The 54531-nt window shown below is 63.3% G+C and carries 51 protein-coding genes and 3 pseudogenes; 37 read left to right on the top strand and 17 right to left on the bottom strand.

Features of this window, described 5'->3' with window-relative positions; all coding sequences use genetic code 11:
* From PQR54_RS38015 to PQR54_RS38000, 4 genes are all read left to right on the top strand, one after another.
* Positions 1-274, top strand: a 274-nt coding sequence (locus PQR54_RS38015) for an oxidoreductase (protein WP_459251847.1), incomplete at its 5' end; no start/stop codon positions are given.
* Between the two features lie 76 nt (positions 275-350).
* Positions 351-1640 carry a c-type cytochrome gene (locus PQR54_RS38010; RefSeq protein WP_408255132.1) on the top strand — a complete coding sequence of 430 codons (1290 nt, stop codon included), beginning with the start codon at positions 351-353 and terminating at the stop codon, positions 1638-1640.
* Positions 1637-2137 (top strand): (2Fe-2S)-binding protein, encoded by a 501-nt coding sequence (locus PQR54_RS38005; RefSeq protein ID WP_408255130.1) that lies wholly within the window; start codon positions 1637-1639, stop codon positions 2135-2137. The genes PQR54_RS38010 and PQR54_RS38005 overlap by 4 nt, the downstream gene beginning before the upstream one ends.
* Positions 2134-4398 (top strand): xanthine dehydrogenase family protein molybdopterin-binding subunit, encoded by a 2265-nt coding sequence (locus PQR54_RS38000; protein ID WP_408255128.1) that lies wholly within the window; start codon positions 2134-2136, stop codon positions 4396-4398. The genes PQR54_RS38005 and PQR54_RS38000 overlap by 4 nt, the downstream gene beginning before the upstream one ends.
* 43 nt (positions 4399-4441) lie before the next feature.
* Here PQR54_RS38000 and PQR54_RS37995 read toward each other — a convergent pair.
* Positions 4442-4702: pseudogene (locus PQR54_RS37995) on the bottom strand (amidase); the annotation flags it as partial.
* Between the two features lie 528 nt (positions 4703-5230).
* On the opposite strand from PQR54_RS37995, the gene PQR54_RS37990 reads away from it, so the two are divergent.
* The 5 genes from PQR54_RS37990 to gltS are packed head-to-tail and all read left to right on the top strand — an operon-like array spanning position 5231 to position 10724.
* Positions 5231-6763 carry an efflux transporter outer membrane subunit gene (locus PQR54_RS37990; RefSeq protein ID WP_408255126.1) on the top strand — a complete coding sequence of 511 codons (1533 nt, stop codon included), beginning with the start codon at positions 5231-5233 and terminating at the stop codon, positions 6761-6763.
* Positions 6764-6769: 6 nt separating this feature from the next.
* On the top strand, positions 6770-7903 hold the full coding sequence (locus PQR54_RS37985) for an HlyD family secretion protein (RefSeq protein WP_408255124.1): 1134 nt from the start codon (positions 6770-6772) through the stop codon (positions 7901-7903).
* Positions 7893-8942, top strand: a complete 1050-nt coding sequence (locus PQR54_RS37980; RefSeq protein WP_408255122.1) for a DUF2955 domain-containing protein — start codon at positions 7893-7895, stop codon at positions 8940-8942. Before PQR54_RS37985 ends, PQR54_RS37980 begins: the two co-directional genes overlap by 11 nt.
* Before the next feature lie 23 nt (positions 8943-8965).
* Complete coding sequence (locus PQR54_RS37975; protein WP_408255120.1) at positions 8966-9463, top strand: transporter suffix domain-containing protein; 498 nt, start codon at positions 8966-8968, stop codon at positions 9461-9463.
* Positions 9464-9521: 58 nt separating this feature from the next.
* Positions 9522-10724: a sodium/glutamate symporter gene (gltS, locus tag PQR54_RS37970; protein WP_408255140.1), complete on the top strand. Its 1203-nt coding sequence runs from the start codon at positions 9522-9524 to the stop codon at positions 10722-10724.
* Positions 10725-10874: 150 nt separating this feature from the next.
* Here the strand turns inward: gltS and PQR54_RS37965 are convergent, their stop codons facing one another.
* The 5 genes and pseudogenes from PQR54_RS37965 to PQR54_RS37945 form a co-directional block, all read right to left on the bottom strand.
* Complete coding sequence (locus tag PQR54_RS37965) at positions 10875-11408, bottom strand: hypothetical protein (protein WP_408255118.1); 534 nt, start codon at positions 11406-11408, stop codon at positions 10875-10877.
* A gap of 805 nt (positions 11409-12213) precedes the next feature.
* Positions 12214-12789, bottom strand: coding sequence for a cytochrome b (locus PQR54_RS37960; protein WP_408255116.1), 576 nt, complete (start codon positions 12787-12789; stop codon positions 12214-12216).
* Positions 12790-13066: 277 nt separating this feature from the next.
* Entirely contained in the window at positions 13067-13333 is a 267-nt protein-coding gene (locus tag PQR54_RS37955; RefSeq protein ID WP_408255114.1) for a UDP-glucose 4-epimerase, read from the bottom strand.
* A gap of 57 nt (positions 13334-13390) precedes the next feature.
* Positions 13391-13512, bottom strand: a pseudogene (locus tag PQR54_RS37950) (BON domain-containing protein); the annotation flags it as partial.
* A 69-nt stretch (positions 13513-13581) separates the two neighbouring features.
* Positions 13582-13731: a hypothetical protein gene (locus PQR54_RS37945; RefSeq protein ID WP_408255112.1), complete on the bottom strand. Its 150-nt coding sequence runs from the start codon at positions 13729-13731 to the stop codon at positions 13582-13584.
* A 647-nt stretch (positions 13732-14378) separates the two neighbouring features.
* Between PQR54_RS37945 and acs the strand changes: the two genes are divergently transcribed.
* The 10 genes from acs (at position 14379) to fnr (ending at position 26211) form a co-directional block, all read left to right on the top strand.
* Positions 14379-16355, top strand: coding sequence for an acetate--CoA ligase (gene acs, locus PQR54_RS37940; RefSeq protein WP_408255110.1), 1977 nt, complete (start codon positions 14379-14381; stop codon positions 16353-16355).
* A 120-nt stretch (positions 16356-16475) separates the two neighbouring features.
* The gene (locus PQR54_RS37935; protein ID WP_408255138.1) at positions 16476-17081 is read left to right on the top strand and encodes an acetate uptake transporter; all 606 of its coding nucleotides are present in this window, start codon (positions 16476-16478) and stop codon (positions 17079-17081) included.
* A gap of 88 nt (positions 17082-17169) precedes the next feature.
* Positions 17170-18387: a chromate efflux transporter gene (gene chrA / locus PQR54_RS37930; RefSeq protein WP_408255136.1), complete on the top strand. Its 1218-nt coding sequence runs from the start codon at positions 17170-17172 to the stop codon at positions 18385-18387.
* Positions 18388-18531: 144 nt separating this feature from the next.
* The gene (locus PQR54_RS37925; RefSeq protein ID WP_408255108.1) at positions 18532-20163 is read left to right on the top strand and encodes an oleate hydratase; all 1632 of its coding nucleotides are present in this window, start codon (positions 18532-18534) and stop codon (positions 20161-20163) included.
* 76 nt (positions 20164-20239) lie between these two features.
* Complete coding sequence (locus tag PQR54_RS37920) at positions 20240-21538, top strand: NRAMP family divalent metal transporter (protein WP_408255106.1); 1299 nt, start codon at positions 20240-20242, stop codon at positions 21536-21538.
* 187 nt (positions 21539-21725) lie between these two features.
* A complete protein-coding gene (locus tag PQR54_RS37915; protein WP_408255103.1) occupies positions 21726-22562 on the top strand; it encodes a universal stress protein in 837 nt (278 codons plus the stop codon).
* Between the two features lie 225 nt (positions 22563-22787).
* Positions 22788-24134: a PAS domain-containing sensor histidine kinase gene (locus tag PQR54_RS37910; protein WP_408255101.1), complete on the top strand. Its 1347-nt coding sequence runs from the start codon at positions 22788-22790 to the stop codon at positions 24132-24134.
* Positions 24131-24781, top strand: coding sequence for a response regulator (locus PQR54_RS37905; protein ID WP_408255099.1), 651 nt, complete (start codon positions 24131-24133; stop codon positions 24779-24781). Before PQR54_RS37910 ends, PQR54_RS37905 begins: the two co-directional genes overlap by 4 nt.
* Positions 24782-24998: 217 nt before the next feature.
* Entirely contained in the window at positions 24999-25430 is a 432-nt protein-coding gene (locus tag PQR54_RS37900) for a response regulator (protein ID WP_408255097.1), read from the top strand.
* On the top strand, positions 25423-26211 hold the full coding sequence (gene fnr / locus PQR54_RS37895; RefSeq protein ID WP_408255096.1) for a fumarate/nitrate reduction transcriptional regulator Fnr: 789 nt from the start codon (positions 25423-25425) through the stop codon (positions 26209-26211). The genes PQR54_RS37900 and fnr overlap by 8 nt, the downstream gene beginning before the upstream one ends.
* A gap of 157 nt (positions 26212-26368) precedes the next feature.
* On the opposite strand, the gene PQR54_RS37890 is transcribed toward fnr, so the two are convergent.
* On the bottom strand, positions 26369-26653 hold the full coding sequence (locus PQR54_RS37890) for a DUF1488 family protein (RefSeq protein ID WP_408255094.1): 285 nt from the start codon (positions 26651-26653) through the stop codon (positions 26369-26371).
* 228 nt (positions 26654-26881) lie between these two features.
* Here PQR54_RS37890 and PQR54_RS37885 point away from each other — a divergent pair, with 228 nt between their 5' ends.
* The 3 genes from PQR54_RS37885 (at position 26882) to PQR54_RS37875 (ending at position 28131) form a co-directional block, all read left to right on the top strand.
* A complete protein-coding gene (locus tag PQR54_RS37885; RefSeq protein ID WP_408255092.1) occupies positions 26882-27217 on the top strand; it encodes a c-type cytochrome in 336 nt (111 codons plus the stop codon).
* A 71-nt stretch (positions 27218-27288) separates the two neighbouring features.
* The gene (locus PQR54_RS37880; protein WP_408255090.1) at positions 27289-27663 is read left to right on the top strand and encodes a DUF3564 domain-containing protein; all 375 of its coding nucleotides are present in this window, start codon (positions 27289-27291) and stop codon (positions 27661-27663) included.
* Between the two features lie 36 nt (positions 27664-27699).
* The gene (locus PQR54_RS37875; RefSeq protein WP_408255088.1) at positions 27700-28131 is read left to right on the top strand and encodes a hypothetical protein; all 432 of its coding nucleotides are present in this window, start codon (positions 27700-27702) and stop codon (positions 28129-28131) included.
* 135 nt (positions 28132-28266) lie between these two features.
* On the opposite strand, the gene PQR54_RS37870 is transcribed toward PQR54_RS37875, so the two are convergent.
* From PQR54_RS37870 to PQR54_RS37845, 6 genes are all read right to left on the bottom strand, one after another.
* On the bottom strand, positions 28267-28596 hold the full coding sequence (locus PQR54_RS37870) for a chaperone modulator CbpM (protein WP_408255086.1): 330 nt from the start codon (positions 28594-28596) through the stop codon (positions 28267-28269).
* Entirely contained in the window at positions 28593-29534 is a 942-nt protein-coding gene (locus PQR54_RS37865; RefSeq protein WP_408255084.1) for a DnaJ C-terminal domain-containing protein, read from the bottom strand. The genes PQR54_RS37870 and PQR54_RS37865 overlap by 4 nt, the downstream gene beginning before the upstream one ends.
* Positions 29535-29736: 202 nt before the next feature.
* A complete protein-coding gene (locus PQR54_RS37860; protein ID WP_408255083.1) occupies positions 29737-30795 on the bottom strand; it encodes a beta-keto acid cleavage family enzyme in 1059 nt (352 codons plus the stop codon).
* A 211-nt stretch (positions 30796-31006) separates the two neighbouring features.
* Entirely contained in the window at positions 31007-32131 is a 1125-nt protein-coding gene (locus tag PQR54_RS37855) for a porin (RefSeq protein WP_408255080.1), read from the bottom strand.
* A gap of 58 nt (positions 32132-32189) precedes the next feature.
* Positions 32190-33851 (bottom strand): fatty acid--CoA ligase, encoded by a 1662-nt coding sequence (locus PQR54_RS37850; RefSeq protein ID WP_408255078.1) that lies wholly within the window; start codon positions 33849-33851, stop codon positions 32190-32192.
* 181 nt (positions 33852-34032) lie between these two features.
* Complete coding sequence (locus PQR54_RS37845) at positions 34033-36732, bottom strand: winged helix-turn-helix domain-containing protein (RefSeq protein ID WP_408255076.1); 2700 nt, start codon at positions 36730-36732, stop codon at positions 34033-34035.
* Positions 36733-36965: 233 nt separating this feature from the next.
* Here PQR54_RS37845 and PQR54_RS37840 point away from each other — a divergent pair, with 233 nt between their 5' ends.
* The 14 genes and pseudogenes from PQR54_RS37840 (at position 36966) to mdcH (ending at position 49111) form a co-directional block, all read left to right on the top strand.
* Complete coding sequence (locus tag PQR54_RS37840; protein ID WP_408255074.1) at positions 36966-37907, top strand: universal stress protein; 942 nt, start codon at positions 36966-36968, stop codon at positions 37905-37907.
* Positions 37908-37949: 42 nt separating this feature from the next.
* Positions 37950-38930, top strand: a complete 981-nt coding sequence (locus PQR54_RS37835; protein ID WP_408255072.1) for a quinone oxidoreductase family protein — start codon at positions 37950-37952, stop codon at positions 38928-38930.
* A gap of 10 nt (positions 38931-38940) precedes the next feature.
* Positions 38941-39789, top strand: coding sequence for a TauD/TfdA dioxygenase family protein (locus PQR54_RS37830; RefSeq protein WP_408255070.1), 849 nt, complete (start codon positions 38941-38943; stop codon positions 39787-39789).
* 56 nt (positions 39790-39845) lie between these two features.
* Positions 39846-40352: pseudogene (locus PQR54_RS37825) on the top strand (3-keto-5-aminohexanoate cleavage protein); the annotation flags it as partial.
* Positions 40353-40677: 325 nt separating this feature from the next.
* Positions 40678-42003, top strand: coding sequence for an MFS transporter (locus PQR54_RS37820; RefSeq protein WP_408255066.1), 1326 nt, complete (start codon positions 40678-40680; stop codon positions 42001-42003).
* Between the two features lie 25 nt (positions 42004-42028).
* The gene (locus PQR54_RS37815; RefSeq protein WP_408255064.1) at positions 42029-42622 is read left to right on the top strand and encodes an RBBP9/YdeN family alpha/beta hydrolase; all 594 of its coding nucleotides are present in this window, start codon (positions 42029-42031) and stop codon (positions 42620-42622) included.
* A 289-nt stretch (positions 42623-42911) separates the two neighbouring features.
* The gene (mdcA, locus tag PQR54_RS37810; protein ID WP_408255062.1) at positions 42912-44573 is read left to right on the top strand and encodes a malonate decarboxylase subunit alpha; all 1662 of its coding nucleotides are present in this window, start codon (positions 42912-42914) and stop codon (positions 44571-44573) included.
* On the top strand, positions 44573-44860 hold the full coding sequence (locus PQR54_RS37805; protein WP_408255060.1) for a triphosphoribosyl-dephospho-CoA synthase: 288 nt from the start codon (positions 44573-44575) through the stop codon (positions 44858-44860). The genes mdcA and PQR54_RS37805 overlap by 1 nt, the downstream gene beginning before the upstream one ends.
* Before the next feature lie 34 nt (positions 44861-44894).
* Positions 44895-45203: a malonate decarboxylase subunit delta gene (locus PQR54_RS37800; protein WP_408255058.1), complete on the top strand. Its 309-nt coding sequence runs from the start codon at positions 44895-44897 to the stop codon at positions 45201-45203.
* A gap of 5 nt (positions 45204-45208) precedes the next feature.
* Positions 45209-46060 (top strand): biotin-independent malonate decarboxylase subunit beta, encoded by an 852-nt coding sequence (locus tag PQR54_RS37795; protein ID WP_408255056.1) that lies wholly within the window; start codon positions 45209-45211, stop codon positions 46058-46060.
* Positions 46057-46872: a biotin-independent malonate decarboxylase subunit gamma gene (gene mdcE / locus PQR54_RS37790; RefSeq protein ID WP_408255054.1), complete on the top strand. Its 816-nt coding sequence runs from the start codon at positions 46057-46059 to the stop codon at positions 46870-46872. The genes PQR54_RS37795 and mdcE overlap by 4 nt, the downstream gene beginning before the upstream one ends.
* Before the next feature lie 89 nt (positions 46873-46961).
* Entirely contained in the window at positions 46962-47357 is a 396-nt protein-coding gene (madL, locus tag PQR54_RS37785) for a malonate transporter subunit MadL (RefSeq protein ID WP_408255052.1), read from the top strand.
* A 14-nt stretch (positions 47358-47371) separates the two neighbouring features.
* The gene (madM, locus tag PQR54_RS37780; RefSeq protein ID WP_134462759.1) at positions 47372-48139 is read left to right on the top strand and encodes a malonate transporter subunit MadM; all 768 of its coding nucleotides are present in this window, start codon (positions 47372-47374) and stop codon (positions 48137-48139) included.
* 39 nt (positions 48140-48178) lie between these two features.
* The gene (mdcH, locus tag PQR54_RS37775; protein ID WP_408255049.1) at positions 48179-49111 is read left to right on the top strand and encodes a malonate decarboxylase subunit epsilon; all 933 of its coding nucleotides are present in this window, start codon (positions 48179-48181) and stop codon (positions 49109-49111) included.
* A gap of 11 nt (positions 49112-49122) precedes the next feature.
* On the opposite strand, the gene PQR54_RS37770 is transcribed toward mdcH, so the two are convergent.
* Positions 49123-50037: a LysR family transcriptional regulator gene (locus tag PQR54_RS37770; protein ID WP_408255047.1), complete on the bottom strand. Its 915-nt coding sequence runs from the start codon at positions 50035-50037 to the stop codon at positions 49123-49125.
* Between the two features lie 256 nt (positions 50038-50293).
* Here PQR54_RS37770 and PQR54_RS37765 point away from each other — a divergent pair, with 256 nt between their 5' ends.
* Positions 50294-51349 (top strand): AraC family transcriptional regulator, encoded by a 1056-nt coding sequence (locus tag PQR54_RS37765; RefSeq protein WP_408255045.1) that lies wholly within the window; start codon positions 50294-50296, stop codon positions 51347-51349.
* Here PQR54_RS37765 and PQR54_RS37760 read toward each other — a convergent pair.
* From PQR54_RS37760 to PQR54_RS37750, 3 genes are all read right to left on the bottom strand, one after another.
* Positions 51346-52197 carry a 3-hydroxybutyryl-CoA dehydrogenase gene (locus PQR54_RS37760; RefSeq protein WP_408255134.1) on the bottom strand — a complete coding sequence of 284 codons (852 nt, stop codon included), beginning with the start codon at positions 52195-52197 and terminating at the stop codon, positions 51346-51348. The two genes, PQR54_RS37765 and PQR54_RS37760, sit on opposite strands and share 4 nt — an antisense overlap.
* A gap of 154 nt (positions 52198-52351) precedes the next feature.
* The gene (locus PQR54_RS37755) at positions 52352-54049 is read right to left on the bottom strand and encodes an electron transfer flavoprotein-ubiquinone oxidoreductase (protein WP_408255043.1); all 1698 of its coding nucleotides are present in this window, start codon (positions 54047-54049) and stop codon (positions 52352-52354) included.
* 13 nt (positions 54050-54062) lie between these two features.
* On the bottom strand, positions 54063-54531 hold a 469-nt coding region (locus tag PQR54_RS37750; RefSeq protein WP_408255040.1), incomplete at its 5' end, for an acyl-CoA dehydrogenase C-terminal domain-containing protein.

Raw genomic sequence — 54531 nt, 5'->3', positions numbered from 1 at the left:
GGAACCGCGTCGTGATGGCGCCACCTTGATGCTCAACGGCGGCATTTCCATCGACCAGGCCGACGCGCTGATCCGCGACGGCCACGCCGATCTGGTGGCGTTTGCCCGCGCATATATCGCCAATCCCGATCTGGTCGAACGCATTGCGACTCACGCGCCGCTCGCGGCACCGAAGCCGGTCGGCTGGTATGGCGGCGACCACGCCGGCTATATCGACTATCCGTTCGACAGCAGCGCCGGCCGGAACGCCCAGGCAGGCACCGCGCACGCATGACGCGTTCCGTGAGCTGCGCACTCTCGCGTAGCCCGCGCGGCTTCTTCGATTCAAGACTTCCATGACAGGTGCGTGAATGACTCGCAAGTTTAAATGGTTGACGGTGGGCGGCGTGGTCATCGTGGCCGCGCTGATCGTCGCCACGCTTTTGATGTGGCGGCCGGCCATCGCACCTATCAGTCCTCCGGCGGCTTCGTCGTTCGACGCGCAAACGAAGCTCGCCGGCGCGCGCGTAGTCGCGCTCGGCGATTGCATCGTCTGCCATACCGCGAAGGGCGGCCAGCCGTTCGCCGGCGGTCTGCCGCTCGCCACGCCGTTCGGCACCATCTACGCCACCAACATCACGCCCGACGTCGAAACGGGCATCGGCAGCTGGTCGCCTGAAGCCTTCACGCGCGCAGTGCGTTACGGCGTCGCTCGCGACGGGCACCTTCTGTATCCAGCGTTTCCGTATATTCACTTCACGCGCATGTCCGATGGCGATATCTCAGCGGCCTACGCGTATCTGATGACACGTGAACCGGTCAGCGCGACCGCGCCCGCCAACGAACTGATTTTCCCGCTGAACTTCAGGCCCTTGCTGGCTTTCTGGAACGTGTTGTTCCTGCACCCCGGCGCACAGCAGGCTGACGCCTCGAAGGACGCCCAGTGGAACCGCGGCAAGCTGCTGGTGGATGGCCTCGGCCACTGCGCGTCGTGCCATTCGCCGCTCAATGCGATCGGCGGCGAAAAGTCGGGGCAGGCCTTCGGCGGCGGCATTGTCGACGGCTGGGAAGCGCCAGCGCTCACCGCCCTGGGCGCAGCGCCGAAACCGTGGACCCGGGAGCAGCTCGTCACGTATCTGCGCACCGGCCGCGCCAGCGAACACGGTGCCGCCGCCGGCCCCATGTTGCCCGTCACGCGCGATCTCGCCACGGTGCCTGAAGAGGACGTACAGGCGATTGCCGCATACATCCTGTCGATCCAGAAGCCGCAGCCGGCCGCCGTGCAAGCCGCCTCCGATACGCCCGCTCGAGCCGCCAACTCGCCGGACGCGCAACGCGGCGCGACCTTGTTCGCTGCATCGTGTGCGCAATGCCACGGCCCTGCCGCGCCGATGCAATCGATCGGCGAACGCCCCACGCTTGCCTTCAGCACCGCCGTCAATGCCGCGACGCCGCGTAACGCGGTCCAGATGATATTGAGCGGCAACGGCTGGCATGGCGAGGACAGCATGAACTACATGCCCGCCTTCAACCAGGTTTACAACGACCAGCAGATCGCCGATCTCGCGTCCTACATTCGCGCGACCTATTCGCAGCGCGGGCCGTGGCAGGACGTCGAGACGATGGTGGCCAAAGTCAGACAGGAGAACAACGCGCGATGATCAACCTTACCGTCAATGGCGTGCAGCACGCGCTCGATATCGATCCGGCCACGCCGCTGCTTTACGCGCTGCGCAACGACTTGCAACTGCACGGTGCGAAGTTCGGCTGCGGGCTCGGACAATGCGGCGCATGCACCGTGATCGTGGATGGCGAAGCCGTGTTCTCGTGCCTGCTGCCCGTCTCGGCGGTCGGCAGGCGTCCGGTGCGCACGATCGAGAGTCTCGGCACGGCCGAGCATCCCGGTCCGCTGCAGAAGTCCTTCATCGACCATCAGGCTGTGCAGTGCGGCTACTGCATCGCCGGCATGATCATGCGCGCTCAGGCGTTGCTCGATCGCAAGCCGCGGCCGACCGAACGCGAACTGCTCGACCATATGGAGCCGAACCTCTGCCGTTGCGGCACACACACGCGCATCCTGGCGGCGATCCGCGAAGTGGCGCACCTGCCGGCCGCCGGTTCATCGCAAGGCGCGCTCAGCCACGGAGGTGCGCAATGAGCGTCAAAGACGAAGAAATCAATGAGGGACGCCGCCGTTTCATGATGTCCGGCGCGCTCGTGGTGAGCTTCAGCCTGTTCCCCGGGGTCTCGGCCATGGCACAGGAGGTGATCGCCGACGAAGGCGCAGCGGTGCATATCGGCAAAGCAACCCAGGCGCTCGCCGGCAGTCTGAAGACCAATCCCTATCTGGACGCGTGGATCAAGATCGATGCGGCGGGCAAGGTGACCGTCTACACCGGTAAGGTCGAACTGGGCACGGGCGTGCGTACCGCGCTGCTGCAGGTCGCCGCCGAAGAGCTGGACATGGCGCCGTCGCTGATCACGTTTCTGACTGCCGACACGGGTGCGTCGCCAGACGAAGGACTCACGGCGGGCAGCCATACGATGGCGGACAGCGGCAGCGCTTTGCTGAACGCGTCAGCCCAGGTGCGGGGCCTGCTGATCGACGCCGCAGCCAAACATTTCGGGGTCGACAGCAAGACATTGAGCGCGCACAACGCGATCATCAAGGCGCCGGACGGCCGCAGCATGACTTACGGCGAAGCGGTGGGCCTCGTCGACCTGCATCGCGTAGCAACGCCCACCTCGCCATTAAAAAGTCCCGCGGCGTTCGACACGATCGGCACATCATTGCCGCGCGTGGATATTCCCGGCAAAGTGAGCGGCGGCCCGAGCTACGTTCAGGACATGTTGCTGCCGGGCATGCTGCATGCCCGCGTGGTGATGCCGCCCGTCTACGACGCGAAACTGCTCGACACAAATACGCCCGAAATTCTGAAGATGCCGGGCGTCGTCAAGGTGATCAGGAACGGCAGCATGCTGGCCGTGGTCGCCAAAGGCGAATGGCAAGCCGTGCAGGCGCAGCGCGCGTTGGCGGCGGGAAGCCACTGGAGCGCCGGGCGTGTCTTGCCCGATCCCGCCTCCGTGCATCGCGACCTGAAACAGATCTCCACCGAACACATCGAGATCGCCAACACGCACAATGCGGCCGGCACACCGGTGAAAACGCTCAGCGCGAAATACAGCAAGCGCTACATGATGCACGGCTCGATCGGCCCATCCTGCTCGGTGGCCGTGTTCAAGGACGGTGCCATGACCGTCTGGACGCACTCGCAAGGTGTCTATCCCCTGCGCGACGGGCTCGCGGAAATGTTGTCGCTGCCCAAGGACAAGGTGCGCTGCGTTCATGTCGAAGGGTCGGGTTGCTACGGCCACAACGGCGCGGACGACGTGGCCGCGCACGCCGCGTTGATCGCGCGTGAAACCGGCGGCCTGCCGGTGCGGGTGCAGTGGATGCGTGAGCAGGAACATACCTGGGACCATTTCACGCCCGCCATGGTGACCGAAGTGAGTGCTTCGCTCGACGCGGGCGGCATGATCGTCGACTGGAACTATGCGCTGTGGAGCAGTTCGCACAACGAGCGGATTGTGAACGCCGGGCGCCTGATTCCGGCGCAGCTGCTGGAGAAGCCGTTCGTGCCGGCGCCCTCCGTGCCGATGGTGCAACCCGAAGGCGGCGGCGACCGCAACGCGATTCCGCTATATGCGCTGCCGAACATGCACATCATGAACAATTTTTCGCCGACCATGCCGTTGCACTCGTCGGCCATGCGCTCGCTCGGCGCGCACATGAACGTCTTCGCAATCGAGACGTTCATGGATGAATTGAGCGCCGCCGCCGGGGTCGATCCGATCGCCTTCCGGCTCAAGCATATGCAGGAACCGCGCGCCCGTGACGTCATTAAACTGGCGGCCGAAAAATTCGGCTGGCCGCGGCCGCCGCGCAAGGCCAATCATGGCGTCGGCTTCGCGTTCGGCAAGTACAAGAATCTGATGGCTTACGTGGCGATCGCTGTCGAGATTTCCGTCGTGCCTGAAACCGGCCAGGTCACCCTCGAGCGCGCGGAAGTGGCGGTGGACGCCGGACAGATCGTCAGCCCTGACGGTATTCGCAATCAGATCGAAGGCGGCATCGTGCAATCGGCAAGCTGGACGCTCTACGAAGAATTGAAGTTCGATAGGGAACGGATCAGAAGCTTCGATTGGAGTAGTTATCCGATTCTGCGTTACTCCGCCGTGCCGCGCAGTATTAACGTCCATCTGATCGATCGCCCTGGCGCGCCGTTTCTCGGCGCGGCGGAAGCGTCCATGGGGCCGACCGCGGGCGCGCTCGGCAACGCGTTGTTCGATGCGACCGGCAAGCGACTGCGCGACATGCCGCTGGCCGGCGACAGATTGCGCGAACTGATCGACGTGTAGCGTATGCCGACGCAAACAGCGGCGCGCCTGAATGGCCGCGCCGCTCGGCCGAGGCTTGCACGGTAGCCGCGACGTCGGCGTCCACGGGCGCGAAAGCGTCGATAAGCAAGCCCACGCGAAGCGGCTGCCCCGGTGTGGATCCCACGCCGGCATCCAGCTTGAGCGGGGCCGTTGAAAAACCGTCCGCGCCATCAGGACCTGCCAGCAGCGAATAGGCGAGCGCGATGTCGCGAACGCTCCGTTCAATCGGGCCGATGTGCCAGAAACGACGGGGCACGCGCGGCCAGATGCCCGTCATCGGAATCCGCCCGTGCGTCTTGCGTTGATTAATGCCTTACCGACATTCGCAGCGAGACAGGCCAACCTGGACGCTCTTCAAAATGGGCGAACGGCTCCGAGGATCACGCCGCAACCATAGCTTGATCGAACCGCCATCGAAGAACCATAGGACCAAGGTCCAATTGTCCCGAGCAGGACACAACCTGCACTATTGATGTGACCTGGAAAAAACCTGAATCCGGCACGGGTTCCACCTCTGCATGTCGTGCCTGGACGAAGTACAGCATGCCAGGTATTTTCGGCCTGTCCTTGCCATCCGCTCCTGCTCGTCGCGATGCCCTTTTCAGTGACGGATGGCCAGCAGGATGAGGCCGACCGCGTTGGTAGTGCATGCGTGAGGCAAATTGCTTGAGCAGGCGGGCAGAAAAAGATGCGGCCGGCGTGGTCCCAGTCGATTGACACGCTCGCCGTAGGCTTCAACGAACAGTAGACCCGAGCGATCTGCCAGCAATGCAGTCTACGGTCGACTTCGTTTGATCGCGCAGGATGTCACATGTTGCCCCTGACACGTTTAAACCGGTTACTGCTGATCGGCGCACTCTGCCTCAGTGGCTGCGTGCGTGTGGGGCCGAACTTCGAGCCACGGCATGACGCCTGGGTCGAACACTGGAGCACCCCAGCTCTCGAGCAGGCCAGCGAGGCCCGGCCACAACCCGACGCCCGTCAGTGGTGGCAAGTGTTCGCTGACCCAACCCTCGACCATCTGATTGCCGAAGCCGATGCTAACAACGCAGGCGTGCAGATTGCCGGCTTGCGAGTGATGGAGGCCCGCGCCCAACTGGGCATCGCCCAGAGCGGGCGCTACCCGCAAGCGCAGGTGGCCAGCGGCGAGGTTCTGTACCGCGATCGTAGGGAATCTGGCGGACAGAATCCGCAGCGCAAGAGTTTCTGGCAATACAGCGCGGGCTTCGACGTTGGTTGGGAACTGGATTTCTGGGGGCGTTTCAGCCGCGCCATCGAATCGGCCGATGCCGCCTGGTTTGCCGCCAAAGCCAACTATGAAGATGTGCTCGTGCTCCTGCACGCCCAGATGGCGGAGACCTACTTCACGCTGCGTACTGCCGAGGCACGCCTGCGCATCGCCCGCGACAACGCCCGGCTGCAAAAGCGCAGCTATGAGATCACCGAGCGGTTGTTCAGAAGCGGCGAGACTGACGAACTCGATTTCCAGCAAGCCAGGACACAGTATCTGGGCACCCTGAGCAGCATCCCTGACTTTGAAAGCCAGATAATGCGTACCCGTAATGCGCTGGCTGCCCTGATCGGCCGTCCCCCCAGCCCTTTGCCGAAACTAGCGGAAAACGAAGGGGTCATCCCGCTGATCAATCGCGCGGTGCTGCAGGACGTGCCCGCCAACCTGCTGCTGCGGCGCCCGGACATACGCGCTGCCGAACAGCAGATTGCTGTTCAATCGGCACTCGTCGGCGTCGCTGAAGCGGATCTCTATCCGTCGGTGACCCTGTTGGGCAGCATCGTCTGGTCGGCCGGCTCGCTGGAGGGCATCCCCAACGGCCTGACGCTCATAGGAGGCCCCAGCCTGCGCTGGAACGTGTTCGACCATGGCGCCATCAAGAACAACGTGCGCGTACAGGATGCCCGCCTGCAACAACTCATTGTCGCCTACCAGGACGACGTGCGTCAGGCGGCTCGCGAGGCCGATGATGCAGCCAGCAGCCTGATCAAGGCACAGGAGCGCGACGTCATCCTCCACGATGCGGCACTGGCCGCGAGGCGTTCGCTGACGCTGGCGAACGCCCTCTACCGCGAAGGCTATTCGGACTTTCAGCGCGTACTGGATGCCCAGCGCGCGCTATCCACCCAGCAGGACGCTTATCTGGTCAACCGCAGCAACGCCGTGAGCGATCTGATAGCCCTTTATAAGGCCCTTGGCGGAGGCTGGTACAGCGAACACGCGCTGGTCGACCCGGCCAACCGTCAACAGATGCAGAAGCGCACCGATTGGGGGGATCTGCTGGATGAGCCGAGCCGCCAGTCCGCCAACACCGTCCTCCCCGTGCAGAGGTAAGTTCCGATGAGTGACACTCAACAACCGCCTGCAGCCCCGCCGCCGAGCGCGCCAGCGCCAGCACCAGCCGCCGATCCGTCAAGGAAGGGGATCAAACTGGTTCTCCTGCTGATCGGCCTGAGCCTGGTCTGGTACCTGTTGGCCGACCGGCTCACCCCGTACACGCAGCAAGCGCGGGTGCAAGCTTTCGTCGTCCCGGTAGCCTCGGAAGTGTCGGGACGTGTGACCCAGGTGTATGTGCGAAACAATCAGGATGTCAAGGCTGGAGCAGTCCTCTTCGACGTGGATCCGGAGCACTACAGGATTGCCGTTGACCGCGCCCGCGCCGACCTTGAGTCAATGCGCCGGCAGATCGGCGCCAGTACAGCGGGCATTGATTCGGCGAAGGCGTCATTGCGTGCCGCCCAGGCCAACGAACTCAAGGCACGCCAGGATAGCGAACGTCTCGAACGCCTGTACCGCGAAGATCAGGGCACCATTTCGCAGCGGCGCCTCGAGCTGGCTCGCGCCAGCCTCGAGCAGGCCACCAGCCAGGTCGCCGCGGCCCGGGCCGAGGTACAGCGCGCGCGCGAACAGGAAGGCGGCAGCGAAGAAGACAACGCCAGACTGCTGAGTGCCGCTACTGCTCTGGAAAAAGCCGAACTGGACCTCACCAATACCCAGGTGCGGGCACGTTCGGCCGGCCTGATCACCGATCTGCGCACCGATGCTGGCCAGTTTGCCGCCGCCGGTAATCCGGTGATGACACTGATCGCTATCCACGACATGTGGATCAGCGCGGAAATGACTGAGAACAACCTCGGCCACGTCGAGCCTGGCACTCCGGTTGCCATCGCATTGGACGCACTGCCGGGCCAGGTATTCGAAGGCCGCGTGCGCAGCGTCGGTTACGGCGTCAGCGTCGGCCCGAGCGCCCCACCGGGTGGCCTGCCCACCGTGCAGAACAGCCGCGACTGGTTGCGCCCCGCCCAACGGTTCCCGGTAATCGTCGAATTCACTCAGGGCGAGTTGTCCAGTTTGCACGGCGTCCGCGTTGGCGGGCAGTCCGAAGTGATGGCCTTCCCCTCTCCGGGCAATCCGCTCAATCCGCTCGGGCGTCTGTTCCTTCATCTGATGAGCTGGCTTTCGTATGTCTACTGATAGCTCAGCGCACGCCCAGCGCGCCCTGCGCAGTCAACGTGCGCTGCGCCTTGCGAGCGGCACCGCCCTGTGCCTCGCGACCAGCTTCGGTCTGGACGTGCCAATCCCGATGATCGCCCCGGTGCTCTGCGCATTTCTCCTTGCCATGCGCAACCAGCCTCTACCGCTCAAGGCTGGGGTGGGCCTGGCGTTGGTGGCCATGTTGACGACCAGCAGCGGATTGCTGCTCACCCCTCTGCTGCGCTACTACCCGTTCAGTGGCGTGCTGCTAGTCGGCCTGTGTCTCTTCCTGACATTCCGCCGTGGACTGCGCGGCGGCAACAATCTGATCACGCTCTTCCTCGCGGTTGGCTTGACCATGATTTCGGCGGCCGGTACCGCCAGTTTCGCGCTGGCCGTCGTGGTGATCGGTGCGCTAGTGAAAGCACTGCTCCTCGCAGTGCTGATGCACAGCGTCAGTCACTGGATTTTCCCCGAACCAGACGGTGCGCCGACATTACCTGCCGCACCGGCGCTGCGGGAAAACGAAGCCAGTTGGCTGGCGCTGCGCGCGACCGTGGTGGTCATACCCGCCTTCCTGCTGACGCTCACCGATCCGACCAGCTACATACCGATCATCATGAAGGCGGTCAGTCTCGGCCGCCAGAGTTGTACGACTACGGCTCGCGGTGCCGCTCGCGAGCTGCTCGGCTCGACTCTGCTCGGTGGGGTACTCGCCATCCTGTTCTGGTTTGCGCTCAGTCTGTTTGTGCATCTCTGGATGTTCTTCCTGTGGATGCTGCTGTTCGGCCTGTTGCTAGCACGCAAGCTGTATGCCCTTAGGGCTACGCGATACTCACCCGGCTTCTGGCTGAACACGTTCGTTACCCTGATCATTTTGCTAGGCCAGTCGGTGCAGGACAGTGTCTTAGGCAAAGATGTCTACACGGCTTTCGCGGTGCGCATGGGGCTGTTTATAGCGGTCTCCCTCTATGCCTGCCTGGTGCTGCAACTTCTCGATCAACCACGCCGCGCGCCGCGGCAATTTGCAGTGATTTAATCGTCCAAACAGGAGATCGTGTCATGACTACGTCAGACATCAAAGCCGAAGTCCCCGCCACGGGCGGATGGCGTTTCAAGCTTGGAATCGGCATCTTCGTCCTGGCCTTCGCGTTGTGGCTAATCCTTCCGCTGGCGGGTTCCATGGGAGCATCGGGCGCGCGCATCGCGGCACTGACCGGCGCGATTTTCGTCGCCAACAAGGTCCTGCTGGTCACCTGTATTGCTGTGATGGGCAAGCCCGGCTTTCAACAGCTCAAGGCGATGGTGTTCGGCCATGCAAAGCGTCTGGCACCCAGCAAAACTGTCGGCCCCATTCGCCACGCCATCGGGCTGGTGATGTTCTGCCTGCCACTCATCTCGGCGATGCTTGAGCCCTATGTCGACACGATCTGGCCCGGTCTAAGGCCGAACATCTGGCAGCTTCAGGCGCTCGGTGATCTCCTGCTGATAGCGAGCTTCTTCGTGCTCGGCGGGGATTTCTGGAGCAAGGTCCGTGCTCTGTTTGTGCGCACGGCCTAGGTGGTGGACGCTCGCGACTCGGGCGATGGCGATTGAACCGGACGGTGGGAGACCAAACATGAACATCGGCATTTATGGAACCCTCGTCGCGGCTTCGCTGGTTCTGTTGCTCGGCAACCGCCTCGTCGAATGGATTCCGGTGCTGCATAACTACACGATTCCTGAGCCAGTTGCCGGCGGCCTGGTCGTCGCGTTCGTGCTGCTGGTGGTGCGCGTCGCGGGGCAAGTCGAGGTGCGCTTCGACACGGCGTTGCAAGCGCCCATGATGCTCGCCTTCTTCGCGACCATCGGGCTGAATGCCAATCTCGCGAGCCTCAAACAAGGCGGCCCGCTGCTGCTGCGTTTTCTTGGCGTCGTGATCGGCTTGCTGGTACTGCAGAATGCCGTCGGAATCGGACTCGCCTGTGCGCTCGGCGTCGATCCGCTGCTTGGCTTGCTGGGCGGTTCGATCACGCTGTCGGGCGGACACGGCACGGGGGCCGCGTGGAGCAAGGTCTTTGCCGAGCATCACGGCCTGCAATCGGCTACCGAAGCCGCCATCGCGTCTGCGACGTTCGGTCTCATAATGGGCGGCATCCTGGGCGGCCCGGTGGCCCGCCTGCTGATGCGCCGCGTCAAGAAACCAGACTCGCAACAGACTGCTACGCCGGCTGATTCTCCACTCGCCTTTGAAGAGCCGAAAGCGGAACAACCCACCACGTCCGCCGCGTTCATCGCCACGCTGGCGCTAATCGCGATCAGCCTGGCCGTAGGTGAGGCGCTCTCGAACCTGTTGGCCGGCACGGCCTTTGAATTGCCTACTTTTGTCTGCGTGCTGTTTGTCGGCGTACTGCTCAGCAATGGGCTCGCATTAGCGGGCAAACCCGTGGCCGAACACGCTGTCGCATTGCTCGGCAATGTCAGCCTCGCGCTGTTCCTCGCCATGGCGCTGATGACCCTGAAACTGTGGGATCTGGCCTCGCTGGCGTTGCCAGTCATTTCGATTCTCGCCGCGCAGACGGCGTTGATGGCGCTGTATGCGATCTTCGTGACGTTCCGCGTAATGGGCCATAACTACGACGCTGTCGTATTGGCAGCGGGCCATTGCGGGTTCGGGCTTGGTGCGACGCCCACAGCAATCGCCAATATGCAGGCGGTGACAAACCGTTTCGGCCACTCCCATCTGGCGTTTCTCATTGTGCCGATGGTGGGGGCATTCTTTATCGACATCGCCAATGCCATCGTCATCAAAAGTTATCTCGCGTTGCCAATCTTTCATTAACCGGGGTCTGCGTGACTCGAACGACGGCAACGGACCGATGACGCGACTGGCATGGTCCGCGCACGGAGTTCCGGGCAGAGCCGCCGTTCGAACGTCTGCGTCAAAGCGTGGGCCAATGTCCGTAGATGGCCGCACCGAGCCCGACGATAATCACTTGCAACCCGCTAAGTGTCTCGCAATCTCTTGAGTCGCTGGGACATTCGGCGCGGTTTGCAATGGCAGATCGCGCGGGCACCACGGGTAAGGGAGCTTCGCGGCCCATGCAAGGATCGAATTACCCGATTCGCACGGCAGCGTTTTCATCTCTTCGATCGTGATTTTAAGATTCGAGATCAGACCGGATTCATCGCGACAATGCCATTCGTACTCGCCGAAACCCACGCGCGCCGCACCGGACAGTTTCTCCGTCATGCATACGAGCCAGTCGCAACGAAACGTAGTCTCGCTGCCTGGCGGCGTTCCAATGCAAAATGTGTAAACGTTCTCGTAGCGTTGCGCGAATTGACTTACCAACGTGTTGGATATTCCGGTAAGCCCTTTCACCGTAGTCGGAAATGATATCTCTGCCGTTCTGACATCCATCACGAGATTGGCGTCGGAAGCGAATGCATGAGACATCAGATGCGGACGGTTCCCATCCTTAGCAAGAATGTACGTCTCGATCGATTGGCGTAGCAGCGTCATTTCGCGTTTCCTGAAGCTAACGTTAATGTCGCGACGAGTCTACGCGATGCTTTCGCGCGGCGAGTGATAACCCTGCACTGCCAAGGGAAAGGTAAGTATTCGCCGGTGGACTAAATCGGAGGCGGAAATCGCTTGCCTTTCTTCCCGACGCAGACGGCGTATCCGTTGCGAATGAACACCGATTGTCGGCGTTCTAGACCATACGGTCGAGTGTCGCGTGTTGGTGCGCGCCTGAAACTCGTGCCGGCACGTGAGCAGTTCGTGCGCGAGCTGCGGGAATACTCCATTGAAAATCGCGCTCATTTGCAGCCTTGGGAGAGTGCGGGCACGAGCGGTGTCGAAACAACCGGACGGCCGGCAGTAAGGTGCGTTCTGACAAGCGCTAGTCTGTCGCGAAGATATGAGGCCCCGCCGCCAATCGTCTATGCGCCTGCTCCGGTAGCCGTCTATGGTTACGGCGATGACTGGCGTGAGCGCGACTGGCATGAACGGCAGGAGTGGCGCGAACGACAATGGCGCCGTCATGAGCACGAACGCGCGCGGCGGGAGCGCCGTGGATGGGACGAGGACTAACCGGCGCTCGTGTGCTGCACGTGGCATCGTGTAAGCGATGCCGGTGGCGGCACGCTCGCGGTCACGAAATCAACACGCCTGGTAACTACCCCACCCGAAACCGCACAAGGTCCGGCGGCATTCGGGCCAGGGCGACACAGGAAGGCTGGTCACCAACGAGGTGATCACCATATCGAGTGGGCCCTCAGCGTGTGCGTTTACGCGCGCTCGCGCGGTTCGCGGAAACTTGTTCTCACTGGTTTTGCGCCGGATGGCGCGGCGGCCCTGCTTGGGGCAGCATCCGTTGCAACACGTGGTCTTTCAGAACGAAGCGATGAAATAACGCCGCGACCACATGCAGAACAATTAGTGCGAAGAGCACCCACGCGAGGATGCCGTGCACGTCGCCCATCTCGTGGCCGAAAGCCGAGCCCGGCTCGCTCAGCGCCGGATATGGCACGAGGCCCAGCAAGCGGACCGTCCAGCCGCGCGAAGATGCGTTGATCCAGCCAAGCAGTGGCACGACCAGCAAGGCTGCATAGAGCAGAAAATGCGTGATGCGCGAGACTGTGTTGAGCAACGGCGGCAACTCGTCCGGCCTTGGCCAATGGGTCAATCGCCAGAGAACCCTGACCAGCATAACAGCGATGAGTGCCGAGCCGACGCCGAGATGCCAGGCTATCAGGCCGACGGGCTGCGTGCCTTTGTGGATATCGGGCATCGTCCAGCCAATCACAAACTGCATCGCGATCAGGACGGCCGTTAGCCAGTGCAGCGTCCGCGCCACTGCATCGTAGGCAGGAAGCCGCATTTCATAGACCTTATCCATCCGTGCTCCTCGATTCGCCCAGAAATTAATTGGATTGACGACGCGCGCGGCCAGAAACTCTCAAATCGACAGCCGGAAAGTACACCGCCCAAACGAACCGATACTAACGACCTCACCTTAAGGAAACCTGATGCCGGCACAGCCGTCCCGCGGGTTCGACGCCGGCTTCACAGTCGGCCGAGGCGCCGGAAAAGGACGCCGTGAGCGTAGATTTTCGTGCGGTCGAACGCGAAAAGGCGGACGCATGCAGCGATGGACCAGAGGCGCGTGACAGACCTCACTCCGGCTCAGAGGGACAGTCGCGCGGCTGAACCGACAGGGTATGCGACATCTTGAGCCGAACCCAGTCCATACCTTCGCGCAAACCCGCCAGCACGGCTTCGCGCTCCGTCGGAAAAATACTGCTGTGCGTGAACCGGTGTTTGAAAATTCCCTCTGGCGTGCGATGACTGAGCTGGATCGTGCAGTCGAAGCCGCCCGCCGTGCAATGCGTCGTTGCGGCGACCGACCAATCGCCGTCGCTCACGTTACCCGAGATCGTCATGGGCCGCTCCTTGGTTGATACGTCGTCGAATGAACCGCGCGCGGCAGGCGAACATGTCTATCCGACCGTCAGTTTGTCGACGACCGCGTGCACACCCGGCGCCGACCACGCCGCGCCGCGCCGCGCACAGCCGAGCGCTCCGCCATCGAATCGACCTTGCCCGTGAGCGTGACCGTTGCCCCGCGCTGCTCCACGCAGAACCTGCTGGCCGGAATCGGTGCATTCCAGCGCGATTCGATGCTGGGCGGTCACTGATCTTCGCTCATTGCATCTCGCCGCCGCTGCATCTCGAACTCGCAGGCCCGCTGGCGGGTTTCGTGGCTCAAACTCAGCATTTGTAGCGCGATCGAAAGACTCGCGCGGTAGAGGTCGAACGGTGTGACGAATCGGTCTGCCATGATGACTCTCCTGGCTTGATGAAGCGGTCCGCATGCGTGCAGCGCGAGGCTGCGGCGAACGTGGGCGCGGCAGCACTGCGTTCAATGTAGACGCGGCCGTCAGGAGCCGGTTGACCTGAATCAACCGCAAGTGGGCTTGCCACGACACCGCCTTCAGCAGTGCAAAAGCTGTCAGCCGCCGCTTTTCCATTTCTGCCCGCCCATTCTCACGGTCAACGGCACGACGTGCCGTTGCAGACCACTCGCCTGCTCTTCAAACGTATGGCCAGGACGCCGCGAGCGATTTGATGTGGATCATCGTCCGTCGCGAGAACAGCGCGCTGTCAGTCACGACGACGGGCGGACAACGAAAGAAGAAATCAGCATCGTTCTTGCGGTGCCGTTGCGATTGAGTTTCATCAAGGCTGCCGCGCTTCGTATCGCTCGCCAGACTCGTGCCTTGACCGCGTGCGGCGCTCCGCTTCCTACTTGATATGCATCAATGGCGCCGCCCGCGACTCAGTCATAGTCGAGCTACACCCACGCTGATTTGCCGCCGACCCGCAAACGACGGAAGGCAGGCGCCGGTACTCCATGGCCAGCAAGAGCCCACTCTCATCGGTGAAGCGTTACGCGCTCCGCCGCCTTCAGATTCATGTGAGGAGACTATGTCTACCATCGATACCCTTCCGCCCACCGCCACCGCGCTGCAAATTCCGCTTGCCCGGCATGCCAGCATCGACGGCATGGAGGCTTATCGCGCCCTCGTTGCCGAGGCTGCGCAGGATCACGAAGCGTTCTGGGCGCGTCTTGCCCGCGAACATCTGGACTGGCGCCGCCCATTTACAAAGGTGTTGAACGACACGAACGCACCGTTTTATCAATGGTTCGAAGACGGCGAGCTGAATGCGTCCTACAACTGCCTCGATCGCAACCTGATCAACGGGCTCGCGGAGAAAACCGCGATCGTGTTCGAGTCGGACGACGGCAACGTCACGCATGTCACGTATCAGGCGCTCTATCACCGCGTCTGCCGGCTCGCCAATGCGTTGCGTGCTCGCGGCGTAAAGAAAGGCGACCGTGTGGTGATCTACATGCCGATGTCGGTTGAAGGCGTGGTCGCGATGCTCGCGTGTGCCCGCCTCGGCGCGCCGCACTCGGTGGTGTTCGGCGGTTTCTCCGCCAGGTCGTTGCACGAACGTCTGATCGATGTCGGCGCGTGCGTCGTCATTACTGCTGACGAGCAGGTTCGCGGCGGTAAGACGTTGCCGCTCAAAACGATCGTCGACGAAGCGCTCGCGATGGGCGGCACGGAGAACGTCAAAACGGTGGCAATCTACCGGCGCACAGGCGGCCGGATTCCGTGGATCGCTGGCCGCGATGCATGGCTGCACGAACTCGAAGCGGGCCAGCCGGACACCTGCGAGCCCGAATGGGTCGGTGCGGAGCAGCCGTTGTTCGTGCTCTATACGTCAGGCTCGACGGGCACGCCGAAAGGCGTTCAACATAGCACCGGCGGTTATCTGCTGTGGGCGGCACTGACGATGAAGTGGACCTTCGATATCAAGCCCGCAGACGTGTTCTGGTGCACGGCGGACATCGGCTGGATCACGGGTCATACCTACATCTGCTACGGACCGACCGCGGTCGGCGCAACTCAGGTGATCTTCGAAGGCGTGCCCACCTATCCGAACGCGGGACGCTTCTGGAACATGATCCAGCGCCACAAGGTCAGCATCTTCTACACGGCGCCGACGGCTATCCGCTCGCTCATCAAGTCCGCCGATGCCGACCATTCGGTGCATCCGGACAGCTTCGACCTGAGCAGCCTGCGTCTGCTCGGCACGGTCGGCGAGCCGATCAATCCGAGCGCGTGGACGTGGTATGCCCGGCATGTCGGCGGTGGCCGTTGTCCTGTCCTCGACACTTTCTGGCAAACGGAAACCGGCGGCCACATGATTTCTCCGCTGCCGGGTGTCACTCCGCTCGTGCCGGGTTCATGCACCCTGCCTATGCCCGGCATCGACGCGGCGATCGTCGACGAAACCGGGCATGAAGTTCCGAACGGACACGGCGGCGTGCTCGTCGTCCGCAAGCCGTGGCCTTCGATGATCAGGACCATCTGGGGTAATCCGGAGCGCTTCCGGCACGGCTATTTTCCCGAAGAGCTTGGCGGAAATCTGTATCTTGCGGGCGACGGCGCAATCCGCGACCGCGACACGGGCTACTTCACCATCACCGGCCGTATCGACGACGTGCTGAACGTTTCCGGACATCGGCTTGGAACAATGGAAATCGAATCGGCGTTGTCGGCGCATCCGCTGGTCGCCGAGGCCGCGGTGGTCGGGCGTCCCGACGAGACCGCCGGCGAAGCGATCGTCGCGTTCGTGGTGCTCAAGGCGGCGCGTCCGTGCGGAGCCGATGCGAAGCGTGTGGCCGACGAATTGCGCGCATGGGTGGGCAAGGAGATCGGCCCGATCGCCAAGCCGAAGGACATCCGCTTCGGCGATGCGATGCCAAAGACGCGCTCGGGTAAGGTCGTGCGCCGTCTGTTGCGCTCCGTGGCCAAAGGAGAAGCCATCGTGCAAGACACGTCGACGGTTGAAAACCCGGCGGTGATTTCCCAGTTCGCCGACGCCGCCTGACCGGCGAGCCATAACCGCTCGCCGCATTGCTCCCGACGCGGTCCGAACTCGCGCGTGCATGGCATGCACGCGCGCGCAACCCCAATTTCAGCGTTCCTGCATGGAACGGAGGATGTCATGATGAACATCAAAGCTCCCAATCCCGCTTCGCTTGGCCTCGCCGGCTTTGCCCTGACGACGTGGCTGCTCAGCATGATCAACGCCGGCTGGTTCAGCGGCAATGCGATGGGGATGGTGCTCGCCGTCGCCTTCGCATACGGCGGCACCGCGCAGGCGCTCGCCGGACTAATGGAAATTCCTCGCGGCAACACGTTCGGTGCGACCGCTTTCCTCAGCTACGGCGCGTTCTGGTGGTCGCTCGCGCTGTTCGTGCTGTTTCTGCACGGCACGGTGCCGGCGGCCTTTATCGGTTGGTATCTGTTTCTGTGGGGCGTGTTTACGCTGTACATGTGGGTGGCGACGTGGCGAGCCGCGCGCGTGCTGCAGCTGGTATTTCTCTCGCTGTGGATCACGTTCTTCGTGCTTGCCGCGAGCGAATGGACCGGACTGGAATGGCTGCATCATGCCGGCGGGTACCTTGGCATGCTGACCGCGCTGCTGGCGTTTTATCTGTCGGCTGCGGAAATCATCAACGAGACCCATGGGCACGTGGTACTGCCGACCGGCGCCGCGACTGAATCGCTCGCGGTGACCTTGACGGTTCAGGAAGAGTTGCGCAACGCGTAATCGGCCGTGTTGCAGATGAGGCCCCCGGAAGGGTCGGCTCGTGCTATTTTTCGAAGCCCAACCCGACATCACCAGTACGCCCCTTCCGATGCGCAGCGCCGATTTGGAGACGTCACCCGCCGTACCGGCCCATAGTTCGCCATGGGCCCTTTTCTGCATTTTTTTGCGGCTCGGCCTGACTTCGTTCGGCGGCCCGGCGGCTCATCTTGGCTACTTTCGCGACGAATTCGTCACGCGCCGCCGCTGGCTCGATGAACACACGTTCAGCGACGTGGTGGCGCTGTGCCAGTTTCTGCCGGGGCCCGGCAGCAGCCAGGTCGGCATCGCAATCGGGCGCCTGCGCGGCGGTATCGCCGGTGCGGTAGCAGCCTGGCTGGGCTTCACGCTGCCGTCGGTGCTCTTGCTCGTGGCCTTTGCGTCGGGCTTCGCGCAACTGTCAGATACGGCTTCACTTCATCTGCTGCGGGGGTTGAAGATCGCCGCGGTCGCGGTGGTCGTCCAGGCGGTCTGGTCGATGGGACGCATGCTTTGCCCGGACCGTGCACGCGCGACGATCGCCGCGGCCTCGGCCATGACCGTGATCCTGCTCGGTGGGACTTACGGGCAGCTTGCGTCGATCATCGCCGCGGGGATTGCCGGCGCCGCCTTTCTGAAGTCATCGACCGAGGTGCCGCGTGCGCCGCTCGGCATGCCCGGGTCCAAAACCGGCGCGCTCGTTTGTCTCGCGGCCTTCGCACTGCTGCTATTCGCGCTGCCCGCGGCCGCGGCCTATCTCCACAGCTATCCGCTCGATCTGTTCACGGCGTTCTACCGGGTCGGTTCGCTGGTGTTCGGCGGTGGACACGTGGTGTTGCCGCTGTTGGAAGCAGTCGTCGTGCCGCGTGGCTGGGTTCCCGCGAACACGTTCATGGCCGGCTACGGCGCGGCCCAGGCGGTCCCGGGTCCGCTTTTCACGTTTGCCGCGTTTCTCGGCGCCGCGAGCAGCGGGCATCCGGCGGGCATCGCGGGCGCACTGATCGCCACCGTGGCGATCTTCCTGCCTTCGTTCCTGCTGGTCGGCGCGGCGCTGCCCCTGTGGGGCGAGTTGCGCGCGTTCGCACCGATGCGCCGCGCCATGGCCGGCATCAACGCCGCCGTGGTCGGCATTCTGCTCGCCGCGCTGTACGACCCCGTGTGGACCAGCGCAGTGCATGCCGGACGCGATTTTGCGCTAGTCGTCGTGGCGCTCGTGCTGCTTGGCTGGTGGCGAGTGCCGTCGTGGGCGGTCGTACTGATCACGGCAGCGCTCGCCTGGTGGGTCGTGTAAAGCCAGTCTTCTCTCTTACTTCGCGCGCATTACTTGCGCCGCGCTGGCGGCTCCAGTCGCGCTCCGTTGATCCAACTCAACGGGTGTCCCTGCCGCGCGAGTATGGTCTAGGGAACACCTCCACGGCCATCAGGGGACCCCACCATGAATAATTCCGAATATCCCGCCAGGCATCCGGTCGCGGATCGGGCCCGGGAAGAAAACATCGCCCCAGGGCATTTCTATCTCGTGGGAGGCGGTATTGCGTCGTTGGCCGCCGCCGCCTTCCTGATTCGCGACGCCGATGTGCCCGGCTGTCTGATCACGATCTTCGAAGCACTCGACAAACCGGGCGGCAGCCTCGACGGCGCCGGCTCGCCGCAGGAAGGCTACGTCGTGCGCGGCGGCCGCATGCTCGAGAGCAAGTATCTGTGCACCTACGATCTGTTCGATTCAATTCCCACGCTCGACGGCCGCAGCAGCGTCACCAAGGAAATCTTCGACTGGAACGAGACGATTCGCACTTCGTCGAAAGCGCGCCTCGTGCGCAACGGCCGGCGCGAAAACGCGCCGCCTTACGGACTTGCGGAGACACACCTGCTCACGCTTGGCCGTCTTTCTCTCGAACCCGAAGCGCTACTGGGCGACAGCCGGATCGCCGACCACTTCGAGCCCGACTTCTTCGAAACCAATTTCTGGATCATGTGGTGCACGACGTTCGCCTTCCAGCCATGGCATAGCGCCGTCGAATTCCGCCGCTACCTGCTGCGTTTCACGCATATGACGCCGGGCTTCAACCAGTTGCACGGCATCATGCGCACGGTATACAACCAGTACGATTCGATGGTGCGGCCGCTGCGCAAATGGCTAGACGAACGCGGCGTGCGATTTCGCGCCAACACTCGGGTCATCGATCTGCGATATGACGAAAGCGGTGCACTGAACCGGGTCGCGGGTATCGTCTGCGAGCAGGACAACCGTCGCATTGAAGTTCCGGTGCGTGAGGCCGATAAGGTGATCGTTACGCTCGGTTCGATGACGGCGGGATCGAGCCTCGGTGGCACGAACCGCGTTGCCGTGCTCGATCATCACGACAGCAGCGGCGCGTGGGCGCTCTGGAAAACGATCGCGGCAGGACGCGCCGAATTTGGCCACCCATCCGTTTTCGCCGATCACGTCGACGAATCCAAATGGCTCTCCTTTACCGCAACGTTGCACGATCCAACACTGTTCCGCCTGATCCGCGATCTGACCGGCAACGTGCCAGGCGAAGGCGGCCTGATCACGTTTCCTCAATCGAATTGGCTCGCCTCGATCGTCCTGCCGCACCAGCCGCATTTCATAGGGCAGCCGAAGGACGTCGAGGTGTTCTGGGGCTATGGACTCTTCGTCGACAGACCTGGCAATTTCGTCGGCAAGCCGATGGTCGAATGCACGGGGCGCGAAATCATGATCGAGCTGCTCGGCCATCTGCGCATTCAGGCGGAGGCGCCGCGTATTCTCGACGACGCGATCTGCATTCCGTGCCTCATGCCGTTCATCACCAGCCAGTTCCTGCGGCGCAAACGCGGCGACAGGCCCAACGTGGTACCCGAGGGCTGGGCGAATCTCGCGTTCGTCGGGCAGTTTTGCGAGTTGCCGAACGACGTCGTGTTCACCGTCGAATATTCGGTGCGCTCCGCGCAGACAGCGGTGTACACGCTGCTTGGGTTGAATCGCTCGGCTCCGGCGGTGTACAAAGGCCAGTACGACCCTCGCGTGGTGTACGGCGCTGCTTCGGCTCTGCACAGCCACTAAGCGCGCTGCTGTTTTTTCGCGCCTCGTGCCGACGCGCCGACAGGTCGTACGGCACACGTACGCTGAGAGGAACGCCGTGGATCTCGACGGAACACCGCCAAAACCCCGCGGCTCGCTTCTAGCGCGCCTCAAGGAACATCCGCTTGCGCGGCTCGGACCCGGCCTCATCACGGGCGTCGCCGACGACGATCCGAGTGGCATCGCCACCTATTCTCAGGCCGGCGCGCAGTTCGGCCTGAACATGCTGTGGACCATGCCGCTCGCGTTTCCATTGATGGCGGCCGTCCAGTCCATGTGCGCCAACCTCGGCCGCGTGACCGGCAAGGGTCTGGCCGCGAACATCAAGGGCGCGTTTCCGCCCGCCGTGCTGTATGCCGTGGTGTCGCTATTGCTGGTGGCCAATACGCTGAACATTGCCGCCGACGTAGCGGCCATGGGTGAAGTCGCACAACTGGTCATCGGCATCGACCGTCACGTCATGACAGTGTGCTTCGTGTTCGCCACGCTGCTGCTGCAGATCTTCGTGCCTTACCATCGTTACGTGTTTTTTCTGAAGTGGCTGACCGTATCGCTACTCGCCTATGCTGCCGTGCTGTTCGTCGTCCACGTGCCGTGGGGCGACGTGGCGCTGCGCACGTTCTGGCCGCACTTCGCCCTGAATGCGAATGCGGCGGCGATGGTAGTCGCCGTGTTCGGCACGACGATCAGCCCCTATCTGTTCTTCTGGCAGGCCTCGGAAGAAGTCGAGGACCTGCACGCGCGTACGGACAGCGCGCCGCTCGTCAGCGACGCCAGCCATGCGCGCGCGGAACTGCAGCGCATCCGCTGGGACACGTGGAGCGGCATGCTCTACTCGGATCTCACCGCCTACTTCATCATGCTGGCGACCGCCGTGACGCTGCACGTGGCCGGTGTGACCGACATCACCACGGCCGCTCAGGCGGCGAGCGCACTGCGGCCGCTCGCCGGCGACTTCGCCTATCTGCTGTTCGCGCTAGGCATACTCGGCGTGGGACTCATCGGGGTGCCGGTGCTGGCCGGCTCCGGCGCCTATGCGTTGGCGGAAGCCATGGGCTGGCCGGAGGGACTCGAGCGCAAGCCGCGCGATGCGCGCGGCTTCTACGGCATCATCGCCGTGAGCGTGCTGGCTGCGCTGGCCATCCAGTATTCGTCGATCAGTCCGATGAAGGCGCTGTTCTGGAGCGCAGTCATCAATGGCGTGGTCGCCGTGCCGCTGATGGTGGTGATCCTGCTGCTCGTCTCGAAGCGCGCGGTGATGGGGGACTTCACCGCGGGTCGGCCGCTCCTCGTGCTCGGCTCGATCGCAACGGTGGTAATGGGCTCCGCCGCCGTAATGATGCTGCTGCCGGGCTAGACACGGCACGCGGATCAGCAGGCCCGCTGCAGCGCTTCGTCATGCGCGAGATGACGCTTCAGCACGCTGACGAAAAGCCGCGCGGCGCCACAGCCGCCGTTGATTTGCATCAAAGGGGCCGCCGCCATCGTTCCTAGACTCAAGCTCACTTATCCGCGCTTCACCGTCCTTTCCAGGAGCGACTGCCATGAGCTACAAAACCATCGTTGTCCACCTCGACACCAGCCCGAACGCCCATCCGCGGCTCGAAATCGGGCTGCGTCTTGCCAAACAGTTCGGCGCACATCTGACCGGCGCCTTCGCCGTCTTCAGCCCGGACCCGCGCTCGCTCTATGTCATGGCCGGGACTGCGGAGTATTACCGGCAGCATGAAGAGACGCGCGCGGAGCGGCGCGCGGCGCTCGAACGGCTGTTTCACGCCGAACTGCGGCGCGCCGACGTGCCGGGCGAATGGGTCGCCATCGACGAGCCCGCCAGTCTCGCCGTGCCGCGTGCGGGCCGCTGCGCCGACCTCATCGTGGCGGGCCAGGACAATCCGGAGGATCCGGAATCGTATGTCGGCGACTTCTTTCCGGAAAACCTCATTCTGTCGTGCGGCCGCCCGGTGTTGCTCGTGCCTTATGCAAGCAATGAAAGGTCGACAGGCGGGCGGGTCCTGGTCGCGTGGGACGGCAGCCGCGAAGCGACGCGCGCCGTGCACGACGCGCTGCCGTTTATGCGCACGGCGAGCAGCACGACGATTCTCACTGTGAACGGGGTGCACGAATTCGAGCGCGCCCGTATCCCCGGCGCGGACATGGCCACCGTGCTCGCACGGCATGGCGTGCAGGTGGAAATCGTCGACATCGAAACCGGACCGGGCGGCTCGGTCGGCGAGGTGCTGCTGTCACAGGTGGCCGACAGCGGCGCCGATCTGCTGGTGATGGGTGCCTACGGCCACGCCCGCTGGCGCGAGCTGGTGATGGGCGGCGCCACGCGCACGATTCTCCGCTCGATGACCGTGCCCGTGCTGATGTCGCACTGAGTGGCGCCGGAACCGGCCCGGTGCGTGGGCGTCCACACTCACGCAACGAGCACGCCGCCTGGCGGCACTGGCATGTAGCGGGCGTTTCACGGAAAATGAACGCAAATCAGTTGTTCGCCAGGTGCAGATGCCGCCGAACAAACGTGTCCGCTCCACGCGCCGCCGTACGGGCGACGGCGGGCAACGCGACCAATCCTTGTTCGCAGCCTTTTCAAAGAGGCGCACATGCCCGTCAGTGGTAGCACGCCCCCCTCCCGCACTGCCGCTTTGCGCCGGCTGTCCGGCTCGTTTGCGGCGCCGCCGGCTCTCGCCGCGGCGACGGTGTTCGCCGTGACACTGGCCGTCATGCTGGCCGCACGGCGCTGGTTCGATCCCGCGCTGTTCATCTGCGTCGCCGCCGCTTTTCTCCTCGCCACGAGCGCGTTTGTGGTCGTACGCACGCATCGAAATGGCGCTCATGCAAACAGCGAAACAAACGCAGGCATTAGTCAGTCCGCCTTGAACGAGGCTCGCATGATGGCGATCATCCGTTCGTCGATGGAAGCGATTATCACGATCGACGAACAGCAGCGCGTGGTCATCTTCAATCCCATGGCTGAACAGATTTTCGGCTGCTCCGCCATGGACGCGATAGGCGCCCCGCTCGCCCGCTTCATTCCGGAGCGGTTTCGGGCGGCGCATGCGCAGCATGTCGCCCAGTTCGGCGTGACCGGCGTGTCGGACCGGCAGATGGGCAAGCAACGCGTGCTAACCGGCTTGCGCGCCAACGGCGAGGAATTCCCGCTCGAGGCCTCGATCTCGCAGATTCGCGATGGCGATACGCGGCTTTACACGGTGATGCTGCGCGACATCACGGAACGCGTCAAAGCGGAGCGCGCGCAACGCCAGGCGCGCGAGGAACTGCGCGAACTGTCGGCCAATCTGCAGAAGATCCGCGAAGACGAGAAAACGCGCATCGCCCGTGAACTGCACGACGATCTTGGCCAGCAACTTACCGCGCTGAAAATGGATATCTCGTCGGTCGAGCAGGCGCTGGATGCATCGGCTAGCGCGGCGGTGCGCGACCAGTTGCAAGGCATGCGCCGGTTGATCGATACGACCGTGGCCTCGGTACGCCGCATCGCGGCGGATCTGCGGCCGGTCATGCTCGACGACCTCGGGCTCATTCCAGCGATCGAATGGCTCGCCAACGACTTCACCAACCGCTACGGCATCGACGTGGAGCGTCAAATCGAGACCGGCGACGCTCGCTTCAGCCCGGCAGGCGCCACCGCGCTGTTCCGGATCGTGCAGGAGGCGCTGACAAACGTTGCGCGCCATGCGGATGCCACGCTGGTTACACTCAACCTGCAGGCGAAAGACCAGGCCTTCGAGCTCAGCATCGCCGACAATGGCCAGGGCGCGCACCGCACGGCAGAGCCGGCGGCCAAGTCCTTCGGCTTGCTTGGCGTTCGCGAACGCGCGCACATGCTCGGCGGGGCTGTCGATATTCATACCGCGCACGGCAAGGGCTTTGTGTTGACTGTCACCATTCCGGCGGAGACCGTGCAAATGCAGGAGATACAAACATGACTCGCGTCCTGATTGCCGACGACCACGCGCTGGTGCGCGACGGTCTGCGCCATATCCTGCAGGGCACGAGCGGCTTCGAAGTGACCGGCGAGGCAAACGATAGCGTCAGCACCGTCGCGCTGATCCGCGAGCGGGCAGCCGACGTGCTGGTGCTCGATCTGTCCATGCCCGGCCGCAACGGCGTCGAGTTGATCAAGCAGATCAAGGAGGAAAAGCCGACGCTGCGCATCCTGGTGCTGACCATGCACGCCGAGCAGCAATACGCGGTGCGTGCGTTCAAAGCCGGCGCGTCCGGCTACCTGACCAAGGAAAGCGCGAGCGCCGAACTGGTGGCGGCCGTGACCAAGGTCGCCGCCGGCGGTGTGTACGTGAGCCTTGCGATGGCCGAGCGGTTCGCGCAAAGCCTGAATGAACCGACCGATCAGCTGCCGCATCAACGGCTGTCGGATCGGGAATTCGACGTCCTGAAGCGTATTGCAGCCGGTCAAACGATCACCGAGATCGCGGCCGAACTGTGTGTGAGCAGCAAGACCGTCAGCACTTACAAGACGCGCATCCTAGAAAAAATGCAGATGCCGCACGAAGCGGCGCTGGTGCGCTATGCAATGCGCCACAAACTGGTCAGCGACGAAGAGGACGACATCTGAGCGCCTTCGCAGCCTTCCGCTTGCGGGTGCCGCCGCACTGTGACCCGGAAACCGCGCGCCTCTCATCTGTAACTCGACACACACGCAGCGCACACAGCATTTTCCCGACCCACCCGACCATCGTGTAGGAAATTCCCTACACACCTTCCCGCTCGCCTACTCGAAGCTCATTCGGCGCTGATTTTATTTTGAGATAACGCGGCCGATACTTCGAGCCATGAACTCAAGCCCTGACCGCCGCGCGCTGCGTGTTTTTCTCGTCGACGATGCCGTGTTGGTGCGGCGCCGTCTGGCCGCGCTGCTTGGCGCACTCGACGGCGTGGAGATCGTCGGCGAAGCAGAGGAGCCTGCTGCGGCATTCGCGGGCATCGACAAGGGTACGGCTGATCTGGTCGTGACGGAGTTGCATCTGAGCGGCGGCACGGGCATGGAGTTGCTCGGGTTGCTTGCACAAAGAATGCCGCATGTGGTTGTCATGGTGCTGACGAATCATTCCGGCGCCTGGTTTCGGCGCGCATGCCTGAAAGGCGGCGCCCACTACTTTTTCGACAAGACCGGCGAGTTCGATCTCGCGCGAAACACGATCCAACGGATCGCTGGCGAACATCGCACGCAGGCCCTCTTTCAATCAGGAGCACACCATGTCTGACGTCGCCGCATCTCCCGCCATCTCGCCCGCGCTTACCCGTCCGCAAGGATCGCCGCACCTCGGACAAGTACCGGCAAACGCAAGCGCGCCGCGCAAGGGCGCACTGCGCTGCACGACCTGCTCGATGCGCTCGATCTGCATGCCGCACGGCCTGACAGCCGAAGAATTGCAAAGGATCGAATCGCTTATTTGCCCGTCGCGAACCATCAAACAGGGCGAAACGATCTACCGCGCGAACGACTCGTTTCAAAGCATCTACGCCGTACGCGCCGGCTCGTTCAAGACCGTCGTCATGCATCGCGACGGCCGCGAACAGGTCACTGGCTTTCATCTCGCCGGCGACTCGCTGGGCCTCGACGGCGTCTGCTCCGGCTACCATAGTTGCGATGCTGTCGCACTCGAAGACAGCAAGGTTTGCATCATCCCCTTCCATCTTCTCGAAGCCATGTGCCGCGAAGTCAAAGCCGTTCAACAACACGTGCACCGCATGATGGGCGGCGAGATCGTGCGCGAGTCATCGCAGATGATGTTGCTCGGCACGATGTCCGCCGAGCAGCGGGTGGCGACATTCCTGCTGAATCTGTCGGACCGCCTGAGAATGCGCGGATATTCGCCGGCGGAATTTCACCTGCGCATGACGCGTGAGGAAATTGGCAGCTATCTGGGAATCAAGCTCGAAACGGTCAGCCGGATGCTCTCTAAATTTCAGCGCGACGGACTGCTCGATACGCACGGCAAGGATATCCGGATCCTCGATCACGAAGGTCTTGTGCGGGTTTGATACGGACGCGGCTCTCGGCTCGCGGCCCGGCCGCCGGCCGCAAACACCGCGATCGTGACGCGACGCGGGCCGCCTGGCCCGACCAGGCTAACGGACGGCGAGCACTGCCGCACCCGTGAGCCTGCCAAGAAGCGTGCGCTCCGCCGTCCCATGGGACTCACTCGCAAAAGCGGAAGTAGCCGCTGTGCATCAGCACCGGTTTGGCACCGATCTCGTTAAGCAGTCGCCTCGCTGCGTGTTCGATCGGGTGCCGGTTGGAGTTGAATGCGGCGATCAGATCGTCTTCGCGCAGCGAGGCGGCGCCGAAATGATCTTCCAGCGCCTCCGCGGTAATTGCGCACTGCACGCGCGCACCATCCACCTCGGCCGGAAAAGCGACGACCAGATCGCGCGCGCAATACTCCGGATGTTCCTCGGGAAAATAAATCTTCATGACCGCCACCTGGTTCGTTGCGCAGGATGGGAGGCTGGGACGGCGTTTCTGCACGCCTACGCGTCGTGCACCGCATTCTCGGGGCCGCCCGTTCTGTGCGACGCCCGTCTGTCATCAGCATAGGAGCTAAGCGCGATACGTCAAATTCAGGGCTTGCGTCCTGGTTGACCGAGGTCAACGGCACGCAAGCCATCGCTCCTACACTGAACTCATTCCCTTTGCAAAGGAGCGCGTGCCTTGAACACCCTATCCCGAAGCTGTCTGTCGGCATGTGCTGTGTTTGCGCTGGCTGCCTCTACCGCGCACGCCGAGCCGGAGCCGACCGCGTTAGTCGATCAGCAGCATTGCATGTTTTGCCACACGCGCGATGCCCCATTCCTCGCGCCGTCGTTCCAGCAGATCGCCGAGCGCTACCGCGATGTGCCCGACGCGCAGTTCATGCTTGAGCACAAGCTGCGCCTCGGCGGCAAGGCGCATTGGGGCGACATGCCAATGCCGTTGCCAGCTGATCGCGGCGGCCCGTTATCGGCAGAGGATGCGCACACGCTGGTGCGATGGGTCCTGAGTCAATGACCCGTCCGTTATGTCACGACTTTCGCGGTCCAATTCGCTTGAACACGACTGCATGTTACGGAGAACTCTCCATGCGACTCACCGTCCACCTCGACACGTTCGACCGTGCCCATCCGATGGCATTTGCAATCCTGTGGCTCGACAAGGACACCCGGCAATGGTCACGCGAAGGCCATCACGGTCTTGATTTGCCCGAATGGGGCGTGCTGCACGTAGATTGCGGCAATACGCTCGTGTGCGGCCCGGACGGCTCGGCGCCGGTTTGCGCGCTCGAAGGGCTCGATCTGAACGCCTTTGACGGGCCTTTCGAGGGCGAGACCGGACGTGCACAGTGGTGCGCGGAACGCGGCCGCGATCTGATGTCCGGCCACTGGCACGTGCAATGTATCGACACCGATCAGATCGCACCGGAACACGGCCTTTTTGCCGCCGGGAACGACATGTGAAGCACTCACTTCTCCGACACTCAAGGAGCGAACGTCATGGGACTCACGACCAATCTGGACGGTGCCCTTCACGCTTACGGGCTCTGTTTCGTGCGTGCGCCGTGGGCTTATTTCACGCGTTTACCGCTCGATCGGCAATGGGGCGACGGATGGGAGCGTGTGCCTTATGAAAAACACGCCGGTCTGCCTTACGACGATGCGGCGCAACAGATCCTGACCGTCGCATTTGACGGGCCGTTGCTGCCGCCCGACGCTGGTTACGACGGCTATGCGCGCAGCGTCAACGAAATCAATCGAGGCGACGCGCCATGGCTGCGCACGCAGGATTTCATCAGCAACGCGCCAGTTCGGATTGCCGCGGGCGTGTCGCTCGAAAAGTTCGTGGAACTGGTCGAGCTGGCCGGTGGCCATGTGTTTGCCCCACTGGGCTGGGGCGCGCTGCGGCTGGAGCCGAACAACGTTTCGTAACGGGAATTGATGCAGTTTCTAAAAATACGTCCACATGTCGCGGGTGAGGCCGTAGACTCAGCATCAGTGGAAACACTTCAAGCCGCGTGACAACGGTCGCGGCGGCGGTCCATCAAGAGATCACGCGCAGACGCGCTAGCCGCCACGAAGACGCTTCGCACGCGAGCGCAATGAGTCTATCTCGTCGAGCAGATCGAGCGCCAGGGCCACGCCAGGGGGATTAATTTCAAAGTCGTGCGCCAGTCGCTGTGCGGTCCGCACGCGCTTTAACGCCGCGCCGCTGAAACGCCAATCCTGGGGCCGCTCGCCCGTAGGCTCGAACACGCCTTCGGACACCCAGAGCGTCAATTCCTCCTCCGATGCCCCACTCACCTGGCTCAGTTCAACAAGGGTGAACTCGATGCTTTCATCGACAATGTGCCCTTGCAAATAGGTCGTCGTACTTGTCTCTTTCACGATGATCACCGATAGAAATGCGCACGCGGGTCGAAGTTGAAGGCCTGCTGCATCGCGCCGTAAGCCGCTTTCGCACTCTCGCTATCCGCCGGCGGCAGCACGATATTAAGGATGACATAGAGATCGCCGGGTGGACTGGCAGGGATACCCTTGCCTTTAAGCCGCAAGCGTCTGCCGCCGACGGAACCGGCGGGCACCGTCATCTCGACCGAGCCGTCTGGCGTCGGCACGGCGATCTGCGCGCCAAGAGCCGCTTCCCACGGTGCAACCGGCAATTCGAGCGAGACGTCGCGCCCGTCCACGTGGAAACGCGGGTGTTCGCGAAAGGCGATTTCCAGATACAGATCACCCGCCGTCCCGGGCGTGGCGCCTGCGCCACCCTGCCCGCCCAGACGCAAGTGCTGGCCCGCGCGAATTCCCTTCGGAATGGAAACATCGAGCGTACGGGTTTCCAGCGAAACATGCCCTTGCGCATCCATCGCCGGCACCTGCAGCGAAATCGAGCGCTGGGCGCCGCGATAGGTATCTTCCAGATCAATGAGCACCTTCGCGTGATGGTCTTCGCCGCGCGCATTGACAGGTCGATGCCGCGCACGCGCGCCATGCGCTCCGCCAAACATCTTTTCGAAGATATCGTGAAAGTCGGGTTGTCCGCCAGCCTCCTTGCCCGCGCCGCGGAATTCGAAGCCTTCGTCCCAGTTCGGCGGCGGTTGAAAGTCCTCGCCGTTGCGCCACTCGCTCCCCATGCGGTCGTACGCCGCGCGCTTCTCAGGATCGCCGAGCACGTCGTAGGCTTCACCCAACTCCTTGAACCGATCTTCAGCGTCCGGGAGTTTGCTGACGTCCGGATGGTACTTCCGGGCAAGCTTCCTGTATGAACGCTTGACGTCTTCCTGAGACGCGTTGCGCTCGACATTCAGCGTCTGGTAGTAGTCTTTGTATTTCATACTGACGGCTCGCCTATCGGGTAACGGGGAACAAGCGCGACAATGCGGACACTTCGGGGGAGTGATGGATTCACTTTATACGAATCCAGATAGGCCGGTAAAGTCGCACGTTGCGCCTGGGCCTTCATAGGGACAGGCCTGTCCGAGCCCGGACCCGCACGCTTTGGCTCAGTGAGGTGTCCCTCCATGGCGTATAGGACGTTCAGCCGGCCTTGCGCAGGAAGCCCTGATTGCCGCCGTTGCGGTTCGGCGCGAAGCCATTGGCCAGCAGCGTCTCTTCCACCGTGTCGTAGAACACGCCGATCCTGCTGATATCGCGCGCCTGCTGGGCAGTGGCCACCTCACGGCCGAACTCGCGCGAGATGCGCACCAGTTGCTCGATCTGCTCGACCGTGCTCATCTTTTTCGTCCGCGCCTGGTTCCAGAGGTTGTCTTCGATGCCGCAGCGCACGTGCAGACCCAACGCGATACCCATCATGTTGACCGGCAGCACGTTGCGCATCGAGCTCTCTACGGTCAGCACCGCGCCGTCGGGCGTGGCGCGCACGAAGTTGGCGAGGTTGTAGATATTCGGCGCGTCCATGCCGCCGCCGATCGCCACCCAGTTCATGACCAGCGGACCTTTGTATACGCCGCGCCGGATCAACCGCTCAACCGATTCGAAGCTGTTGATGTTGTAGCACTGGAACGCACTCTGAATCCTCGCCTCGTTCAGGCGCCGGATGTGCTCTTCGGCCCAACCGGGCTGCGCGGGAACCGTCATCTCCTTGTACGCGTTGTACACCTCGGGGTCCTCCATTGAGGTTCCCTTGACGTCATCATCCTCCCAGTGCTCCACGACGTTCATCTGCGACGTGTTGATCGTCACCGTGACCTGGTCGGGCTTGGGATCGAGTTCGGCGAGCATGTGGCGCGTGTCGTCGCTCAACCATTTGGCGGCGGCGCCTTCGGTCTCGGGCGCGAAACTGATCGAGCCGCCCACCTGGATGACCATCTCGGGCACCGCATTGCGCACGCCGGCAATCAGTTCGTTGAACTTCGACAGGCGCTTGCTGCCCTTGCCGTCGAGTTCGCGCACATGCAGGTGCAGCACGGTAGCGCCCGCGTTGTAGCAGTCCACTGCCTTCTGGATCTGCTGTTCGATCGTCACTGGAATGTCTTCCGGGAAGTCGGAAGGCACCCACGACGGTGCGTAAGGCGCGGCTGTAATGACGAGAGGTTGCTGGTTTTCAGGGTACAGCGAGCCGTCGAGAAAGTTCATGGCATGTCTCCAAAGGCAGGTTAGGTTTAGGGAAACGAATCAGAGGACCGGGTTGATGGACCTGTCGCTCGTCAAATGGAGTCAACTATCAAGAGCAGGCTTCCCAGGCGCTTTGCAACTCGCGCCAGAGACTTCACATTTCATGACAGGGTTTCGGCACGCTGATATCAGCGTGGATCGATGCGAGCACGATACGTCGCCGCGAGTTCACTCAGAAGTTATGGCGCAAGCCGATCATGACCGCCGTCGTCGCGACACCCGGCGCAACCGGCTGCCCATAGACGATCGTCTGATTCATGCCGCCCCGGTTGTTGACGTGGCCAACCTGCGCGTAGGCCAGCGTGCGTTTCGATACGTTGTATTCGGCACTGAGCGCAACTTCCGTCGACTTGTTCGAAGAATGATTCTTGTCCTTCAGATAATAGACACCGGACGTCACTTTGAACGCGGGCGAAAAGCGATAGCCGAGCCCTGCCGAATACATGTCGAGGTTGACCTGGTTCGAATGCGCAGGATTTCTACCATTTGCATACGAAGCGGAAAACGAGAAGCCGTCGATCGAATAAAGCGCACCGAGGTAGACGAAGCGATTGTTGTTCACGCCGGTCAGCGGTGCGCCGGGCGCAGGATTGGTATCGTGCCCGTTGTAGTAGACAGCGGCCAGGTTGAGACCGTAGTTGGCGTACTTCAGGACGGCGGACTCGCGCGTGCCGCCCTGCAATTGCCCCGCGACGCCGCCGGGCGCATATTCGAGTCCGAGGGACACGCCGCCGAAAACCGGCGACTGGTACACCAGCGCGTTGCTGTCGTAAAGAGCGCCGATCGGCGCATTCGTGCTGTTGCCCGGCCAGCCGGCCGCCTGGTTCAAGCCAAGCCACGCGGTCAGAATGCTGCCGAAATACTGGGCCGAGCGCAGGTCGGTCTCAGCCATTGCGTAGATCATCGGCACGATCTGGCGTCCGGCCGTGAAGGTGCCGACCGGTCCCGAAACGCCAATCGTCGTGATCTGATTGAACATCGCCGTTGCGCCAGGCGTGTCGGCAAGCCCCGACTTGCCGGTGCCGCTGTCGAATGAACCTTGCAGTCTGAAGTTGACCTTGTAGCCGCCGCCAATATCCTCGCTGCCGCGGATACCCCAGATACTCGAGTAGATGCCGCCGTCCTTGAAGCGGAATACCTTGCCTGTGTTCGGCGCATTCGCTGCAAATGTCGCCGCCGAACTGCTCTGGTACAGGAAGCCGGAATCGAGGATGCCATAGAGCGTCACCGACGACTGCGCATGCGCGACGCCTGTGCCTATGATCAGCAAGGCGGCTGCGGTCAGTTTCACCTTCATTGTGTCTCCATTGTTTTATCGTTACCGCCGTTCGCCCGGACGGGGTCCAACATTGCAATCAGTCGAACTGTCGGCGCAGCAGCTTCTTGTCGATCTTGCCGACACTGGTCTTCGGAATCTCCGCGACAAAGGCGATGCGCGTGGGATCGGGCACCGCATATCGGCTGATCCGGTTCGTCTCGACCAGCGCAAGCAAGTGCGAGCGCACTTCGCCGCCGGTCAACGACGCATCCGGTTCGCACACGATGAAAGCCTGTGGACGCTCGCCCCACTTTTCGTCCTTCACGCCGACCACCGCGCTTTCGCGCACACCCGGAATGGCGTTGATCAAGCCCTCGACCTCGATGGACGACACCCATTCACCACCGGTCTTGATCACGTCCTTCATGCGATCGACGATCTGCACATAGCCATCGCGCGCGACGACGGCCACATCCTGCGTGTGCAGATAGCCGTTCGCCCACAGCGCTTCCGATGCCTGCGGCTTGCCGTGATAGCCCTGCGTGAGGAACGGCGCGCGCAACACGATCTCCCCCTGGCTGAAGCCGTCGCGTGCCACGTCGTTCATCGCGGCGTCGACCACGCGCAGTTCGACCATCGGCACCGGCCGTCCGGCCATACAACGCCGGCGAACATCTTCGTCGGGACTGACCGGCTCCGAGCTAGGCGCGCATTGCGACAGTGCGACCACAGGCCCGGTCTCGGACATCCCATAGCCGGAAAACACATCGATGCCACGGGCCAGTGCCGCCCGACATAGCGTGGGCGACAGCGCCGAGCCGCCGATCAGCATCTTCCAGCCGGCAAGTGCCTGCCTGTCTTGCGCGGAAGCGGCGAGCAGCATTTGCAACAACGTGGGCACGCAATGCGAAAACGTCACCTTCTCAGTGGCTTTCAGCTTCAACAGCGTGTCGGGCTGATAGCGGCCGGGCAGCACGATCTTCAGGCCTAGCAGCACCGCGATATACGGCATCCCCCACGCGAGCACATGAAACATCGGTGTGATCGGCATGTAGACGTCTTCACGATGCAGCCGTTGTCCCTCGCGAGGCGAGCACAGTGTGGCCGCCGTTGCCAGCGCATGCAGCACGATCTGCCTGTGGCTGTAGAACACGCCCTTGGGATCGCCCGTCGTACCGGTGGTGTAGAAAAGCGCCGCGCGAGTGTTCTCGTCGAAGTCCTCAAAGGGAAAGTGCTCGGAGGCGGCGTCCAGCAGGTGTTCGTATTCGCCGGTAAACGGAATCGACGGCACGTCATGCACGTTGCCGTCATCCGCGACGATCACCTCGCGCACACTGCGCAGTTCGCCGCGAATCTGCTCGAGGAGCGGCAGAAAATCCGCATGCACGATCAGCACCTGCGCATTCGCGTCGTTCAGCGCGTAGGCGATCTGTTGCGAAGACGTGCGCACGTTGACCGTGAACATCGTCGCGCCCATCATCGGGATACCGAAATATCCTTCGAGATAGCGATGACTGTCCCAGTCCATGATCGCCACGGTCGAACCGTGCCGCACACCGAGCGAAGCGAGCGCATTGGCAAGGCGGCCGATGCGGCGGTTGAGCATGGCGAACGTGTAGCGCCGCTCGCCGCGATACACGATCTCCTGCTCCGCCGATACGGCAAGTGCATTCACCAGCAATTGCCTGACGAGCAACGGATAGGCGTAGGCCGACGGCGTGGGGGTAATCAGAGGGTCGGACGGATCGAACTGTTGCACGGAAATGCTCTCCTGCACCGGGAAACATGGCGGCATCGTGCCGGCTGGTACAGGCAAGAATACGCAACGCCCTACGTGCGAACCCCTCCCGTCGCGGGAGGGGTATGGAAAACACTCAGTGCTGGCTGAGACGGCGAGAGTGTGCAGTCAACAGTACGCCGCACGCGCCGCGAGATTGCCGTCAGGCCTCTTCGAGCAGGCCGAGTACGAGCGCGCGGCGCACCGCATGCTTGCGCGAACTTGCATCGAGCTTACCGAACAGGTTCTTCAGGTGCCACTTCACCGTGCCCTCGCCGACCGTCGCGGCCACGGCGATTTCCTTGTTCGACAGATTACGCGCGAGCAGTTCGAGGATTTCGCGCTCCTTGGGCGTCAACACGACGCTCGGCACCGCGCGTGGATTGCCGGGCCCGCGCAAGGCAGGCGGCCGGGCAATGCGCGGCACGGCGATCGTACGAGCGGTGCTGCCGGCATCGACCTGATCTACGCTCACGCGCCTCGCCCAATCCGCCAGCGCCGGATGCGCGTCAGCGAGCGTACGTGTGAGGTCGTAAGTCTGTGCGAGGTTCATCGCCTCGCGCAGCAGCGGTAGCCCATTTTCGCCGGTCTGCTCGAGTGCGAAGGCGCGCAGCGCCATCAATTCGATCCTCGGAACGCCGAGCTTTTGCGCTTGCGCGAGTTCTGCCGCGTCGGCGAGGGTCCGCAGCATGCCGTCGTTGCGCCGCGCCGCCAGATCGGCGCGTGCGCGCGCGAGCACTTGCAGGAGAACGACTGAACTCCGCCACAACGGCCCTCGCGGTGTCGCGGGAGCCGCCATGATCTCGTCGATGTCGCGCACCAGCGCGTCGCAGGTCTCGGCCCGATACCGGCTCGCATGGATGCGAACCTGTTCGGCGATACTCGCGATGCGCAAGCGCGGAAGATGCCGTGCCACGCCCATTGCGTACAGCGCTTCCAGCAGATCGAGCGCGCGATGCTCGCTGCCGCGCGCGCCGGCAATGCGTGCGGCCGTGCAGTAGGCGAGCATGACGGTCTCGGGCGTACCGCCGCGTTCCAGCACATCCAGCCGGTTCGCGAGCAGTGCCGCGGCTTCGTCGATGCGATCGGCTTCGTAGCTGAGTGCCGCGCAGATCGCCGCAAACATGCAGGTAAGCGGATGCCGCCGCCCGAGGTCAGCTTCGGCGCTGGCCAGCGCCGGCACCACGACTTCTTCGGCGAGGCGCAATTGCCCTTCCCTCAGATAGCTCAAACCGACCGTGTGATCGCCCCAGCGCGCGACGTAACCGTGCCCGTCCCTCACTTCCGCGCGCGGCATGCGTTGCTGGATCCGGCGCGCCTGTGCCGGCTCGCCGCACAGCACCGAGCGTGCCGACAGACGATTCGCGTGGACCTGCGCAAGCCACGACGCCCCGTCGGGCTGATGGTCCGCCCATGGTTCGAACAGCTCGACAAAGCGATCGGGTTCGTCCGCGTAATAGGCGGCCGCGCTCAGAATCAGCGCGCACTCGTAGCGCAGTTCCGTGCCGACACCCGGCGCCGCGAGAACGCGCTCGACCTGGCAGCGCGCTTCCTCGTGCCGCTGTCCGAGCGCGAGTGCCCATGCCGCCGCGAGACGCAGGCGCGGGCGCCGCTCCAGCTCCGCTTCCGGCAACCGGTCGAGCCAGTCCAGCACGGTGCCCAGATGCCCCTGCTTGACGGCATCGTGCAGCCAACGGTCCGCCAACTCGTAGGCGGTCTGGTGCTGCCCTGCCGCGAGCGCATGATGCGCTGCCTCCTGCAACATGCCCTGAGCGGAGAGCCACGTCATCGCGCGCGTATGAAGCGTGGTCTGCTCGCCGGCGTCGAGCGCCTGGAACCGCTCGCGCAGCACGTCGCGCACCAGCATGTGCAACCGGCACCAAAGGCCGTCTTCGGAGGTGATGAACACCGGCGTTTGCCGCACGAGACTCAGCAGCCGTTCGGGTGCGCCAGGGTCGCCGGTGAGCGCTGCGCAAAGGTCGGGATGCAACATGTCAACCACGCTGATGCGTGTGAGAAACGCCTCGTCTTCCGGCGACAGCTTAGCCAGCAACGCGCCCACGAGTTGGTCGCGTGCCCGGCCCGGACCAGTTGCCAGCGATTCGACGGTCTTGCGCGGATCGGCCGCGTGCGCCATGGCCGCAAGCGCGAGTTGCAAGCCGAGCGGCCAGCCATCTGTCGCTTCGAAGAGCCGCGCGCAGGCATCGGCATCCACGCGCGGGCCGAAGCGGTTGCCGATCAGCGCAATGGTTTCGTCGAGACGAAAGCGCAGCGCCTCGGGGCCCACCAGCGTCGCCTGACCATAGGCGAGCAGATCGCCGAATGCCGATTCGAGGCCGCCTCGCGCGGCGACGATCACGCGCAGGTTCGGCGGCGCATTGTGCAGCACATAGGCGAGCACCTCGGCGCCGTCGGCGGGCATCCGGTCGGCGTCGTCGATGAACAGCACGACGTCGAGCGACAGCCGCGCCACTTCCGCGAGCCAGGCGGTCACGCTATCCAGGTCGCCCGCCACCGACGTCGCGCCGTCCAGCAACAGACGGCCGAAGCCAGGCTGCGCACACGCCGTGCGCATGGCGTGGACGAGGCTGGGCAGGATGTGTTCAGCGTCGTCACGTTCGTCGGCGAGTAGCCACGCGACCGCGGCGCCGGCCGCCAGATGCTCGCGCCGCCACTGCGCCAGCAGCGACGTCTTGCCATATCCGGCGGGCGCTTGCACGAGCACGATCGGCTGACCATTGAACGACGGCCCCACCGCGCTCAACCGCGAACGCGCCAGCAGATGAAGCGGGGCGCGCGGCGCGATCGTCTTCAGGACGATTTCTGTCGTAGCGGGTTCGTTGCCGAGGGAAGTGGAGGACATCTGGCGAGGTTGGACGACGTTCCGGGCCGGCAGGTGCGGGATGCTTTTGCCGGCGGCGCGTTTACAGGATGGGTCGGATCGTCCGCGTGCGTCAAGCCCCCTCCCATGACGAGAGGGGCGCCCGACGCACCGACGTACTACGCTGTGTTCTCAACGGGCACGCGGTGCGGCGAAGGTTTCGTTTCCTACGCCGAGGTACCCGGCCCGAATCCAATTGGTGAGCAATATATCTCATGTACCGTCATCTTCTCGTCCCCGTCGACGGCACCGATGCGTCTATCGAAGCGCTCGGCCAGGCGGTCGAGTTCGCCCAGTCGATCGGCGCGCGGATCACCTTTTGCCCGCGGCCGGCGTGCCTCACGGCGTCGAGCGGCGAGGCACAAACCGACCGCCCCGCTCAGCCACCCGCCGACGACGTGACAGGAGAACTGCTCGCCCGGGCCGAAGCAGCGGCACGCGCGCAGGGCGTACCGTGTTCGCTGGCTTCACCCGGTGCGAATGCGGCAGCGTCCGTGATCGCCGCGACTGCGCGAGCACACGGTTGCGATCTGATCTGCGTCGCGCCGTGGCCGCTGGCGCCATCGAATGGAACGTCGGAGCACGGCATGACTACGGTCGACGGCGGCGGCGTGGCGGTGTTGACGTCCGCGATCGATCCGCGCCCGGCAGTCGCCCGGGCGATCGGCATTCTGCTTGCCGGGCAACGCACGATCGCCGCGCACCTGCATGCCGCGCTTCGCGTTGCGCGGATAACGTGTCGACCGGACCGTCCGTTCGAGCCGGCAACGCTGCACGAGATTGCCGGCCACCTGAAAGAGTTGCAAAGGCCGGATCATCACGCGATGACCGAAGCCCTGTTTGCGCGGTTGCGCACGCACACGTCCGCCGTCGATGCGGAACTTGACGAACTGGGACGGCAGCATCAGCGCGCCAATCAAATGTTCGACGAATTGGTCCGGCTGGTTGCACGCGGCGGCGAATCCGCCGCGGCCGGCATGACAATCGAAGAGGGTCTGCGCGCGTGCGCGCGATTCACCTGGGAGAATATGGGGCGCAAGGAAGGCGTAGTGTTGCCCGCCGCGCGACGCTATTTGAGCGACACCGACTGGCATGCATTGGCGCAAGAGTTTTCCGCCGGGCCCACCGACAAGTCGCCGAGCCCCCCGACGCTGTAAAGAAACGGGCACGAAGCCCCGCCAAAGAAATTGGAGACATGAATGGCACAAGCAATACGAATGGTTGAAACCGGCGGTCCCGAGGTGTTGCGCTGGGAAGACGTGGCCGTGGGCGAGCCGGGTCCGGGCCAGGTCCGGCTGCGCCACGAAGCCGTCGGACTCAATTTCGCCGACACTTACTTCCGCACCGGCCTGTACCCGATGCCCTTGCCTGCGGGCATGGGCGTGGAGGCCGCGGGCGTCGTCGAGGCAATCGGGCCGGACGTGACGAACGTCGCCGTGGGCGACCGCGTCACCTACACCGGTTTTCTCAACACGCTCGGCGCTTACAGCACTGAACGGCTGATCGCGGCAGCGCCGCTGATCCGGTTGCCGGACGGCATCTCCTGCGAGACGGCTGCCGCGATGACCATGCGTGGCCTCACGTCCGCCTATCTGCTCCGCCGCATCCACGCATTTCAGCCTGGTCAGCGCATCCTGCTGCATGCCGCCGCGGGCGGCGTTGGGTTGATCGTGTCGCAGTGGGCAAAACTGCTGGGGCTGACCGTGATCGGCACCGTATCGAGCGAAAGCAAAGCAGCGGTCGCCCGCTCGCATGGTTGCGACTACACGATCGACTATAGCCGCGAAGACGTTGCGAAACGTGTGCGCGAACTGACCGAAGGCGCCGGCGTCGACGTCGTGTTCGACAGTGTCGGCAAGGACACCTTCGAGGCGTCGCTGGACTCACTGAAGCGGCGCGGCCTGATGGTGTGTGTCGGCACCGCGTCCGGCCCGATTCCGCCGTTCAATCCGCAGATGCTTGCGATGAAGGGGTCGCTCTATCTGACGCGCCCCGCGCTCGCCGACTACATCGCCGATCCCGCCGAGAAAGACGCCCTGGCCGGCGAACTATTCGACCACGTCGCCGCCGGCCGCATCAAGATCGAGATCAATCAGCGCTATGCGTTGCAGGATGCCGCCCAGGCCCATCGCGACCTGGAATCGCGCCGGACGACCGGCTCTTCCGTCCTGATGGTCTGAGGAAAGAATCATGCGGATCGAACCTCTTACATGCAGCATCGGTGCGGAACTGGTCGGCGTTCATCTCGGCGACGCGATTCACGACGACGGTCTTTTCGCCGCAATCCGCGCCGCGCTGTTGAAGCACCGCGTCGTGTTCCTGCGCGATCAGGACATCACGCGGGACGAACACGTCGCTTTCGCACGGCGCTTTGGCGAACTCGAGGATCACCCGGTTGCGGGTAGCGATCCCGATTATCCGGGACTCGTGCGTATCTACAAGACGCCCGATCAGCCAAACGACCGCTACGAGAACGCGTGGCATTCCGATGCCACCTGGCGCGTGGCGCCGCAATTCGGCGCGGTACTGCGATGCGTGGAGTGCCCGCCGGTGGGCGGCGACACGATGTGGGCCAACATGGTGCTGGCCTACGAAAACCTGCCGGAGAACATCAAGACGCAGATCGCCGATTTGCGCGCGCGCCACAGCATAGAAGCCAGCTTCGGCGCGGCCATGCCGATCGAAAAGCGGCTGGCGCTCAAAGCGCAATATCCCGATGCCGAACATCCGGTGGTCCGCACCCACCCGGAGACCGGCGAGAAGGTGCTGTTCGTCAACGCCTTTGCAACGCACTTCACGAACTATCACACGCCCGAACGCGTGCGCTTCGGGCAGGACGCGAATCCCGGCGCTGGCCAGTTGCTCAGCTACCTGATCAGCCAGGCGCAGATCCCCGAGTACCAGGTGCGCTGGCGCTGGCAGAAAAACAGCATTGCGATCTGGGATAACCGCAGCACGCAGCACTACGCGGTGATGGACTATCCGCCGTGCCATCGCAAGATGGAACGCGCGGGAATCGTCGGCGACGTGCCCTTCTGATCACTCACGCCGGCAATCACGCTGTCTGGCGTCACCCCACTGAAGCAGAGGAAAAAATGCATTTTTTCGACGACTCGCTGCACCCCGAAAACATGGAGAAGGTGGTTATCACGGTAGCGCCTTACGGGCCTGAGTGGATGCCGGTCGACTTCCCGGAAGACATTCCGGTCACGATGGAAGAGCAGATCCAGAAAGCTGCCGACTGCTACGACGCCGGCGCGACGGTCCTTCATCTGCACGTGCGCGAACGCGACCGCAAAGGCTCGAAGCGGCTCTCGAAGTTCAACGAATTGATCGCCGGTGTGCGTGCCGCAGTACCCGACATGATCATCCAGGTGGGCGGTTCGATCTCGTTCGCACCGGAAGACGACGGCCAGGCCGCCAAGTGGCTCTCCGACGACACGCGTCACATGCTCGCCGATCTCGAACCGAAGCCTGACCAGGTGACCGTCGCCATCAATACCACGCAGATGAATATCATGGAGTTGCTCTACCCCAAGTATCTGGCAGGCACCTCGCTCGCCGACGAAGCCTTGAAGGCGGCGTACAGCGAAATGACCGTGCGCGTGCCGTGCGAGTTGGGACGGCAGATTGCGTCGGGCAAGGAAGCCCGCGAGATCTACCGGATCGGCGTGCAATACAAGGATGCCGACGAGACGCTGAGCGCCAACGGCATGGCGCCCAACCGCGGCGGCGCCACGAAAACCGCGGCGTTGCAGGCCGCCTGAAAGCGCAACATCATGCGAGATGTGGCCGTCCGGCCCCCGCATCAACATTGACAGTTCGAAGGCGAAGCCGGGCGTCGCGCGATGCCCAGCTTCAAAAATGGTCCGGCGCGCAGAGATGCGCGCGAGAGAACCGCGTCGCCGAGAACTGGAGGAGACAATCTTGTACCTGCACGATATCGAGCTCGAGGCCGGCAGCGTTCGTTCTGTCCCGGCCGCCTCCCGCACCTATGCATGGACCGTGTTCGCGCTGACACTCGGCCTGCTGCTGTCGGACTACATGTCACGGCAGGTCCTGAATGCGGTCTTTCCATTGCTCAAGACGGCGTGGCATTTGTCGGATACGCAGTTGGGTTCGCTCAGCAGCGTCGTCGCGTTGATGGTGGGATTACTCACCTTCCCCTTGTCGGTACTCGCCGATCGCTGGGGCCGCACGAACAGCATCGCGCTGATGGCGGCGCTCTGGAGTCTTGCCACGCTGGGATGCGCCGTGTCGACGAGCTACGGTGAAATGCTCGTGGCGCGTGCGTTCGTTGGCCTCGGCGAAGCCGCTTATGGGAGCGTCGGTGTCGCGCTCGTGCTGAGCGTGTTCCCCGCCCATCTGCGCTCGACACTCACCGGGGCCTTCATGGCGGGCGGCGCCTTCGGCTCCGTGCTCGGCATGGCGTTAGGCGGCAGCATTGCCGCTCACCTCGGGTGGCGCTGGTCGTTTGGCCTGATCGCAGCCTTCGGCATTCTGCTCGTGATCGTCTATCGCATCGTCGTTACGGAAAAGAGGCTGGCGCGGCTGCGCGAGACAGTCAGCGTGGAGGCACCGTGCAAACCTGGCGTACGCCTGAGCTTCCGCTTGCTGATGAAGGGACTGTTTGCTTCGCGCTCCGTGGTCTGCGCGTACATCGGCAGCGGCTTGCACCTGTTCGTGCCGGCCGCCCTGTTCGCATGGATGCCCAGCTATCTGAACCGTTATTACTCGATGGCGCCCGGCAGCGCCGCGGTCGCCGCGTCGGGATTCGTCCTGCTGACGGGCGTCGGGATGGTGGTTTGCGGCATGGTGACCGACCGGATCAGCAAAACGGCCACGGTAAGAAAGTGGGTCACGGCGATTGTCTATTGCCTCGTGTCGTTTTCAGTGCTGGGCATTGCCTTCCGGCTACAGGCAGGTCCGTTGCAGCTTGTTCTGATCGGCATCGGCATGTTCGTCAGCGCAGGCGCATCCGGCCCGTCCGGCGCGATGGTCGCGAACCTGACGCCTTCGTCTATCCATGCCTCGGCTTTCGCGACGCTGACGCTGGCTAATAACCTGATGGGGCTGGCGCCGGCCGCCGTGCTGACAGGGTTTATCGCGGACAGAATCGGTCTGCTCGGCACCTTGCAGCTCATTCCCATTGTTCCCCTGATCGGCGCGGCCGCATTCTTCGCGGGCAAGCAGACCTACGCGAAAGACCTGCGCCGCATTCACGATGCGCGCAATCACGCCACGCACGAATGATATTTTTTACGCATCAAGGTCAACGATGAACGCCTCTTCGCCACCCACCATCCTGATCGTTCCCGGCCTGCGGGACCACGTCGACGATCACTGGCAAACGCTTCTTGCGCGCAAGCTCCGCAATTCGCGCGTGGTGCCGCCACTGGAACACGACAAGCTGAGTTGCGCGGCGAGGGTCGCTGCACTCGACGAGGTGCTCGCCGGCATCGACGGCCCTGTCGTGCTCGTGTCGCACAGTGCCGGGGTGATGATCACCGTGCATTGGGCACAGCAGCACCGGCGCGAGATCAAGGGCGCGCTGCTCGCGGCGCCACCAGATTTCGAATCGCCGCTGCCGCCCGGCTATCCGACGATAGATGCGCTGCGTCGACATGGCTGGCTGCCTGCGCCACGAACCAGGCTACCGTTCCCGAGTATCTTGGCGGCCAGCACTAACGACCCGCTTGCGCGGATCGAAGTAGTCACACGGCTGGCGACTGATTGGGGTAGCCGTCTGGTCGACGTCGGTGCTGTCGGTCATCTCAACCCCGCATCGGGTTACGGTGAATGGCCACGTGCTGTTGAATTCATCGACGAACTCTGTCGAGTGGCTGCACCGGAAGGTCCTCTTTGCCGATGACCACCGTGTCGATGGCCATCGACATCCTGATTGAGTACCGCGGACACAAATGACGGCTCAGGAGCGGCAGCAAATCAAGCTGCGCTCTCCCCCCAACTCACCAAATATGGTCCGACAACCCCGGGGAGACCCCAGGGCAACGTCGTCCGTAGCGCAAGCCCGTCCTGTCAGGCTTTCAGCACTCACCACCCAAGATCGTTACCCTTGGGATAACAGTCGCATCCCAAGCTTGATTGAACCAGGATTTCTCGCTTCCTAGACTCGCCTCATGTCCTGAGCGAGAGCGCACATGTCCCGTCAAAGCCAGTCTCCGTCCCGCTGGGCTACGCGCCGCGCGGAAAAGCATCGCCGGCTCGCGCGCGTCGCATCGATCGCAGACGGCGTGGTGCTCCCCACCGACCGCATCGTCGACGTCCTGCAGGCGCTGATCGCCCCAGGCGACCGTGTGGTCGTCGAGGGCAACAATCAGAAGCAGGCGGACTTCCTGTCGCGCTCGCTCGCGAAAGTCGATCCGGAACGTGTTCATGATCTGCATCTGATCATCCCGGCCGTGAGCCGTGCCGAGCATCTTGATCTGTTCGAACGCGGTATCGCCAGAAAGCTCGATTTCGCGTTCGCCGGTGCGCAAAGCCTGCGCATTTCGCAGTTCCTGCAAGACGGCATCCTCGAGATCGGTGCGATCCATACCTACATCGAACTGTATGCGCGGCTCTATGTCGATCTGACGCCCAACGTCGTGCTGGTCGCCGGATACAAGGCCGATCGCGATGGCAATCTGTACACGGGCCCGAGCACCGAAGACACGCCGGCGATAGTCGAAGCGGCCGCGTTTCGTGACGGCATCGTGATCGCACAGGTCAACGAGATCGTCGACGACCCCAAGGACCTGCCGCGCGTCGACATCCCCGGCTCGTGGATCGACTTCGTGGTCCAGTCGGATAAGCCGTTTTTCATCGAGCCGCTTTTCACGCGCGACCCGCGCCTCATCACGCCGATCCAGGTGCTGATGGCGATGATGGCGATTCGCGGCATCTACGAGCGGCATCAGGTGCAGTCGCTCAATCACGGCATCGGCTTCAACACGGCCGCGATTGAACTGATCCTGCCAACCTACGGCGAAAAGCTCGGCCTCAAGGGCAAAATCGCCAGGCACTGGACGCTCAATCCGCACCCCACGCTGATCCCCGCGATCGAAACCGGCTGGATCGAAAGCGTGCATTGTTTCGGCAGCGAACTCGGGATGGAAGCCTACGTCGCGCAACGGCCAGACGTCTTCTTCACAGGCCGCGACGGATCGATGCGCTCCAATCGCGCGATGAGCCAGATTGCCGGGCAATACGCGGTCGACATGTTCATCGGTTCGACCTTGCAGATGGACGGCACCGGCAATTCGTCGACTGTGACGCACGGGCGCCTGACCGGCTTCGGCGGTGCACCCAACATGGGGCACGATCCGCACGGCCGCCGCCACGCCACCCCTGCCTGGCTCGATCTGCTTCAAACCGACAGTCCGCTCGAACGTGGCCGCAAGCTCGTCGTGCAGATGGTCGAGACGTTTCAGGCCGGCGGTCAGCCGACCATCGTCGAGTCGCTCGATGCAGTCGCGGTCGGGCGGGAATCCGGCATGCCGCTCGCCCCGGTCATGATTTATGGCGATGACGTCACGCACGTGCTGACCGAGGAAGGCATCGCCTATCTCTACAAGGCGCGCTCGCTCGAACATCGCATGGAGATGATCGCGGCGGTTGCGGGCGTGACGCCTATCGGCCTCGCGAGCAGCGCGGAGAAACGCGCGGCGCTGCGGCGCGATGGTTTCGTCGCGTTGCCCGAAGACCTCGGCATTCATCGCAGCGAAGCGACCCGTTCATTGCTCGCGGCGAAGAGCATGGCGGACCTCGTCGACTGGTCGGACGGACTGTACGAGCCGCCCGCACGCTTTCGGAGCTGGTAATGCGCGAGAACCTCGCGATCAACGACACGCAGCCGCGCCGCGAAGCATCCGGCCTTGCCGAGCGTTTGAGCGCGCAGGTGGTCGCGGCGCTGATCGCCGAAGTCACGCTCGCGCCGAAACCCGGACTCGTCGATATCCGCAGCCAGGGCGCGCATCACGATCTCGACTGGAAGCGGATGTGCACATCGGTCCTGACGTTGCAGCCAATCTTTGCGGAACCGGCGCGGCCGATCTGCTTGCCGCCACCCTCTTTCTCGACCGGCTTCAGGCCGAAGCCCCTCATATGACGAAGCCTGTCACGACGAAGGCATAGGAACGCACATGGAAACCATCGCCCTCGAATTCCCGGCCGGGCAACCCGCGCAAGGCCGCACGGTGGCCGGCGTGGTGGCCTCGGGGGACCTCGAAGTCCTGCTCGAAGCCAACACCGCGCATCGCACCGTTGTGAACATCACGACTTCTGTCGACGGCAAAGGCCCGGTCTGGGAAGCCGTGCTCGCGCGCATCTTTGGCGACGGCTCGCTGCCGGCCGCGAAGCTCGAAATCAACGATTCCGGCGCGACACCCGGCGTCGTGCAAATGCGCATCCGGCAAGTGTTCGAACAACTGCAATCAACCGGCGGAGCATAACGATCATGGATACACAGCAATTGCTCGAACGCCAGAGCTTCATCGAGCTCGATGCGCGCAGCCGGGCCAGGAGGCTGCTCGACGCCGGCACGTTTCGCGAGCTGCTCGATCCGTTCGAGCGTGTGCGTTCGCCCTGGCTCGCGCGACAAGGCATCGTGACTCAGGCTGACGACGGCACCGTGGTCGCGAAAGGCGAGCTGGATGGACAGCCCACGGTCGTGCTCGCCATCGATGGCGGATACCAGGGCGGCAGCATGGGCGAAGTGTCGGCGGCGAAGATCGCGGGCAGCCTCGAACTCGCCGCCGACGACAACCGCAACGGCATCCCGACACGCGCGGTGATTCTCTTCGAGACCGGTGGCGTGCGCCTGCAGGAGGCGAATCTCGGGCTCGCTGCGATTGCGGAGATTCACGCCGCGATCGTCGACTTGCGGCGCTACCAGCCGGTGATCGGCATCACCGCCGGCCCGATCGGCTGCTATGGCGGCATGTCGATCTCGGCGGGTTTGTGCAGCTACCTGATCGGCACGCGCGAAGCGCGCCTCGGACTCAACGGACCGGCCGTCATCGAGCAGGAAGCTGGCATCGCGGAATACGATTCACGCGACCGTCCGATGATCTGGAGCTTCACCGGCTGCGAACAGCGCTATCGCACCGGACTGGTCGACGTGTACGCAGCCGACGACGCCGACGCAATCCGCGCGGCCGTCATCGATCTATTTCGCGCGGGACGTCCAGAAGCGTGCCGCAGCGAACGCGTCGCCGGTTTTCTGCGGCGGCTCGACGAAATCGATCCGGGCGTGCAGGCCACCCCGGAACACGTGGCCGCCATCTACGGCAAGGGGTTTCAGTCATGAGCACAAAGGAGCTTTCCGCGCGCGGCGCGGTCTGGCTGGACGCGCTGACCTACAGCGCGCCGTTGCACGTGGGCTATCCGCCTTCGGTGAGGGTTGCGGATGCGCGGCTGGGCGAGCATGCTGCGCGTTATATCGCCGTGGTACCGGACCCGGACAATCCGTTTCCCCGCGTGCGACGCGGCGAGGTCGGTCTCGTTGAAGGTTGGCAGATTGCGCGCGCCGTGCGGGAAGTCGTCGAGGCGGACGCCGGGCGCGACGAGAAGCGCGCGCTCGTCGCCATTGTCGATGTCGCGAGCCAGGCGTACGGACGGCGCGAAGAAGCGTACGGGATTCATCAGGCGCTTGCGGGCGCCGCCGATGCCTATGCGAGCGCGCGTCTTGCGGGCCATCCGGTGATCGGCCTGATTGTCGGGCATGCCATGTCCGGCGCGTTTCTCGCGCACGGCTATCAGGCGAACCGGCTGATCGCGCTCGCCGATCCGCAAGTGCTGGTTCACGCGATGGGCAAGGCATCCGCCGCGCGCATCACGCTTCGCTCGGTGGCCGATCTGGAGGCGTTCACCGCGCATGTGCCGCCGATGGCCTACGACATCGACAACTATGCGTCGCTCGGGTTGCTGTGGAAGTTGCTTGGCGTACGCAACGCCGATGCGCCGACCGCGGCGGATCAAGCCGGCGTGGAAAAGGCGTTGCAAGACGCATTCGACGACATCCGCGCCGATCCATCGCGCGGGCTTGCCGGACGGCTTCACAGCCCGCACCGGGCCGCGTCGGTCACGGTACGGCAGAAATTACGGGAGCAATGGCAATGACGCCGCCTTGATTCAGCCGTAATGGCGCCACGTGATGCTTTTTCGCATCCATTCATCAGAAACCAATAGAGCTATGCAGGAGACACAACATGATCATTTACGGAACCGCACTACTTGCGTTCTGCCATCTGGCGGGACTCTTTCTCGGCGATCTGCTCGGGGTCGCCATCGGTGTCAAGACGAATGTGGGCGGCGTCGGCATCGCGATGCTCCTGCTGATTTTCTTGCGCCTCTATCTGCACAAGAAGGGGCTGCTGCCCAAGGAAACCGAAGCGGGCGTGGGCTTCTGGGGCGCGATGTATATCCCCGTGGTGGTCGCCATGGCCGCCAACCAGAACGTCGTTGCGGCGGTCAAGGGCGGGCCGGTGGCGCTGCTGTCGGCATTCGCCGCCGCCGCTGTCTGCGCGTGCTGCATCGCCGTCCTCACCCGCACCGGTCGCGATAGCACGTCGTTCGTGAACGCCCCGCAACTCGAAGAAATCTGAAGCAGGAGTCCATCATGTTGCATATGCTCGAAAAAATATTCGTTCAGAACGGCCTCGTGACTTCGTTCGCGCTGGTGGGTCTGATCATGTGGGTGTCGTCGTTGATTTCGCGCAAACTGACGTTCGGACGCGTGCACGGCTCGGCCATCGCGATCGTGATCGGCCTCGTGCTCGCCTGGCTCGGCGGCGTCTTCACGGGAGGACAGAAAGGTCTCGCCGACCTGCCGCTCTTCACGGGCGTCGGCCTGATGGGCGGTGCGATGCTGCGCGATTTCGCCATCGTCGCCACCGCGTTCGAGGTGCAGGCTAACGAGGCGCGCAAGGCCGGGCTGATCGGTGTCGTGTCTCTGCTGCTCGGCACCTTGTTGCCGTTCATCGTCGGCGCGAGCATCGCTCATGCGTTCGGCTACACCGACGCGGTCAGCATGACGACCATCGGTGCGGGCGCGGTCACCTATATCGTCGGTCCGGTGACGGGCGCCGCGATCGGCGCAAGCTCTGACGTGATTGCGCTCAGCATCGCGACGGGGCTGATCAAGGCAATCATCGTGATGATCGGCACGCCGATCGCGGCCGGCTTCATGGGACTGAAGACGCCCCGCTCCGCGATGATCTTCGGCGGCCTTGCGGGTACGGTGAGCGGCGTGAGCGCCGGCCTCGCCGCGACCGACCGGCGGCTCGTGCCGTACGGCGCGCTGATCGCGACGTTTCACACGGGCATCGGCTGCCTGCTCGGGCCTTCGGTGCTGTTCTTTGCGACGCGGGCATTGATGGGCGCGTGATAACACAGGCAAGCAGAGACTGACGACGGCGGGTGCATCATGAGCGTCCTCTTCACCTTCCCCGGCCAGGGTTCGCAAAAGTGCGGCATGCTGCACGCGCTGCCGGATCACGTCGAAACGGCGCGCACGATTGAAGAGGCGAGCGACACGTTGGGCTACGACGTCCGGTCTCTCGATGAAGCGGATTCGCTGCGCTCCACCGTCGCCGTGCAACTGTGCCTGCTGGTGGCGGGCGTCGCGCAGGCGCGCCTGTTCAGCAGCACTGGCCACGAGCCCGACATGGTCGCGGGCTTGTCGATTGGTGCGTACCCGGCCGCGGTGAGCGTCGGCGCCCTGCGCTTCGCCGACGCCGTCAGGCTCGTCGCGTTGCGCGGCCAGTTGATGGAACGCACGTACCCCGGCGGCTACGGGATGACGGCGATCGTCGGCCTGAAACAACGTTCGCTCGAACCTTTGATCGCCCAGGTCGACAGCGCGGCCATGCCCGTCTTTCTGGCCAACATCAACGCCGAGACGCAGATGGTGGTCGCGGGCAGCGACGGCGCGATGCGCGAACTCGCGACCCTTGCAGTAGAACGTGGCGCGCAACGCTGCGAACGTCTTAACGTGCCCGTGCCGTCGCATTGCGCGCTGCTCGACGAGCCGGCGGCCGCGCTCGCCAAAGCGTTCGAAGAGGTCACGCTGTATGCGCCTCGTGCCGTGTATCTGAGCAGCAGCGCGGCACGCCCGCTCTTCGACGGCCCACTCATCGCGGCCGATCTTGCCGGCAATATGGCGCGTCAGGTGCGCTGGTTCGACACCGTGCGGCTCGCGTGGGAGCGAGGCGCCCGCCTCGCGATCGAGATGCCGCCCGGCAACGTGTTGACCCGCTTGAGCAGCGCGACATTCAACGAAGGCATCGCGGCAAGCTGCGGCGACACCGCGCTGCCGGACCTTCGCATGCTGATCGAGCGCGAGTTGGCGCGCGACTGACGGTCTGAATCTCAGCCGGCGCTTCTCGTGCGCAGACGGCAGACGGCCATCAGCGCGAGCAGATTCGGATCGCGCTCGCGGGCGCGCAGGAAGCTGACGCCGATGGTCTGGCGCATCAGGTATTGCGGCTTGAGCGGAATGAATTGCACCTTGTCGCCGAACACGCCGCGCACCCGGCCCGGCAATAGCGTACAGCCGACCCCGCCGCTCACCAGGTTCATCAGCGAGAAGATGTCACCCACTTTCATCGTCACGTTCGGCGTGAAGTCCGCGACGCGAAACGCGTCCACAAAGCCGTGATAGGTGACGAAACCCTCGCCGAGTGAAACGAACGTCTCGTCGCGGCAGTCACGCAAATCGACCGCTTCAAGTTTCGCGTACGGCGAGTTGGCAGGTGCGGCGAAAAAGATGTCGTCTTCGAAAAGAGGCAGCGCCGCGACTTCGGGTTCGCTCTCCGGCACGGCCATCAGGGCCGCATCGACGGCGCCTTGCTTGAGCTTGTCGAGTAGCTCGGCGTTCGAACCGAGCGCGAGTTCGACCTGAAGCGTCGGCCGCCGCACCTTGAGGTCGACGACGATGCCAGGCACGGTCTTGATGGTCAGCGAGTACAGCGAGCCGATCCTCAGGCGGTCCGACGAGTAGCCGGCGGCATCGCGCGTTGCGCGAATGCCATCGGACATCAGCGCGAGGACCTCCTGAGCGACATCGGCGAGCATTTGCGCCGCTTCCGTCGACTTGAGGTTGCGGCCTTCATGCCGGAACAGCGCACAGCGCACGCCTTGTTCGAGCGAATGCAGCGCCCGGTGCACGCTGACCGTGCTCACGTTCAACGCCTCGGCCGCCTTTGAGAGGTTGCCGGTCTCCATGAACGCGAGCAGAACTTCCAGCTTGCGGAAGGTGATCTCCTCATCGATTCGGTCGCGCATCTGGGGCTATTGAATGGTTGAAATGAGCCATTATCGGCGTATGCCCGCGCGGGACCAATAGCGACAACCCCGCATGGTTCGGGCAGCCGCTGACCAGACGACGAACGTGCCAAAATACGGTCGGCCGACGGCGATTTCCCTCCCGTCGTTTACCCGCCAGGATACTCACATGCCGTGTTACAGATCCTTGGGGACAGAGAGAGGGTTAGCTCGGGCCAAAGCGGCGGCATTCTCCTAAACGAAGCCTCTTTCCACTATGCAGGAACCACTCAAAGCTACCGTCTCGATGTCCGTCGTGCATGGATTCCTCTCCGGTGTCGATCGGGCGACGATGACGCAATTCGCCGAGCGCTCAGGCATCGCGCCCGAGTTGCTGTCGCAGCCCGGCGCGCGCGTCACCCAGGAGCAGTTTTCGACGCTATACCGCTTGCTCGCGATGGAGCTCGATGATGAAATGCCCGGCATCTTCAGCCGTCCGCTGCGCAACGGCTTGCTGAAGTATCTGTGCCTGAGCCTGCTCGACGCAGGCAAGCTCGAAGTCGCCCTCAACCGCTTCGGCCAGTTTTTCCACCTGATTCTCGCCGATTTCCGCCTGCACATTCGGCGCGATGGTCAATTCGGTTATGTCGAGATGGTAGTCGATCCGCACGGGCCGCCCGTGAGTCCGCTGGGCCGGGAATTGATGCTCAAGCTCGTGCACGGCGTGGCATCCTGGCTGATCTGGCAAAAAATCCCACTCGCGGAAGTATCTTTTGATTTCCCGCGACCGGCTCAGGCCGGCGACCATCTCTATCTGTTTCCCGGACCGATCCGCTTCGGCGCAACCGGAACCAGCATCGCCTTCGACGCAGCGTTGCTCGACCTGCCCATCCGGCAACGCAAGTCAGATTTGAATACCTTTCTGGCGCGAGCGCCAGAGGACTGGATCTTCGTCTCCTTTGGCGCGCAGATGATGTGCCATCGCGTCCGGCAGCACGTCGCCGATTCTCTGCCGGAGATCCCGACCATCGAAGACGTCGCGCTCGAACTGCACCATTCCGTGCGCACGCTATGCCGCCGACTGGTTGCGGAGGGCACCAATTTCCAGTCGATCAAGGACGAGGTGCGGCGCGACATCGCGATTCAAAAACTCACGCGCTCTGAGGATGCCATTGCGTCGATCGCCTTCGATGTGGGCTTCGACAGCGCGTCCGCGTTTCATCGCGCGTTCCGGCATTGGACAGGCAGCACGCCCAACGCTTACCGAACGACGGTTTCGCCCAGTCATTCAGAAACGGCCGGGCACGCCGGCGCTATGAAAGCCTCGATCTAGCCGTATTGGTAGACACCGCGGCGTGTTTTCCGTCCGAGTTGCCCTGCGGCCACGTATTCACGCAGCAAAGGCGAAGCGCGGTATTTCGAATCGCGGAAGTCGTTGAAGAGCACGTCGAGCACCGAGAGACAGACGTCCAGTCCGATCAGATCGGCGAGGGCCAGCGGGCCGATCGGATGATTCGCACCGAGCCGCATGCCTGTATCGATCTCTTCCGCCGTGGCCACGCCCTCGGCGAGCACGAAGAAGGCCTCGTTGATCATCGGCACGAGAATCCGGTTGACCACGAAGCCCGGCGAGTTCATCACACCGATGGGCGACTTGTCGAGCCGCACCGTCAGCTCACGAACGGCTTCAGCGGTATCGGCGCTAGTCTGCAAACCACGAATGATTTCCACGAGTGCGAGCAACGGCACCGGATTGAAAAAATGCATGCCGATGAAGCGTGATGGGTCCGCCAGCGTCGCCCCAAGCGCGGTGATTGAAATCGACGACGTGTTGGACGCAATGATCGCATCGGGCCGGACCACGGCTTCGATCTGCCGCAGGATGCGAGTTTTCAATTCGCCATTTTCCGTGGCCGCTTCGATCACGATATCGACGTCGGCGAAACGCTGATAGTCAGTCGAAGTTTCGATGCGAGCGAGCGCATTGTCGCGCGCCGCCACATCGATTTTTCCTTTGGATACGAGTCGTTCGAGACTGCCCTTCAAAGTCGCCATGCCTGCGTCGAGCGCGGCGTCGTGAAGGTCGATCATGATCGCTTTCATGCCGGCCATGGCAATCGTCTGAGCGATACCGTTGCCCATCGTGCCCGCGCCGACAATCCCCACCGTTTCGATTTTCATCACCATTGTTTTACTCCCCGGTGCAATGCACCGCGCTCACTGAAGGTTCTCGAACCCGAGTTCGGTCGGCGGCAAATCTTTCAGGCTTCCGCCGAATTTGCCAATGGCAGTGCGAACGGACCGCTTTGCGCGCGTCCGCATTGCGATTCAATGTTCACATGTTCGGATAGTTCGGACCGCCGCCGCCTTCCGGCGTCACCCACACGATGTTTTGCGTCGGGTCCTTGATATCGCAGGTCTTGCAGTGCACGCAGTTCTGCGCGTTGATCACGAGGCGTTCGCTGCCGTCGTCGTTTTTCACGAACTCGTACACCGCTGCCGGGCAATAGCGTGACTCCGGACCGGCATACGTCTGCCAGTTCACGTTCACCGGCACCGATGGATCTTTAAGCGTCAGGTGAGCCGGCTGGTTTTCCTCGTGATTCGTGTTCGAGATGAACACGGAAGAGAGCCGGTCGAACGTGAGCTTGCCATCCGGCTTCGGATACACGATCGGTTTGCATTGCGACGCGGGCTTGAGCATCTCGTGATCCGAATGCTGGTGATGCAGCGTCCACGGCACATTGCCGCCCAGCAGCTTCTGCTCGATGCCGACCATCAGTGTGCCGAGGTACAGGCCCTTGCTCATCCACTGCTTGAAGTTGCGCGCACGATGCAGTTCGGTGTGCAGCCACGAGGTCTTGAAGCTCTCCGGATACGCGGTGAGTTCGTCGTTCTGACGTCCAGCCTGCACAGCGTCGAAAGCGGCTTCAGCGGCCAGCATGCCGGTCTTGATCGCCGCATGCGAACCCTTGATCCGCGATGCGTTCAGGAAACCCGCATCGTCGCCGACCAGCGCGCCGCCCGGGAACACCAGCTTCGGCAGCGACATCAAACCGCCCGCCGTGATTGCCCGTGCACCGTACGACACACGCTTGCCACCTTCGAGCACGGCGCGAATCGCCGGATGCGTCTTGTAGCGCTGGAATTCCTCGAACGGCGACAGGTACGGGTTCGTATAGCCGAGGCCGACCACAAATCCCACCACCACCTGGTTGTTATCCATGTGATACAGGAACGAGCCGCCGTACGTATCGTTCTCCAGCGGCCAGCCGGCCGTGTGCATGACCAGACCCGGCTTGTGCTTCGACGGATCGATTTCCCACAGTTCCTTGATGCCGATCCCGTAGACCTGCGGATCGGCGCCTTCGCGCAGCTTGAATTTGTCGTTCAGCTGACGGCCGAGGTGACCGCGCGCGCCTTCGCAGAACAGCGTGTACTTCGCGTGCAGCTCCATGCCGAGCTGGAAGTTCTCGGTCGGCTCGCCGTCCTTGCCGATGCCCAGGTTGCCGGTCGCGACACCTTTGACCGAACCGTCATCGTTGTACAGGATCTCAGCCGCCGGAAAGCCCGGGAAAATCTCGACACCCAGCGCCTCAGCCTGCTGACCAAGCCAGCGTGTCACATTCGCGAGGCTGATCACATAGTTGCCGTGATTCTTGAAGTTGTCCGGCAGCGCCCAGGTCGGCACGCTCTTCGAGCCGGTTTCCGTGAGGAACAGGAACTTGTCCTCGGTCACATCCACCGTCAGCGGCGCGCCTTTTTCTTTCCAGTCCGGGATCAGTTCGCTGATCGCGCGCGGATCCATCACCGCGCCCGACAGGATATGAGCCCCGATCTCCGAGCCTTTTTCCAGTACGCACACGCCAATCTCGACGTTTTTCTCAGCAGCCAGCTGCTTCAGGCGGATCGCCGCGGACAGGCCAGCCGGGCCGCCGCCGACGATCACGACGTCGTATTCCATCGACTCGCGTGGACCGTATTCGTCGACCCATCGCGAGGACGGATCGATCTGCCAATTTGCAATGGTCATGACGCCCTATTCGTTAGAACTGATCTTCCGACAAAGCCAGCACACTCTCCCCACCCTTTGCGCTGACAATCGACGCTTCGAGCGCCGACGCCAGCGGCAGCACATGCTCAGCATAGAACTGCGCGGTTGCGATCTTGGCGCCGTAGAACGACGGATCTTCGTCGCGCTTTTGCGCCGCCACCAGCAACGCGCGCGCCATCTGCCAGCCGCCCAGCACAATGCCCGCGAGTTTCAGATACGGCACGCTGCCGGCGAACACCGCGTTCGGATCGCCCTTCGTATTGGCCACGACGAAATCCACCGCCGCGCCCAACGATTGATGACCCTGCGCGAGATACTTCTTCATCGACGCGAACGCCGGGCCCTGCTGCACGCCCAGTGCCTCGATCGTTGCAGCCACCCCGGCGAGCAGCGACTTCGCCACCTTGCCGCCGTCGCGCACCGTCTTGCGGCCGATCAGGTCGTTCGTCTGAATCGCGGTC

The sequence above is a fragment of the Paraburkholderia phytofirmans genome, from assembly GCF_046028095.1.
Classification (GTDB): Bacteria; Pseudomonadota; Gammaproteobacteria; order Burkholderiales; family Burkholderiaceae; genus Paraburkholderia; species Paraburkholderia phytofirmans_A.
Note: the sequence above shows the minus strand (reverse complement) of the source record. Positions and strands in the feature narration are given on the sequence as shown.

Coding starts and splice junctions, on each gene's coding strand:
- mdcA (WP_408255062.1), top strand. CDS start 42,912: ATGTCCCGTCAAAGCCAGTCTCCGTCCCGCTGGGCTACGCGCCGCGCG.
- fnr (WP_408255096.1), top strand. CDS start 25,423: ATGTCTGACGTCGCCGCATCTCCCGCCATCTCGCCCGCGCTTACCCGT.
- PQR54_RS37935 (WP_408255138.1), top strand. CDS start 16,476: ATGAACATCAAAGCTCCCAATCCCGCTTCGCTTGGCCTCGCCGGCTTT.
- PQR54_RS37865 (WP_408255084.1), bottom strand. CDS start 29,534: ATGAAATACAAAGACTACTACCAGACGCTGAATGTCGAGCGCAACGCG.
- acs (WP_408255110.1), top strand. CDS start 14,379: ATGTCTACCATCGATACCCTTCCGCCCACCGCCACCGCGCTGCAAATT.
- PQR54_RS37765 (WP_408255045.1), top strand. CDS start 50,294: ATGCAGGAACCACTCAAAGCTACCGTCTCGATGTCCGTCGTGCATGGA.
- PQR54_RS37910 (WP_408255101.1), top strand. CDS start 22,788: ATGCCCGTCAGTGGTAGCACGCCCCCCTCCCGCACTGCCGCTTTGCGC.
- PQR54_RS37795 (WP_408255056.1), top strand. CDS start 45,209: ATGGATACACAGCAATTGCTCGAACGCCAGAGCTTCATCGAGCTCGAT.
- PQR54_RS37900 (WP_408255097.1), top strand. CDS start 24,999: ATGAACTCAAGCCCTGACCGCCGCGCGCTGCGTGTTTTTCTCGTCGAC.
- PQR54_RS37760 (WP_408255134.1), bottom strand. CDS start 52,197: ATGAAAATCGAAACGGTGGGGATTGTCGGCGCGGGCACGATGGGCAAC.
- PQR54_RS37755 (WP_408255043.1), bottom strand. CDS start 54,049: ATGACCATTGCAAATTGGCAGATCGATCCGTCCTCGCGATGGGTCGAC.
- gltS (WP_408255140.1), top strand. CDS start 9,522: ATGAACATCGGCATTTATGGAACCCTCGTCGCGGCTTCGCTGGTTCTG.
- PQR54_RS37835 (WP_408255072.1), top strand. CDS start 37,950: ATGGCACAAGCAATACGAATGGTTGAAACCGGCGGTCCCGAGGTGTTG.
- PQR54_RS37975 (WP_408255120.1), top strand. CDS start 8,966: ATGACTACGTCAGACATCAAAGCCGAAGTCCCCGCCACGGGCGGATGG.
- PQR54_RS37830 (WP_408255070.1), top strand. CDS start 38,941: ATGCGGATCGAACCTCTTACATGCAGCATCGGTGCGGAACTGGTCGGC.
- PQR54_RS37915 (WP_408255103.1), top strand. CDS start 21,726: ATGAGCTACAAAACCATCGTTGTCCACCTCGACACCAGCCCGAACGCC.
- PQR54_RS37800 (WP_408255058.1), top strand. CDS start 44,895: ATGGAAACCATCGCCCTCGAATTCCCGGCCGGGCAACCCGCGCAAGGC.
- PQR54_RS37990 (WP_408255126.1), top strand. CDS start 5,231: ATGTTGCCCCTGACACGTTTAAACCGGTTACTGCTGATCGGCGCACTC.
- PQR54_RS37860 (WP_408255083.1), bottom strand. CDS start 30,795: ATGAACTTTCTCGACGGCTCGCTGTACCCTGAAAACCAGCAACCTCTC.
- madL (WP_408255052.1), top strand. CDS start 46,962: ATGATCATTTACGGAACCGCACTACTTGCGTTCTGCCATCTGGCGGGA.
- PQR54_RS37770 (WP_408255047.1), bottom strand. CDS start 50,037: ATGCGCGACCGAATCGATGAGGAGATCACCTTCCGCAAGCTGGAAGTT.
- PQR54_RS37875 (WP_408255088.1), top strand. CDS start 27,700: ATGGGACTCACGACCAATCTGGACGGTGCCCTTCACGCTTACGGGCTC.
- PQR54_RS37815 (WP_408255064.1), top strand. CDS start 42,029: ATGAACGCCTCTTCGCCACCCACCATCCTGATCGTTCCCGGCCTGCGG.
- PQR54_RS37980 (WP_408255122.1), top strand. CDS start 7,893: ATGTCTACTGATAGCTCAGCGCACGCCCAGCGCGCCCTGCGCAGTCAA.
- PQR54_RS37840 (WP_408255074.1), top strand. CDS start 36,966: ATGTACCGTCATCTTCTCGTCCCCGTCGACGGCACCGATGCGTCTATC.
- PQR54_RS37880 (WP_408255090.1), top strand. CDS start 27,289: ATGCGACTCACCGTCCACCTCGACACGTTCGACCGTGCCCATCCGATG.
- PQR54_RS37945 (WP_408255112.1), bottom strand. CDS start 13,731: ATGGCAGACCGATTCGTCACACCGTTCGACCTCTACCGCGCGAGTCTT.
- PQR54_RS37905 (WP_408255099.1), top strand. CDS start 24,131: ATGACTCGCGTCCTGATTGCCGACGACCACGCGCTGGTGCGCGACGGT.
- PQR54_RS38010 (WP_408255132.1), top strand. CDS start 351: ATGACTCGCAAGTTTAAATGGTTGACGGTGGGCGGCGTGGTCATCGTG.
- PQR54_RS37855 (WP_408255080.1), bottom strand. CDS start 32,131: ATGAAGGTGAAACTGACCGCAGCCGCCTTGCTGATCATAGGCACAGGC.
- PQR54_RS38005 (WP_408255130.1), top strand. CDS start 1,637: ATGATCAACCTTACCGTCAATGGCGTGCAGCACGCGCTCGATATCGAT.
- PQR54_RS37955 (WP_408255114.1), bottom strand. CDS start 13,333: ATGACGATCTCGGGTAACGTGAGCGACGGCGATTGGTCGGTCGCCGCA.
- chrA (WP_408255136.1), top strand. CDS start 17,170: ATGCGCAGCGCCGATTTGGAGACGTCACCCGCCGTACCGGCCCATAGT.
- PQR54_RS37805 (WP_408255060.1), top strand. CDS start 44,573: ATGCGCGAGAACCTCGCGATCAACGACACGCAGCCGCGCCGCGAAGCA.
- PQR54_RS37985 (WP_408255124.1), top strand. CDS start 6,770: ATGAGTGACACTCAACAACCGCCTGCAGCCCCGCCGCCGAGCGCGCCA.
- PQR54_RS37960 (WP_408255116.1), bottom strand. CDS start 12,789: ATGGATAAGGTCTATGAAATGCGGCTTCCTGCCTACGATGCAGTGGCG.
- mdcH (WP_408255049.1), top strand. CDS start 48,179: ATGAGCGTCCTCTTCACCTTCCCCGGCCAGGGTTCGCAAAAGTGCGGC.
- madM (WP_134462759.1), top strand. CDS start 47,372: ATGTTGCATATGCTCGAAAAAATATTCGTTCAGAACGGCCTCGTGACT.
- mdcE (WP_408255054.1), top strand. CDS start 46,057: ATGAGCACAAAGGAGCTTTCCGCGCGCGGCGCGGTCTGGCTGGACGCG.
- PQR54_RS37965 (WP_408255118.1), bottom strand. CDS start 11,408: ATGACGCTGCTACGCCAATCGATCGAGACGTACATTCTTGCTAAGGAT.
- PQR54_RS38000 (WP_408255128.1), top strand. CDS start 2,134: ATGAGCGTCAAAGACGAAGAAATCAATGAGGGACGCCGCCGTTTCATG.
- PQR54_RS37925 (WP_408255108.1), top strand. CDS start 18,532: ATGAATAATTCCGAATATCCCGCCAGGCATCCGGTCGCGGATCGGGCC.
- PQR54_RS37845 (WP_408255076.1), bottom strand. CDS start 36,732: ATGTCCTCCACTTCCCTCGGCAACGAACCCGCTACGACAGAAATCGTC.